The sequence below is a fragment of the Variovorax raffinosi genome (genome assembly GCF_051216615.1).
Classification (GTDB): domain Bacteria; phylum Pseudomonadota; class Gammaproteobacteria; order Burkholderiales; family Burkholderiaceae_C; genus Variovorax.
Genome location: NZ_JBPJZR010000012.1, coordinates 118,478 through 170,063 on the forward strand (window position 1 = coordinate 118,478; position 51,586 = coordinate 170,063).

Annotated in this window: 70 protein-coding genes (1 of these 70 only partly in view); 51 read left to right on the forward strand and 19 right to left on the reverse strand. The window is 63.5% G+C overall.

Features of this window, described 5'->3' with window-relative positions:
* From ACSFB7_RS29190 to ACSFB7_RS29200, 3 genes are all read right to left on the reverse strand, one after another.
* A partial coding sequence (locus ACSFB7_RS29190; protein WP_435475817.1) for a DUF7666 domain-containing protein occupies positions 1–645 on the reverse strand: 645 nt, incomplete at its 3' end.
* A 185-nt stretch (positions 646–830) separates the two neighbouring features.
* On the reverse strand, positions 831–1,361 hold the full coding sequence (locus ACSFB7_RS29195) for a zinc ribbon domain-containing protein (RefSeq protein WP_435475818.1): 531 nt from the start codon (positions 1,359–1,361) through the stop codon (positions 831–833).
* Entirely contained in the window at positions 1,361–1,981 is a 621-nt protein-coding gene (locus ACSFB7_RS29200; protein WP_435475819.1) for a S24 family peptidase, read from the reverse strand. The genes ACSFB7_RS29195 and ACSFB7_RS29200 overlap by 1 nt, the downstream gene beginning before the upstream one ends.
* A 136-nt stretch (positions 1,982–2,117) precedes the next feature.
* Here ACSFB7_RS29200 and ACSFB7_RS29205 point away from each other — a divergent pair, with 136 nt between their 5' ends.
* The 31 genes from ACSFB7_RS29205 to ACSFB7_RS29355 all read left to right on the forward strand — a co-directional run bounded on the left by ACSFB7_RS29205 (position 2,118) and on the right by ACSFB7_RS29355 (position 20,239).
* Positions 2,118–2,342, forward strand: coding sequence for an XRE family transcriptional regulator (locus tag ACSFB7_RS29205; protein WP_435475820.1), 225 nt, complete (start codon positions 2,118–2,120; stop codon positions 2,340–2,342).
* Positions 2,343–2,510: 168 nt separating this feature from the next.
* Positions 2,511–2,699 (forward strand): hypothetical protein, encoded by a 189-nt coding sequence (locus ACSFB7_RS29210; protein ID WP_435475821.1) that lies wholly within the window; start codon positions 2,511–2,513, stop codon positions 2,697–2,699.
* 94 nt (positions 2,700–2,793) lie between these two features.
* Positions 2,794–3,189, forward strand: coding sequence for a hypothetical protein (locus ACSFB7_RS29215; protein WP_435475822.1), 396 nt, complete (start codon positions 2,794–2,796; stop codon positions 3,187–3,189).
* A complete protein-coding gene (locus ACSFB7_RS29220; protein WP_435475823.1) occupies positions 3,186–3,557 on the forward strand; it encodes a hypothetical protein in 372 nt (123 codons plus the stop codon). The genes ACSFB7_RS29215 and ACSFB7_RS29220 overlap by 4 nt, the downstream gene beginning before the upstream one ends.
* Positions 3,557–3,874 carry a hypothetical protein gene (locus ACSFB7_RS29225; protein WP_435475824.1) on the forward strand — a complete coding sequence of 106 codons (318 nt, stop codon included), beginning with the start codon at positions 3,557–3,559 and terminating at the stop codon, positions 3,872–3,874. The genes ACSFB7_RS29220 and ACSFB7_RS29225 overlap by 1 nt, the downstream gene beginning before the upstream one ends.
* Entirely contained in the window at positions 3,871–4,488 is a 618-nt protein-coding gene (locus tag ACSFB7_RS29230; protein WP_435475825.1) for a hypothetical protein, read from the forward strand. The genes ACSFB7_RS29225 and ACSFB7_RS29230 overlap by 4 nt, the downstream gene beginning before the upstream one ends.
* Positions 4,473–5,375 (forward strand): hypothetical protein, encoded by a 903-nt coding sequence (locus tag ACSFB7_RS29235; RefSeq protein ID WP_435475826.1) that lies wholly within the window; start codon positions 4,473–4,475, stop codon positions 5,373–5,375. The genes ACSFB7_RS29230 and ACSFB7_RS29235 overlap by 16 nt, the downstream gene beginning before the upstream one ends.
* A gap of 10 nt (positions 5,376–5,385) precedes the next feature.
* Positions 5,386–5,934 (forward strand): hypothetical protein, encoded by a 549-nt coding sequence (locus tag ACSFB7_RS29240; RefSeq protein ID WP_435475827.1) that lies wholly within the window; start codon positions 5,386–5,388, stop codon positions 5,932–5,934.
* A complete protein-coding gene (locus ACSFB7_RS29245) occupies positions 5,931–6,137 on the forward strand; it encodes a hypothetical protein (protein ID WP_435475828.1) in 207 nt (68 codons plus the stop codon). The genes ACSFB7_RS29240 and ACSFB7_RS29245 overlap by 4 nt, the downstream gene beginning before the upstream one ends.
* Complete coding sequence (locus tag ACSFB7_RS29250) at positions 6,134–6,532, forward strand: hypothetical protein (protein WP_435475829.1); 399 nt, start codon at positions 6,134–6,136, stop codon at positions 6,530–6,532. The genes ACSFB7_RS29245 and ACSFB7_RS29250 overlap by 4 nt, the downstream gene beginning before the upstream one ends.
* The gene (locus ACSFB7_RS29255; protein WP_435475830.1) at positions 6,529–6,759 is read left to right on the forward strand and encodes a hypothetical protein; all 231 of its coding nucleotides are present in this window, start codon (positions 6,529–6,531) and stop codon (positions 6,757–6,759) included. Before ACSFB7_RS29250 ends, ACSFB7_RS29255 begins: the two co-directional genes overlap by 4 nt.
* 124 nt (positions 6,760–6,883) lie before the next feature.
* On the forward strand, positions 6,884–7,357 hold the full coding sequence (locus tag ACSFB7_RS29260; RefSeq protein ID WP_435475831.1) for a recombination protein NinB: 474 nt from the start codon (positions 6,884–6,886) through the stop codon (positions 7,355–7,357).
* Complete coding sequence (locus tag ACSFB7_RS29265; protein WP_435475832.1) at positions 7,351–7,962, forward strand: recombination protein NinG; 612 nt, start codon at positions 7,351–7,353, stop codon at positions 7,960–7,962. The genes ACSFB7_RS29260 and ACSFB7_RS29265 overlap by 7 nt, the downstream gene beginning before the upstream one ends.
* The gene (locus ACSFB7_RS29270; RefSeq protein WP_435475833.1) at positions 7,959–8,264 is read left to right on the forward strand and encodes a hypothetical protein; all 306 of its coding nucleotides are present in this window, start codon (positions 7,959–7,961) and stop codon (positions 8,262–8,264) included. The genes ACSFB7_RS29265 and ACSFB7_RS29270 overlap by 4 nt, the downstream gene beginning before the upstream one ends.
* Positions 8,261–8,404 (forward strand): hypothetical protein, encoded by a 144-nt coding sequence (locus ACSFB7_RS29275; protein ID WP_435475834.1) that lies wholly within the window; start codon positions 8,261–8,263, stop codon positions 8,402–8,404. Before ACSFB7_RS29270 ends, ACSFB7_RS29275 begins: the two co-directional genes overlap by 4 nt.
* A complete protein-coding gene (locus ACSFB7_RS29280; protein ID WP_435475835.1) occupies positions 8,401–8,805 on the forward strand; it encodes a hypothetical protein in 405 nt (134 codons plus the stop codon). The genes ACSFB7_RS29275 and ACSFB7_RS29280 overlap by 4 nt, the downstream gene beginning before the upstream one ends.
* Positions 8,806–9,236: 431 nt before the next feature.
* Positions 9,237–9,752, forward strand: coding sequence for an HGGxSTG domain-containing protein (locus ACSFB7_RS29285; protein WP_435475836.1), 516 nt, complete (start codon positions 9,237–9,239; stop codon positions 9,750–9,752).
* A complete protein-coding gene (locus tag ACSFB7_RS29290) occupies positions 9,727–11,070 on the forward strand; it encodes a hypothetical protein (protein WP_435475837.1) in 1,344 nt (447 codons plus the stop codon). The genes ACSFB7_RS29285 and ACSFB7_RS29290 overlap by 26 nt, the downstream gene beginning before the upstream one ends.
* A gap of 3 nt (positions 11,071–11,073) precedes the next feature.
* Entirely contained in the window at positions 11,074–12,546 is a 1,473-nt protein-coding gene (locus tag ACSFB7_RS29295; protein ID WP_435475838.1) for a phage portal protein, read from the forward strand.
* A 46-nt stretch (positions 12,547–12,592) separates the two neighbouring features.
* Positions 12,593–13,138 (forward strand): phage scaffolding protein, encoded by a 546-nt coding sequence (locus ACSFB7_RS29300; RefSeq protein ID WP_435475839.1) that lies wholly within the window; start codon positions 12,593–12,595, stop codon positions 13,136–13,138.
* Positions 13,139–13,256: 118 nt separating this feature from the next.
* The gene (locus ACSFB7_RS29305) at positions 13,257–14,624 is read left to right on the forward strand and encodes a major capsid protein (protein ID WP_435475840.1); all 1,368 of its coding nucleotides are present in this window, start codon (positions 13,257–13,259) and stop codon (positions 14,622–14,624) included.
* 73 nt (positions 14,625–14,697) lie between these two features.
* Positions 14,698–15,075, forward strand: a complete 378-nt coding sequence (locus ACSFB7_RS29310; RefSeq protein ID WP_435475841.1) for a hypothetical protein — start codon at positions 14,698–14,700, stop codon at positions 15,073–15,075.
* A gap of 3 nt (positions 15,076–15,078) precedes the next feature.
* A complete protein-coding gene (locus ACSFB7_RS29315; protein ID WP_435475842.1) occupies positions 15,079–15,468 on the forward strand; it encodes a hypothetical protein in 390 nt (129 codons plus the stop codon).
* A 3-nt stretch (positions 15,469–15,471) separates the two neighbouring features.
* A complete protein-coding gene (locus ACSFB7_RS29320) occupies positions 15,472–16,137 on the forward strand; it encodes a hypothetical protein (RefSeq protein ID WP_435475843.1) in 666 nt (221 codons plus the stop codon).
* Positions 16,137–16,979 (forward strand): hypothetical protein, encoded by an 843-nt coding sequence (locus ACSFB7_RS29325; RefSeq protein ID WP_435475844.1) that lies wholly within the window; start codon positions 16,137–16,139, stop codon positions 16,977–16,979. Before ACSFB7_RS29320 ends, ACSFB7_RS29325 begins: the two co-directional genes overlap by 1 nt.
* Positions 16,980–16,989: 10 nt before the next feature.
* On the forward strand, positions 16,990–17,160 hold the full coding sequence (locus ACSFB7_RS29330) for a hypothetical protein (RefSeq protein WP_435475845.1): 171 nt from the start codon (positions 16,990–16,992) through the stop codon (positions 17,158–17,160).
* Between the two features lie 61 nt (positions 17,161–17,221).
* A complete protein-coding gene (locus ACSFB7_RS29335; RefSeq protein ID WP_435475846.1) occupies positions 17,222–18,745 on the forward strand; it encodes a phage tail sheath C-terminal domain-containing protein in 1,524 nt (507 codons plus the stop codon).
* Positions 18,746–18,757: 12 nt separating this feature from the next.
* Positions 18,758–19,195 (forward strand): hypothetical protein, encoded by a 438-nt coding sequence (locus tag ACSFB7_RS29340; RefSeq protein ID WP_435475847.1) that lies wholly within the window; start codon positions 18,758–18,760, stop codon positions 19,193–19,195.
* 20 nt (positions 19,196–19,215) lie between these two features.
* Positions 19,216–19,578, forward strand: a complete 363-nt coding sequence (locus ACSFB7_RS29345) for a hypothetical protein (RefSeq protein ID WP_435475848.1) — start codon at positions 19,216–19,218, stop codon at positions 19,576–19,578.
* A gap of 53 nt (positions 19,579–19,631) precedes the next feature.
* On the forward strand, positions 19,632–19,754 hold the full coding sequence (locus ACSFB7_RS29350) for a hypothetical protein (protein ID WP_435475849.1): 123 nt from the start codon (positions 19,632–19,634) through the stop codon (positions 19,752–19,754).
* Between the two features lie 2 nt (positions 19,755–19,756).
* The gene (locus tag ACSFB7_RS29355) at positions 19,757–20,239 is read left to right on the forward strand and encodes an HK97-gp10 family putative phage morphogenesis protein (protein WP_435475850.1); all 483 of its coding nucleotides are present in this window, start codon (positions 19,757–19,759) and stop codon (positions 20,237–20,239) included.
* Here the strand turns inward: ACSFB7_RS29355 and ACSFB7_RS29360 are convergent.
* Positions 20,220–20,441 (reverse strand): hypothetical protein, encoded by a 222-nt coding sequence (locus ACSFB7_RS29360; protein ID WP_435475851.1) that lies wholly within the window; start codon positions 20,439–20,441, stop codon positions 20,220–20,222. The two genes, ACSFB7_RS29355 and ACSFB7_RS29360, sit on opposite strands and share 20 nt — an antisense overlap.
* Positions 20,442–20,481: 40 nt before the next feature.
* Here ACSFB7_RS29360 and ACSFB7_RS29365 point away from each other — a divergent pair, with 40 nt between their 5' ends.
* The 14 genes from ACSFB7_RS29365 (at position 20,482) to ACSFB7_RS29430 (ending at position 31,102) form a co-directional block, all read left to right on the forward strand.
* The gene (locus tag ACSFB7_RS29365) at positions 20,482–22,368 is read left to right on the forward strand and encodes a phage tail tape measure protein (RefSeq protein WP_435475852.1); all 1,887 of its coding nucleotides are present in this window, start codon (positions 20,482–20,484) and stop codon (positions 22,366–22,368) included.
* 2 nt (positions 22,369–22,370) lie between these two features.
* A complete protein-coding gene (locus ACSFB7_RS29370) occupies positions 22,371–23,330 on the forward strand; it encodes a hypothetical protein (RefSeq protein WP_435475853.1) in 960 nt (319 codons plus the stop codon).
* Positions 23,327–24,451 carry a phage late control D family protein gene (locus ACSFB7_RS29375; protein WP_435475854.1) on the forward strand — a complete coding sequence of 375 codons (1,125 nt, stop codon included), beginning with the start codon at positions 23,327–23,329 and terminating at the stop codon, positions 24,449–24,451. Before ACSFB7_RS29370 ends, ACSFB7_RS29375 begins: the two co-directional genes overlap by 4 nt.
* Positions 24,448–25,218 (forward strand): phage baseplate assembly protein V, encoded by a 771-nt coding sequence (locus tag ACSFB7_RS29380; protein WP_435475855.1) that lies wholly within the window; start codon positions 24,448–24,450, stop codon positions 25,216–25,218. Before ACSFB7_RS29375 ends, ACSFB7_RS29380 begins: the two co-directional genes overlap by 4 nt.
* Positions 25,215–25,580: a phage tail protein gene (locus tag ACSFB7_RS29385; RefSeq protein WP_435475856.1), complete on the forward strand. Its 366-nt coding sequence runs from the start codon at positions 25,215–25,217 to the stop codon at positions 25,578–25,580. Before ACSFB7_RS29380 ends, ACSFB7_RS29385 begins: the two co-directional genes overlap by 4 nt.
* 10 nt (positions 25,581–25,590) lie before the next feature.
* Positions 25,591–26,709 (forward strand): baseplate J/gp47 family protein, encoded by a 1,119-nt coding sequence (locus ACSFB7_RS29390; protein WP_435475857.1) that lies wholly within the window; start codon positions 25,591–25,593, stop codon positions 26,707–26,709.
* Positions 26,709–27,377, forward strand: a complete 669-nt coding sequence (locus ACSFB7_RS29395) for a hypothetical protein (protein ID WP_435475858.1) — start codon at positions 26,709–26,711, stop codon at positions 27,375–27,377. The genes ACSFB7_RS29390 and ACSFB7_RS29395 overlap by 1 nt, the downstream gene beginning before the upstream one ends.
* Positions 27,378–27,441: 64 nt before the next feature.
* Positions 27,442–28,917: a hypothetical protein gene (locus ACSFB7_RS29400; RefSeq protein WP_435475859.1), complete on the forward strand. Its 1,476-nt coding sequence runs from the start codon at positions 27,442–27,444 to the stop codon at positions 28,915–28,917.
* 11 nt (positions 28,918–28,928) lie between these two features.
* A complete protein-coding gene (locus ACSFB7_RS29405; RefSeq protein WP_435475860.1) occupies positions 28,929–29,291 on the forward strand; it encodes a tail fiber assembly protein in 363 nt (120 codons plus the stop codon).
* Positions 29,292–29,354: 63 nt separating this feature from the next.
* On the forward strand, positions 29,355–29,594 hold the full coding sequence (locus tag ACSFB7_RS29410) for a hypothetical protein (protein ID WP_435475861.1): 240 nt from the start codon (positions 29,355–29,357) through the stop codon (positions 29,592–29,594).
* Positions 29,591–29,845 carry a DUF7940 domain-containing protein gene (locus tag ACSFB7_RS29415; RefSeq protein ID WP_435475862.1) on the forward strand — a complete coding sequence of 85 codons (255 nt, stop codon included), beginning with the start codon at positions 29,591–29,593 and terminating at the stop codon, positions 29,843–29,845. The genes ACSFB7_RS29410 and ACSFB7_RS29415 overlap by 4 nt, the downstream gene beginning before the upstream one ends.
* Positions 29,842–30,336 (forward strand): lysozyme, encoded by a 495-nt coding sequence (locus ACSFB7_RS29420; protein ID WP_435475863.1) that lies wholly within the window; start codon positions 29,842–29,844, stop codon positions 30,334–30,336. Before ACSFB7_RS29415 ends, ACSFB7_RS29420 begins: the two co-directional genes overlap by 4 nt.
* Entirely contained in the window at positions 30,333–30,506 is a 174-nt protein-coding gene (locus ACSFB7_RS29425; RefSeq protein WP_435475864.1) for a hypothetical protein, read from the forward strand. The genes ACSFB7_RS29420 and ACSFB7_RS29425 overlap by 4 nt, the downstream gene beginning before the upstream one ends.
* On the forward strand, positions 30,503–31,102 hold the full coding sequence (locus ACSFB7_RS29430; RefSeq protein ID WP_435475865.1) for a hypothetical protein: 600 nt from the start codon (positions 30,503–30,505) through the stop codon (positions 31,100–31,102). The genes ACSFB7_RS29425 and ACSFB7_RS29430 overlap by 4 nt, the downstream gene beginning before the upstream one ends.
* 70 nt (positions 31,103–31,172) lie before the next feature.
* On the opposite strand, the gene ACSFB7_RS29435 is transcribed toward ACSFB7_RS29430, so the two are convergent.
* The 3 genes from ACSFB7_RS29435 to ACSFB7_RS29445 all read right to left on the reverse strand — a co-directional run bounded on the left by ACSFB7_RS29435 (position 31,173) and on the right by ACSFB7_RS29445 (position 33,184).
* Positions 31,173–32,054 carry a glycosyltransferase gene (locus ACSFB7_RS29435; protein ID WP_435475866.1) on the reverse strand — a complete coding sequence of 294 codons (882 nt, stop codon included), beginning with the start codon at positions 32,052–32,054 and terminating at the stop codon, positions 31,173–31,175.
* Positions 32,055–32,129: 75 nt separating this feature from the next.
* Positions 32,130–32,849 (reverse strand): SOS response-associated peptidase, encoded by a 720-nt coding sequence (locus tag ACSFB7_RS29440; protein ID WP_435475867.1) that lies wholly within the window; start codon positions 32,847–32,849, stop codon positions 32,130–32,132.
* Positions 32,850–32,884: 35 nt separating this feature from the next.
* Positions 32,885–33,184: a hypothetical protein gene (locus tag ACSFB7_RS29445; RefSeq protein ID WP_435475868.1), complete on the reverse strand. Its 300-nt coding sequence runs from the start codon at positions 33,182–33,184 to the stop codon at positions 32,885–32,887.
* Between the two features lie 191 nt (positions 33,185–33,375).
* Here ACSFB7_RS29445 and ACSFB7_RS29450 point away from each other — a divergent pair, with 191 nt between their 5' ends.
* On the forward strand, positions 33,376–33,588 hold the full coding sequence (locus ACSFB7_RS29450; RefSeq protein ID WP_435475869.1) for a DUF6434 domain-containing protein: 213 nt from the start codon (positions 33,376–33,378) through the stop codon (positions 33,586–33,588).
* Here the strand turns inward: ACSFB7_RS29450 and ACSFB7_RS29455 are convergent.
* From ACSFB7_RS29455 to ACSFB7_RS29465, 3 genes are all read right to left on the reverse strand, one after another.
* On the reverse strand, positions 33,583–34,557 hold the full coding sequence (locus ACSFB7_RS29455) for an IS1595 family transposase (protein ID WP_435475870.1): 975 nt from the start codon (positions 34,555–34,557) through the stop codon (positions 33,583–33,585). The genes ACSFB7_RS29450 and ACSFB7_RS29455 overlap by 6 nt on opposite strands.
* Positions 34,558–34,639: 82 nt before the next feature.
* Complete coding sequence (locus tag ACSFB7_RS29460; RefSeq protein ID WP_435475871.1) at positions 34,640–35,908, reverse strand: tyrosine-type recombinase/integrase; 1,269 nt, start codon at positions 35,906–35,908, stop codon at positions 34,640–34,642.
* Positions 35,909–36,292: 384 nt separating this feature from the next.
* Positions 36,293–36,502, reverse strand: a complete 210-nt coding sequence (locus ACSFB7_RS29465; RefSeq protein WP_435475872.1) for a hypothetical protein — start codon at positions 36,500–36,502, stop codon at positions 36,293–36,295.
* Positions 36,503–36,736: 234 nt separating this feature from the next.
* Here ACSFB7_RS29465 and ACSFB7_RS29470 point away from each other — a divergent pair, with 234 nt between their 5' ends.
* Positions 36,737–39,274, forward strand: a complete 2,538-nt coding sequence (locus tag ACSFB7_RS29470) for a penicillin acylase family protein (RefSeq protein ID WP_435475873.1) — start codon at positions 36,737–36,739, stop codon at positions 39,272–39,274.
* 47 nt (positions 39,275–39,321) lie between these two features.
* Here ACSFB7_RS29470 and ACSFB7_RS29475 read toward each other — a convergent pair whose 3' ends face one another.
* The 4 genes from ACSFB7_RS29475 to ACSFB7_RS29490 form a co-directional block, all read right to left on the reverse strand.
* On the reverse strand, positions 39,322–40,023 hold the full coding sequence (locus ACSFB7_RS29475; protein WP_435475874.1) for a TetR/AcrR family transcriptional regulator: 702 nt from the start codon (positions 40,021–40,023) through the stop codon (positions 39,322–39,324).
* Positions 40,024–40,100: 77 nt separating this feature from the next.
* Positions 40,101–41,522 (reverse strand): carotenoid oxygenase family protein, encoded by a 1,422-nt coding sequence (locus ACSFB7_RS29480; protein WP_435475875.1) that lies wholly within the window; start codon positions 41,520–41,522, stop codon positions 40,101–40,103.
* Between the two features lie 62 nt (positions 41,523–41,584).
* Entirely contained in the window at positions 41,585–42,583 is a 999-nt protein-coding gene (locus tag ACSFB7_RS29485) for an NAD(P)H-dependent flavin oxidoreductase (protein ID WP_435475876.1), read from the reverse strand.
* Positions 42,584–42,629: 46 nt separating this feature from the next.
* A complete protein-coding gene (locus ACSFB7_RS29490) occupies positions 42,630–44,093 on the reverse strand; it encodes an AMP-binding protein (RefSeq protein WP_435475877.1) in 1,464 nt (487 codons plus the stop codon).
* A 385-nt stretch (positions 44,094–44,478) separates the two neighbouring features.
* Here ACSFB7_RS29490 and gdhA point away from each other — a divergent pair, with 385 nt between their 5' ends.
* A complete protein-coding gene (gene gdhA, locus ACSFB7_RS29495; RefSeq protein WP_435475878.1) occupies positions 44,479–45,822 on the forward strand; it encodes an NADP-specific glutamate dehydrogenase in 1,344 nt (447 codons plus the stop codon).
* A 23-nt stretch (positions 45,823–45,845) separates the two neighbouring features.
* Here the strand turns inward: gdhA and ACSFB7_RS29500 are convergent, their stop codons facing one another.
* The 4 genes from ACSFB7_RS29500 to ACSFB7_RS29515 all read right to left on the reverse strand — a co-directional run bounded on the left by ACSFB7_RS29500 (position 45,846) and on the right by ACSFB7_RS29515 (position 48,735).
* Positions 45,846–46,085: a hypothetical protein gene (locus tag ACSFB7_RS29500; protein ID WP_187108746.1), complete on the reverse strand. Its 240-nt coding sequence runs from the start codon at positions 46,083–46,085 to the stop codon at positions 45,846–45,848.
* A gap of 153 nt (positions 46,086–46,238) precedes the next feature.
* On the reverse strand, positions 46,239–47,369 hold the full coding sequence (locus ACSFB7_RS29505) for a phosphatidate phosphatase App1 family protein (protein WP_435475879.1): 1,131 nt from the start codon (positions 47,367–47,369) through the stop codon (positions 46,239–46,241).
* A complete protein-coding gene (locus ACSFB7_RS29510) occupies positions 47,366–47,887 on the reverse strand; it encodes a dihydrofolate reductase (RefSeq protein WP_435475880.1) in 522 nt (173 codons plus the stop codon). The genes ACSFB7_RS29505 and ACSFB7_RS29510 overlap by 4 nt, the downstream gene beginning before the upstream one ends.
* Positions 47,888–47,892: 5 nt before the next feature.
* On the reverse strand, positions 47,893–48,735 hold the full coding sequence (locus ACSFB7_RS29515; protein WP_435475881.1) for a thymidylate synthase: 843 nt from the start codon (positions 48,733–48,735) through the stop codon (positions 47,893–47,895).
* 74 nt (positions 48,736–48,809) lie between these two features.
* On the opposite strand from ACSFB7_RS29515, the gene nthA reads away from it, so the two are divergent.
* The 3 genes from nthA to ACSFB7_RS29530 are packed head-to-tail and all read left to right on the forward strand — an operon-like array spanning position 48,810 to position 50,508.
* Complete coding sequence (nthA, locus tag ACSFB7_RS29520) at positions 48,810–49,469, forward strand: nitrile hydratase subunit alpha (RefSeq protein ID WP_435475882.1); 660 nt, start codon at positions 48,810–48,812, stop codon at positions 49,467–49,469.
* Entirely contained in the window at positions 49,466–50,134 is a 669-nt protein-coding gene (gene nthB, locus ACSFB7_RS29525) for a nitrile hydratase subunit beta (RefSeq protein WP_435475883.1), read from the forward strand. Before nthA ends, nthB begins: the two co-directional genes overlap by 4 nt.
* A gap of 20 nt (positions 50,135–50,154) precedes the next feature.
* The gene (locus tag ACSFB7_RS29530; protein WP_435475967.1) at positions 50,155–50,508 is read left to right on the forward strand and encodes a nitrile hydratase accessory protein; all 354 of its coding nucleotides are present in this window, start codon (positions 50,155–50,157) and stop codon (positions 50,506–50,508) included.
* Between the two features lie 139 nt (positions 50,509–50,647).
* On the opposite strand, the gene ACSFB7_RS29535 is transcribed toward ACSFB7_RS29530, so the two are convergent.
* A protein-coding gene (locus tag ACSFB7_RS29535) for an FAD-binding oxidoreductase (RefSeq protein WP_435475884.1) crosses the window boundary here: on the reverse strand, positions 50,648–51,586 show its 3' portion. 501 nt of this gene lie beyond the right edge of the window; only the last 939 of its 1,440 coding nucleotides appear in the window; its start codon lies off the right edge, out of view; the stop codon is at positions 50,648–50,650.

Consider the following 51,586-nt stretch of genomic DNA (forward strand, 5'->3'; position numbering starts at 1 on the left):
GCTGGAGTCGCCCGATGCAGCGAGCTGGCTGGAGTCGCCCGATGCAGCGAGCTGGCTGGAGTGGCCCGATGCAGCGAGCTGGCTGTAGTTGCCCGATGCAGCGAGCTGGCTGTAGTTGCCCGATGCAGCGAGCTTGCTGGAGTCGCCCGATGCAGCGAGCTTGCTGGAGTCGCCCGATGCAGCGAGCTGGCTGGAGTCGCCCGATGCAGCGAGCTGGCTGGAGTGGCCCGATGCAGCGAGCTGGCTGGAGTGGCCCGATGCAGCTCGCACCTTCTCGCCATCACCCTTTGCAAGTGAGAGCAGATATGCAACTGCTGCACCAATGAAGTTCGGCAACCCCAGCTCAGCCTTGACAGTGATCTTGCCGCCAGCAATCTTGCTGTCATCGCCGTGGCGCGAGATCTCGCCAGACAGTTCAACCGTGGCGAACTTCGAGTCGCACAGGTCGTAGTAGCTCAGGACATCAAGCGGGTTTTCGCAGGCGTGGAATCCGCTATCGCAAGCGCGGACCTTGCCAGCATGCTCATATGTGCCGCCGATGTCGTACTGGAAATCACGGCACTTCCAGTCAGGGCCGAATGCCTTGAAAGCTGTGATCGTGGGCTCTGCCGGCGTCGCGGCTTTCTCAGACTTCTTCGTTGCCATCCATCTCTCCAGTTGGTGCCGCGTGTCTGCGGCTGGTGAGATGAATTATCGGCATGCCGATATGTTGTGTCAACGGTTTGCCGATGTAATTGCCGATATTTTTTATCGGTGCAAACCAGTACGGCACAAAGCGGCCACGAAAAAGCCGCCCTATAGGCGGCCGTCGTGTTTGCTGCGAGAGTGACTTATGAGGGGAGGCTGCCTTCACGAATCCGAACATCCAAGACCGACTTTTGGTCGTTGGCAAGATCGCATTCGTAGATCACGCGCGTGTAAGCACCGAAGCCGTTTTGAAATTCGGCCTTGTCACCCATGTAGGTGATGGCGCCTGCGATCTGATCGGTCCAACGGAAGCGGGTCATCTTCATGTCGAATGTTCCGTCAGTCCAACGCATGCTGTGCTTGGCCAGACGTTCAATCTGATCCTTGCAGTAGACGCCAGCAGCAATCGCTCCCTTGTCGCCACGGCATTGAAGGTCTTGCGATGCGCACTCGGGCTGTATTGCAGCAACCGGCGTCTTCTTGTCATTGCCAAAGTTGAGCCATGCAAGGGTAGCGAGCACTGCAACCACCGCGGCCACGATTGCCACAGCCTGCCCAGTGGCATTGGCTGCTTTCGGTGCCCGCGCTTTTGCAACAGGTGCGCCGCAATGGGGGCATCTTGTAGCCTCACTGCTAACGTCTCCGCCGCATTCATGGCATTTTTGAAGTGCCATCAGATTTGCTCGCTCTGCTTGTGGATGATCTGGCCGACGATGATGCAAGAGCCGTCAGTGCATTCCTTTTTTGGGAAGCGGCGTTGGTCTGGGTTGTCGGATAGGAGCCACCAGGTTCCGCCATCTCTCACCAGTCTCTTGATGACCGGCTCGCCTTCGTAGTTCACAGCGAATACCTTGCCGTCCTTTGGCTCGGTATCCGCCGTGTTGATCACGACCATGTCGTCTGGGTAGAGGTTGGGCTCCATGCTCTGCCCAGTCACCTTGATCGCGATGAGCTTGTAGGGCTTGTAGCCGCGTTCTCGCAGCCACTCCGAGCGAAAGAAGATGGGCATTCCATCGCCTTCATCAGCTTCGATGGCAAAGCCATTGACGCCTGCCTGAAGACGAAGTTTCACTTTGCGGATGCGTTCAAGGTCTGGATGGGCGTCAAGGTCGAATTCTTCGGATGAGCTGCGAGCTTGCAGCATCTCTCCTTGACCTGTGGCGAGCCAATCGGCGTTAACCCCGGTTGCCGCAGCGAGCTGGGTAGTGAAGGCCGAGCCTTGGCCAGATTTCTCCGCCTGGGCATAGGTGCCCTGGGAAATGCCAACGACCTTGGCAATGTCGACCTGGCTCATCTTGGCGTGCTTCCGCGCCGCCAATAGTCGGGCGCCGAACTCTGAGCGTTCTGAATCTCGCATGGGCGCGAGAGTAGGGTTTTTGCAAATCGGCATGCCGCTTGCAAAACTATCGGCATGCCGATAAACTGGGCGCATGGACTGGCAATCAATCATCGCAGAGATTCAAAAACGCGGCCTGAGCCAGTCTCAGATCGCCGCCTTCTGCCGCTGCGGGCAGGCCACAGTGAGTGATCTGGCGAACGGCAAAACCAAGCAGCCAAGCTTTGTTTTTGGCCAATCGCTGTTGGCGCTGAGCAAGGCCAGCAATCGCACGATCAATCGGATCAAGGCGCCATGCGCTGACGCAAAGGCTGCCTGATGCCGCGCTCACTTCCTCCGCGCCTTCGCCAGCGCATCCCGCACCACTTGCTCCAACGCGCTCGCCTGCGCGAAGTCGCTGGCCGGCCCGATCGCTCCGCACTCTGCGCACGCGATCACCGTTTTCAAGTCCACCGCTCGATTCGGCGGATGAACGAACTGCTGACCCGTGCAAACCGGGCAACGCAGCTTCGTGCTGCCAATGCTGCTTATCGACATGGAGGTCTCCGTGTTTGCTGATCTCACGCCCTTCGAGTTTGCCGCAATCGTTGTCGGCGGCTACTTCCTCATCGTGTTTCTCGTCCTGAGCCTGACCCCTGGCAGCGCCTCGTGCGATGAGTTCCGTAAGTCCGAGTAGGGCGGCTTCGTAGGCGGTTTTGAACATGCCGCCAGTCTGCTTTTTTTTGCCCTTTTAAGCCTCTCAACCTCTCTCAACTTTCTTGTGTGACCTTGTGAACCAACTCTCTTTGAACGTTGAAGTCCGCCCTGAAGAAGTGGCGCGCAAGCAGACCCTCGGCGCGGCAATCGAACTGTGTGCGGAGCTTGGCGGGTACGCGCTAGACAAGACGCTGCAGCAGCAGCTCGATGTTGACAAGGCTCAGTTCTCGCGCTGGCAGTCCGGCGCCGAGGGGATCGTCTGGCCCAAGTTTTCAAAGCTTATGGACACCTGCGGAAACGATGCGCCGGTGCTCTGGATGTTGCATCAGCGCGGCTACGACCTTGGAAGCCTGCGCAAACAAGAGTCGGAGCTTGAACGCCGTCTTCGCCTTGCCGAAGAGCGCGCCCATGCCGCCGAAGTCAAGAACCGCGTCCTCGTTGAGGCGCTTCATGGAAGGACTCTCGCATGACCAGTCTTGCATTTGTCAATATCCACGGCCACCGCGTCGACACCACCAAGCGCGTGCCCCTTCCTAAGCGCGCATCAGGCGCGCCGGCCGAGTTTCACAAAGGCTTCGCCGTCGAAGGAATCCCTCCTGGCGCGCTGGAAGAGGCCAAGCGACTTCACGAGCAAGAGCGTGCCATTGCGATCCGCGAGAACGCCAAGCGCATTCCTGACGAATGGAATGAACTGACATGGCTCGCAAAGGCAAAGGCGAAGCGCGTCCGCACCAAGCCCTATGAAGTGCCAGAGGCGGCGACGCAATGCAAGGAGTTGGCAGAGACGTCGGGCTGGCTGCGCGTCACTGTTCGACCGCTCTCCAAGGGGTCCATCTAATGACCCTGAATGCCTCGTCATCCGCTTCGGCGAAGTCCGCTGGCCAGCAGCTGACCCTCGATGTCAACGTGGCCTGGAAGCACAACGTCGTCGTTGAGTTGCGTTCGTGGCTTGCTGCGCGCAAGGCCGCGGGCGCAACGCACATGACGATGGAAGAGTTCCGGCACGCCGCTGCGAACCAACCTGATTCGCACAAAGCATGGGGCGCACTTACTGGCGTCGCCCGGGGTCTGGGCTTGATTCAGTTCGACGGTTTCGTGCGGGCTCAAAGTGTGAAGACACACAGTCATCCCGTAGGAAGGTGGGTGATCCTGTGAAGCGCCTCGACCTTTTCGGCGAGCGCTTTGATCGCCTGCTCGTGATGAGCCAAGCCGTGAGCATTGGTCGCAGCACTCGATGGAACTGTCACTGCGACTGCGGCAGCCGTGTTGTGGTTCGCAGCAACCATTTGCGCGAGGGTGCTACCAGGTCGTGCGGTTGCTTCGCACGCGATGAAGCATCAGTTCGCGCGAGTACGCATGGCATGTCGAAGTCACCCGAATACATGGCTTGGATCGACATGCGCGATCGTTGCAATTCGCCTGCTGACCGGGAATACAAGAACTATGGCGCGCGCGGCATTTCCGTCTGTCAGCGTTGGGAAGCATCGTTCGCCGACTTCTATGTCGACGTGGGTCCGCGACCATCTGAGAACCATTCATTGGATCGTATCAAGAACGGCAGCGACTATGAGCCAGGAAATGTGCGCTGGGCGACGGCCGCCCAGCAGGTTCGGAATCGGCGTGTCACGAAGTTGTCCGAAGAAAAGGCCGCCCAAATTCGGTCTTTGCGACTCAGTGGCGCTACCTATAAGAGCCTCGCAGCGCAGTTCAACGTGTCAGAAGGCTCGGTTGGATTTGTCCTCTCTGGCTCGCAATGGAGGATCGTGTAGTGCGCCGTCCGTCGTTCCAGTTCTACCCGGCAGACTGGCGCAACAACGCCAATCTGCGCCGCTGCTCGCCGGCAGCGCGTGGCATTTGGGTCGACGTCATGTGCGTCCTTCACGACTCTGACGAGTACGGCGTGGTGCGCTGGCCGCTGAACGATCTCGCCAACTCTGCCAATGCGCCGATCAAGTTGGTGCGGGAGCTTGTTGACAAGAACGTACTGAAGGGCGGCGACAAGGCGCTGGCGGCACCGTTCATCTACGTGCCCCGCAGTGGCCGCAAGAACGGCGATCCAGTCACCTTGCTGCCCACCCAAGCGGGCCCCCTCTGGTATTCGAGCCGCATGGTTAAGGACGAATATGTCCGCACCATTCGAGGAGAGGCTTCTAGGTTTGGTGAAGGCAACGATGCAACACCAAACAATGCATCCAAGGCTTCACCTAAGCCCACCTTTGGTGACGGCTCTACATCTTCATCTTCAACTACATCTTCTTCACTACGTTCAGAAGATATTTCGTCGGGGTCGGCTGAGCCGAAGTACCCGAGCGAGTTCGAGGCGGCGTGGCTGGCCTACCCAGATCGACCCGGCCGCTCGAAGGCTGACGCCTGCAAAGCCTGGAAGGCCCGTCGCAAGGAAGGCGTGACCGTCGAGGCGCTGCAGTCCGGTGTCGAGCGCTACGCGGCCTTCTGCCGAGCCTGCAAGACCGAGCCTAGTTTCATCAAGCAGCCGACCACCTTCTTCGGCCCCGGGGAGCACTACGCGGCCGACTGGACCGCTCCCGCGCCATCGGCGGCCGGCCCGCGCGCCGCATTCGGCGCGAGCAAGTTCGCAGCCGCAGCGGCCGGCATTTTCGACACCCCACAGCAACAAGGCGAGGTCATCGATGTTTAAGCCCATCCTCGTGAGCGAGAGCCAGTTTCGGCAGGAGCAGCCTGTTATCGCCGAGAGCGACGTGAAGAACGTCTTCAAGGTGCTGCACGGCTACTACGGCAACCTGTTCTTCACCAAGTTCAGCACTGGTGCAGTCGAAAACGGCGAAGACCAAGGCATCGCCAACGCTCGTCGCATCTGGGCTCATGGGCTGCGCGACTTCGACGGAGACACGATCAAGATGGCGCTGCGCAACTGCCAAGCGCGCCATGCCGAATACCCGCCGAGCCTGCCGCAGTTCGTCGCCCTGTGCGCCGCCGCCAAGCCGCGCGAGGTGTACCGCATCCCGAATGCCATCGGCATGAGCAGCGCGCTGCGCAGCCAGTACGCCCGACAGGCGCGCGCCATCAATGAGAAGCACGAAGCGAAGGCGGAGCGCCGCAGGACTGGCTATGTGCCGCTTCCCGTGACTCTCGACGGGCTCAAGCAGGCCATCGCTTCAGCGGTTGGCGACGCCGGCGGAAACGAAGCAGCCGAGCTGCTACGCCTCGACCGTTTGTATGAAAGGACTCCAGCATGATCCGCGCCCGCGAATCCCTCGACCAGTGGGCGCACAAGGCTCACGACATCCTCGACCAAGCGCAACGCGACCACAGCGTGAGCGGCGCCCACATCAACTGGGCGCTTGCATACCTTGGTGACAGGACCGGTTCCGTCCGCGTTCCAGCCGACTTTCTCGGTGGCTATGACGCGAAGTTGGCTGCATACGAGGCAACCATATGAGCCACACCCTCCAGATCCTCAACCTGATGGCCAATGGCAAGACCTACACGGCCAAGCAGATGGCATCGACCCTCGGGTTGTCCATGCAGCAGGTCTATGCAGCGATGGCTTGCCTGCGCAAGCACAAGGCCATTCAGGCCACGGACCAGCCCTATTCGATCACCCAAGGTGGCCAAGATTGGAAGTGGAATCGCGAGGCTCGGGCGCGGCGTATCGCGGCGAACAAGGCGCGACCCAAGCGGCCCATGGGTCGACCGCCATTGCGCGAACCTGAGGACGAGCCGCCGTTTCAGCATGTCTCAGTCTCAGCGCCGGCTGTTGCGGATGCGGTTGTCCGAAAGGCTGTGCAGGCAAGCCATCCGCTTCACGCGGCATGGGGAGGCGTGCATGCATGACTCCCGAACAGAACCTTGCGCATCTGGTGCGCCTGATCCAACCACCGACAACGAACGGCTGGTGGGAGTACGTCAAAGCGCGTGCCGCGGAACTGGCTGCGCAGGACAGTGCGTGTGCGGGCCTGCCAGCCCTAGTGAAGGCGGAGCGCGACCGAATAGAGGCTGTAGCGAGGCTCGCCAAGGTCACCTCTACAAATACGACATCGGCGGCCAAGTCCTCGCCATGACTTCGGGGCCGCTGCCAATGGTGTCGCGCATCGACCGGGGTCTATGGCTGGGTGAGCCGTTCCAGACGCCAGCGTGGTCGCTTACGCCGCTGCCGATGAAGTATTACCACGGGGAGATTCCGCAATGACCGCAGTTGCTCTGGTGAATCCCCAGCAGGCCCACACCGCCATTACGACGATGTACCGCGACACCATCAAGCCAGGAACGATGGCGGGCCACCGCTACCGGCTGGTGCTCAAGGAAGAGAGCCGCAGGGAGGGGCAGAACGCTCACTTCCACGCGATCATTAGCGACATCGCCAAGCAGGACCAGCTGCATGGCAAGAGGCTCGACCCTGAAAGCTGGAAGCGTCTGCTGATCGATGCCTTCAAGTACGAGACGCGCGACGACCCGCAGTTGTCGACCGAGTGGGACAAGTTCGGCGAGCTGCAGCTTCTGCCGGCGCTGAACCATGCGGGCTTCGTAGCGGTGGGCGAGCAGTCGCGCACGTTCACGATTCGGCTGGCCGCCGCTTTCATCGAGTGGCTGAACGCCTACGCGGCCGAGCGCGGTATCACGCTGCACACGCCGAAATCGTGGGGTGACGCGCCGTGCTGAGTTCTGCCCTCAAGCCCAACCGTTGCAAGCATTGCAAGGTGCGCATGCCTGAGGACAAGGCGCGCCACGTCTTGCATGAGGAATGCATCGCGCCATTCCTCGACAAGCTGAGTGCGAAGAAGGCTGCAGATCGCAAGAAGAAGGAGCGGGCTCAGAGGGTTGTCGACAAGGCCGCGCGCGAGAGGCTGCAGCGCATTTCCGACCTCATCAAGCTTGCTCAGCGGGTGTTCAACGCTTTTATCCGCGAGCGTGATCGCCTGGCTGGGCATCCATGCATCTCCAGCGGCCGCGCACTCGACTGGTCAGGCAATGCGGTAGATGCCGGCCACTACCGCTCGACGGGCGCCGCGTCGCATCTGCGCTTCAACGAAGACAACTGCCATGCGCAGTCGAAGCACGACAACCAGTGGCTCGCCGGCAACGCGGTGGACTACCGGATCAATCTGATTCGTCGAATCGGGTTGGAACGGGTTGAGGCGCTTGAGGCAGACAACACCGTTTGCAAGTGGACGGCCGACGAACTGCGCGCCATCCGCGCCACGTACACCACCAAGCGCAAGGCGCTTTTGAACATCACGCCCAAGGGGCAAGGAGACGCGCGATGAACTGCAAACCTGGAGATTTGGCGTTCTACGTGGGGCTGGATCAATCGCAATGGGGGCGAGTTGTGCGCTGTATCGAGATCCATCCGTTCTCACAAATCATCAGGGTCAACTGTTGGATCACAGATCCGCAATTGCCAGTGAAAGAGATGGACGGCCGACTTTCCGAAGCGATCTACGACAGCTCGCTTCGCCCAATCCGTGATCCGGGCGACGACGCAGTAGACGAGTCCAAGGCATGGCTGCCGCCCGTGCCTCTGCCAGCCATCTGCCCCGAAATGATCCCCGAGAAGGAAGGCGCATGAAGCGGCTCGCCTACGCCGTCATCCAGTGGTGGCGCTTCGTGCGCTTTCTCGGCCAACCCATCGCCGCGCTGAGCCATGCCCGCGACTGCTACCGCCATTGGGATGGCGTGTGGCTCAAACCTTCCAAGGGGACCGAATGATGCACAACGACAGCGACGCCATCCTTGACGACCTCTTGAGCCGCTGGCACCACTGGATGAAGGACAAGCCAGTCAACGGCGTCGACCGGCTGGAAGACCCTGCGTTCAGGGATGCCCAGAGCCGCAGCGGATGGGACTCGGCCGACGACCTGCTGGACGGCCACCTGGAAGCCGTGAAGATGCAGGCGATCGACTTCCATGTGAGCGGCGATGCGCGAGGGCAGGGCGGCATGCCTGAGCCCTACCGGGCCGCGATCTACTGCCTCGCGCGGAACTGCTACACCGGCCGGAAGGTGTGGATGAGCCCGCGGCTGCCCGCCGACGCCATCGAGCGTGGCGTGGTGATCCTAGAGGCAAGGAACATGCTGACGATGCGGCTGCTCGGCGGCGGGGTAATGTGAAATGAAATAGTAGTTGACACGGGAATTCGTTTTTGAGATAGTGCCGTTCGTGGGGCGCTGGTGCGTCCAAAAGAACAGTAAGCCGCTCGGTAGCAATGCCGCAGCGGCTTTTTCGTTTGCCCGGCCGGTCCTCGCTGCACACAGCTTTCAAGCCGCAGATCTCGACCGCGCCGTGGCACCCCTTGTCTCCAAGGTCGACCACCGACCTCTTGCCCGCCGCGTGCGGGCTTTCTTCTTCAGCAAATCCTGCAAACCACTGACTCGGACGGCTTCTGCTGGCCCGGGAAGGAGCAGCAGGCCCGCGCAGTCGATGGGTAAATCGCCGCCTCTGACTGCCACCCAGCAATAGCGCGGGCTTTCCACCTTTCACCGCCGCTGGGTGGCTTGTCAGCCCCTCATTCCTTGAAACACCCCATGCACTGGAGGCCCAGATGGCCGAAACATGCGGGGCGAAAACGCGATCTGGCGAACCTTGCCAGTCCCGTCCGATGCCGAACGGCCGATGCCGAATGCACGGTGGGGCGACGCCCGAAACCAACCAGAACGCGCGCACGCATGGCATCTACGCCAAGCATCTGACGCCGGAGGAGCGCGCCGACCTTGACTCGCTGAAGCGGGGCACTGTTGACGACGAACTCGACCTGATGCGCATCCGCCTGGCGCGTGCGCTGGCGGCCGAGGCGCACGCGGACGGCGAGCCTGAGATCGATGAGGTGACCGAGAACGAGGGCGGCGGTGTCGCCGTTACGGTGCCCAAGACTGTCCGGCGCAGCAAGGTGCGCGACTACAGCAAGGTGATCGACACCATTGCGGCGCGAATTGAGAGCCTGGAAAAGACGCGGGCATCGTTGATTGAGGCTGCTGGCGAGCCGCCCGAAGGCATGGAGGCCGATGGCCTGACCCGGGGTGCCCCGGACGAAGATGGGCCGCCGAACCCCATCCGGTGAGGTCATCCACCTCACAGCGAAGCAGCGCAACATCTACGACTGGGGATTCCAGCCGCAGGCGCGCTTCCGCGATGCGGTGTGCGGCCGGCGCTTCGGCAAGACGTTTCTTGGTGCTGCAGAGATGCGGCGCGCGGCGGTGCTCGCTGCTCGCTGGAACGTGTCGCCGGACGATGAAATCTGGTACGCGGCTCCGACGTTCAAGCAGGCCAAGCGCGTCTTCTGGCGGCGGCTCAAGCGCGCCATCCCTCGCGCATGGATCGACGGCAAGCCGAACGAGACCGAGTGCTGTATCACCCTGAAGACGGGGCACGTCATCCGCGTGGTGGGCTTGGATGCCTACGACAACCTGCGCGGCTCGGGCCTCTTCTTCGCGCTAGTCGATGAATGGGCGGACTGCCCCTATGCAGCGTGGGAAGAAGTTCTGCGCCCCATGCTCTCGACCTGCAAGTACACGATCGATGGAGTGATCCACCGCGGCGGCCACTCGCTGCGCATTGGCACGCCGAAGGGCTTCAACCACTGCTACGACACCTATGTCATGGGGCAGGGCGCTGAAGCGGACCACAAGAGCTGGCTGTACACGTCGCTGTCCGGCGGCAATGTCCCGCCGGAGGAAATCGCGGCGGCGCAGCGCACCATGGACGCGCGCACGTTCCGCCAGGAGTACGAGGCCAGCTTCGAGAACTACAGCGGGCGCGTCTACTACGCCTTCGACCGTCGGCAGAACGTCAAGGCGTGCCCCTACGACGCCAAGCTGCCACTGCACATCGGCATGGACTTCAACATCAACCCGATGTCCGCGACGGTGTGGCAGGAGAGGCAGGGCGGCGAGCTATGGCAGATCGATGAGATCGTCATCCCGACGAGCAACACCGACGAAATGGCGGATGAGATCGCGAGCCGCTACGGCAAGCCGTCCTTCGATCCGCTCAAGCCGGACCTGAAGCACATCACGGTCTATCCGGACCCGGCCGGCGCGCAGCGCAGGAGCAGCGCGCAGGGCAAGACGGACATCAGCATCCTCCGTGCGCACGGCCTGAACGTGATCGCGATGGATGCGCACCCACTAGTGCGTGACCGCCTGAACTTGGTGAACGGACGCTTCCAGAGCGCCGACGGTGTGCGTCACGCCTTCGTGGACCCGCGCTGCAAAGAGTCGATCAAGTGCTACGAGCAGTTGGTCTACAAGGAAGGCACGAACGAGCCGGACAAGACCATGAACTTGGATCACTTGCCCGACGCGACCGGCTACTACCTCTACACGAAGTTCGTGTACGTGCCAGCGCGCTATGAACAGATCAATCACATGAGCCGCTGACGCATGTTCAAAACCATCCAAGCCACTATCGAGCGCGACAAGGACTATCCAGCGCGGCAGTACCGCCTGGACGTCCTCTCGCGTGTGCTGAATGGCACCTTCTACGATGGGATGACCTACGAGTTTCACCAGGAGGAGATCGAGGGGACGGGAGAGTACGTGCCACTGCGCTCGCGGCGCCCGAGCGTTCGCTATGCGCTGTGCCGCACGGTGGTCGAGGATTCCGTCAGTCTACTATTCAGCGAGGGGCACTTCCCGGCGATTCAAACCGAATCCGAGAAGACACGCGAAGCGCTGCTCGACATCGTGAAAGAGACGATGTTGAACGCCACGATGATCGACGCGGCAACCAAGGGCAGCGTGGGCAGCGTTTGTTTGTTTCTGCGCGTCATTCGCGCCCGTGTGTTCATCACTGCTGAGGAAACGCAGTTCCTGACGCCGACATGGGACCCTGAGGCGCCCGACACCCTGAAGAAGGTGACCGAGCGCTACAAGGTCAAGGGCCATTTGCTGAAGGATGGCGGCTACGCGGTGCCGGATGACAAGCTGGAGGCGCAGTTCTGGTTTCAGCGTGACTGGACCGACACGCAGGAGGTCTGGTACGAGCCCGTGGAAGCGGCCCCCGATGCGCCGCCCCCGACGATTGACAGCCCGCGCACTGTGACGCACTCCTTGGGCTTTGTGCCCTGCGTCTGGGTGCGCAACCTGCCCGGCGGCGATCGAACCGACGGCGCTTGCACCTTCCCAGTTGAGGCGATCGACTGCCAGATTGAAATCGACTACCAGTTGTCCCAGGCTGGTCGAGGCCTGAAGTACTCCAGCGACCCCACGCTGATGCTCAAGGAGCCGGCTGCGCCTAATGACAGCCGGATCGTCAAGGGCGCCGGGAGCGCCCTCGTGGTTGGTGAGAAGGGCGACGCCAAGTTGCTGGAGATCAACGGCACAGCTGTCGCCGCAGTGTTGGACTACGTGCGCGGCCTGCGCGAGTTGGCACTTGAGAGTGCCCACGGCAACCGTGCGAACGCCGACAAACTGAATGCTGCCCAGTCTGGCCGCGCAATGGAGCTGATGAACCAGGCGCTGATCTGGCTGGCCGACAAGCTGCGCATCAGCTACGGCGAAGGCGCATTGCTAGACCTGTTGCGTATGATCGTGGCGGCCTCGCAGAAGTACCCGCTCAAGCTCAAGGACGGCACTGACATCGGCACGCTCGACATGAGGGCCGCGCTCAGCCTGCGCTGGCCCGCTTGGTACGCGCCGACCTACGCCGACAAGCTAAGCCAAGCTGAGACGCTTTCCACCGCGCGCGCTGCTGGCGTGCTGTCGCAAGAAACAGCAGTGAAGGCCATCGCGACCGACTACGACATCGAAGACGTGGCCAAGGAAATCACGGCGATCAACGCTGATGCATTGCCGCCGAGCCTCCAGCCGCCACCAAGCAATACGACGGAACCGGCCCCAGCGGCCGACGACTGATTCCCAACCCGGCCTGCTGATGCAGGCCTTTTACTGGAGCTGGCTGATGCCTCCCTTCAATCGCAAATACGCTTTCTTCAATGCTGATCCTGGCGCCGGCGGCGGCGGCACCCCCACTGCGCCCCCCGAGCCGCAAACTTTCACGCTCGAATACGTGAAGGAACTCCGCAACGAGAACAAAGGCTGGCGCCTCAAGGCCGACGAACTGACCAAGGAACGCGACACGCACAAGACTGCGGCCGAGAAGGCCGCGCTTGAGGCCGACGAAAAGGTCAAGAGCACCAACACTGCCGCCGAGCAGCGCGTCATCCGCGCCGAGATGAAGGCCGCGGCGCTGAAGGCCGGCATGGTCGACCTCGACGGCCTGAAGCTGGCTGACCTGTCCAAGATCAAGCTGACCGAGGCGGGCGAAGTCGAGGGGGCTGAGGCACTCATGGACGAACTCAAGAAGTCCAAGCCCTATCTCTTCGGCGCGCCGAGCACGAGCAACACGCAGGAGCCGCCCCCAAGGGAAAAGCCGGCCGCCAAGAAGGTCAGCGAAATGACCACTGCCGAATACGAGACGGCCAAGGCCAAGCTCACCGCGACCTGATTCCACAACCGGGCTGATGCCCGACCCCTCGCCGGGCTTCCCGGTTCCACACGTATCCGACGACCTGACGAGGGCTTGATGCCCACCGGGAGTTATCCAACTTTCCAGGAGCATCTCCATGTCCATTCAGAACATGCCCATCGCGCTGCAAAACGCGATCCAACAGGGCTTTCTTCAACGTGAGTTCCAGACCGGCCTGACGTCGGCACTGGGCTACCGCGCCGTCGCAGACCGCGAGAAGGTCTCCATCAACGTTGGCGAAACGGTCACGAAGACCCGCGCCGGCCTGAAGGCGCCCGTCACCACGCCGCTCGCCCCCTCCAGCAACACGAACCTGGACAACGGCATCACGCCGTCGAGCCAGACCATCGAGCAATACGTGCTGGGCATCGACCAGTACGGCGATTCGATCGACCTGAACATCGTGACCTCGCAAGTCGGGATCGCCAACCAGTTCCTGCTGAACGGCATGACCAACGGAACGCAGGCACGCCAGTCGCTCGACCGCCTGGCCCGCAACGCGCTGTTTGCCGCCTACCTGGGCGGCAACAGCCGTGTGCGCACCACGCTCGGCGCGCCGGCCGCGACCATCAACGTCGACGACGTGCGCGGCTTCGAGCAGGTTCTCGCAAGCAACGCCTCCGCCTCAGCCGGCAAGTACGTGCCCGTCAGCGGCACCTTCACCGCTTCGGTGCTGGTGGGCCTGAACGTCTACACGCTGATCGGCACGGCGCGCGACGGCTCGAACGTCTCGACCACTCCGGGCGGCTTCAGCGGCACGCTGACCTTCTCGGGCAACGTGACCGTTGCTGACGGCACGCTGGCGAACATCGTGTCGCACGCCAACTGCCCGGTTCTCGTTCGCCCGAATGGCAAGTGGAAGGGCGGTTCCGCGCTCGGCATCGCGACCGCGACCCCGGCGCTGGTGGCGGGCGACGTGCTGACCCTTGGCGTGATCGAAGACGCCATTGCCCAACTGCGCAACAACACTGGCATGCAGAATCAGCTGTTCAACCTGTACCTGGACAACGTGAGCATGCGTCAGCTGTTCGCCGACCAGGACTTCAAGCTGATGTACCAGGGCCAGTACGGTTCGCCCGAAGCCCAACGCGGCAAGGTGTTCCAGCTGATGGGCGCGAACTTCATCCCGACCACCGAAGCGCTGACCCAGGCTCACCCGACGACGGCCGGCCTGACGGTGCGCCGGCCGATCCTGTGCGCCCCTGGCTCGCTGGTCGAGGGCGACTTCGCCGGCATGCAGCAGAAGGCCGCCGAACTCTCGGGCACCAACTCCGAAATCGAGATGACTGACAGCGTTTGCATGGTCACCCGTGCCCCCATCGACCGCCTGGCGCAGATCGTCGCGCAGTCGTGGTTCTGGATCGGCGGCTTCGTCGCTCCGACGGACGCCACGGCCAACAGCACGATTATCCCGACGGCCGGCGCGCAGTACCTGAAGCGCTCGGTGGTGATCGAACACGTCTAAGCCCTGAGCGGTGACTGAAGGGGCTGCCTCTGGGCGGCCCCTTTGTTCAACGTTCTCCGAAAAGGATTCACCCATGTCTGACGACCCAATCGCCTCCGCGGAAGACTCACTCGCAACTGGCGAGATCGCGCCAGCAGCCGTGGTGCCTGCTGTGGTTGAGGCTGTGCTCGACACCCCCGTTGCCCCTCCGCCGGCCAGCCGCGGCAAGCGCGCCGTTCGCCGCCAAGTCACCACCCAGATCGTCGACGCCGCTGCCACCAGCACGGTCGCCACAATCGATGTGGTGGGCACTGAAGAGGCTGAACTTCCCTCGCGCGTCACGCTTGCCGCGCCCTACGCCTTCTACGACGACGATGGCGTGCTGCGCTCGTGGCTGGGTGGCAGTGTGGTCGAAGACCCAGCAGAGATCGCCCTGTTGGTTGACCGCGGTGTCGTCTTCGAGGCCGAGTAAGCCATGGCCTTCACCGACGCTGAAAAGACGGACATCCGCCGCTTTGCGGGCTACGGCCTTGCCGGCGGTGCGCAGCCGTTGCCGGCGTCGGGCTATCGCTTCTCGACCGCCTACGGCACGCTCGAATACAAGATGAACACGCTGGGGGCCGCCGAAGAGACGGTCGCACGCACCTTCCTGACAAACCTGACTGCGCTGGAGGGCGACATCATGGGCGCCACCGGTGTCCGGTCCAACCTCGACACCGACCGGGCGGCGGTATGGACGCACAACAAGAACGAGACGCGCGACCGGCGCAACCTGTTCAACGGTGTGCGCCGAGACTTCTGCGCGTTCCTCGGCATCCCGCCTGGGCCGGCCCTGTCGATCAGCGGCATTTCCATCGTGGTGTGATCTGTGGACGCTGCAACGCTTCAAAACCGCATCTACAAGGGCTATGGCAAAGCTGCGGTGCGTCTGGGTGTGAGCTACAGCATCGCGCGCCCGCTGTTGGCCGCTGCGCCCTTGGCCAATGTCGTCGGCTCGGTTCTCGCCAGCTTCAATGCAGAGGACTGGGAATACGTAAAGCCGAACAAGTACGGAAAAGCAACTTGGTACGGCCTGTTCGATGGCACGCTGACTCAGGCGGGCGACTACCTGCTGGGTCCACAAGGCCCGTTCTTCATCGCCGGCCAGCAGTTGCATCTTTCGATTCTGTGCGTGGCATGCAATCGCTCCGTGGGCCTGCTCCGGCCTGCGCCGCCGGTGAGCGGCACTGGTGTGCAGGGCTACGGGGGCACCTGCATCGCGGATGGCACTGCGGGTCTGGGCACGATCACAAACGGCGTGCTGTCGAATGGCTGGCCTGCCTCGATCTTGCTGGGCGGCCGGCAGGGCCACGGCACCGAGTTGCCGATGGCGGTGAGCAATGCCGGATGGCAGATCTTGCTGCCGCCATCGGTGCCGATCGTGATCAACGCCAGCGACATCATCATCGACGACCTGGGGCGCCGCTACATCGCGGAGGCCGCTGAACTGACTGACCTTGGCTGGCGCATCAACTGCAAAGAGGCGCACGCCTGATGGCCGACATGACCGACGTCGCCAACGCGCTCGTTGGCATCATCGCTGCGGCCGTCTACCCGGCTGGCACCTCGCAGCCGCCGGTCGGCGGTGTGCAGGCGAAGATCTATCAGGGATGGCCGAGCCCGGCGGACCTGCAGGCTGATCTGGCCGCAACGCCTTCTATCGCGCATGTGTCTGTATGGCCCACGGATAAGACCAGCGTGACGACCCGCCGCGCGCCGGAATGGCAACAGCTCATCGCACCGGCGCCGACGCTGACGGCCACGGTGACGGGCGCCACGATCACGATGGGCGGAACCGTGAGCATCCCCCAGGCTGTGGCGCTGATCATCGACGGCAAGGATTACGCCTACGGTGTGCAGGCGAACGACACGCTGAACACCATCGCCGCCGCGCTCGCCGCGCTCGTGGTCGTCGACCAGCCGGCCAGCGCCGCCGGCGCCGTGCTGACGATCCCGAACGCACACGCGCGCATCGCCCGCATCGTGGCGAATGGCACCAGCGCCGCAGAGGTGGCGCGCGAGCTGCGCGTCTTCACCGTGAGCATCTGGGCCAACTGCTTCGGCAACCGCGAGCCGCTGGCCAAGGTCATCGGGCCCGTGCTGGCCGCGCTGAATCACCTGTCGATGCCAGATGGCACCGGTGCAACAGTCAACTACGCCGGTAGCCGGCAGATCGACACCGAGCAGCGCCAGGGAATCTACCGCCGCGACATCGACCTGGCCATCGAGTACGGGACCATCGTGACGCGCACCGACACCACTGTCGAGATCATTCAGACGCGGCCTTCGGTGGTCGTGAATTCGACTGCTACCGCGTCTCCCATCATCAACACCTGAAGGCCTCACCATGAAGCTCGTAGTAACCAGCGCGTTCGGCGATTACCTGCCGGGCCAAGAGATCACCGATGAAAAAACCGTCGCGGAAGTGCTTGAAAGCCATCCCGGCAGCGTCGTGAAAGTGGCGTCCGATACGCCGACCGCACCCGTGGCGCCCCAGACGGGCAAGCGCGGCGACTGACCCTCTCCACCTTCACCAGCAGGCCGCCTTCGGGCGGCTTTCGCATTTCTAGGAGCATCACATGCCCGTCGTTCAACAGGGGTCGATCAACACGACCGCCCTCATCGTCCCCGATCTGTACGTGCAGATCGTCCCGCCCCAGGTGCAGTTGCTCAACGGCGTGCCCACCAACATCGCTGGCATCGTCGGCACCGCCCAGTGGGGGCCGGTCAACTCGCCCGTGATCATGGGCAGCATGGCCGACTATGCGCTGAACTTCGGCTCCATCCAGAACCGCAAGTACGACATGGGCACGATCATGGCCACGGCCGTGCTGCAGGGTGCGTCGAACTTCCGTGGCGTGCGCGTCACCGATGGCACGGACGTGGCGGCCAGCATCATCATCCTGTCAACCTGCCTGACCCTCACGGCGAAATACACCGGTACGCTGGGCAACGGCCTCGTGGCCTCCACCGCGCCAGGCAGCGCCGCCAGCACCTCGCGCATCACCATCGGCATGCCGGGCCAGGTTCCGGAGGTTTTCGACAACATCCCCGGCACTGGCAATGCGCTGTGGGTCAACATGGCTGCAGCCATCAACAACGGCACGAATGGCCTGCGTGGCGCGTCGCGCTATGTTGTTGCGTCTGCGGGCGCCGGCGTCGCCGCGCTCGTCACGGCCAGCTACGCGCTCGCCGGCGGGACAGACGGCGCGGGGATCGCGGCCACGAACCTCGTCGGCGCCGACACCGGCACCCGCACGGGCATGTATGCGCTGCGCGGCACCGGCACATCGATCGCTGCGCTCGCGGACTGCGACACCTCGACGACCTGGACGACCCAGGTGTCGTTCGGCTTCTCCGAAGGCATCTACATGATCGGCGTCGGCCCGGCGGGCGACACCATCAGCAATGCAACAACGGTGAAGGCCACGGCCGGCATCGACGCCTACCCGTTCAAGCTGCTGCAGGGCGACTGGATCCTCTGGGCCGACCCGGTTGCGCAGCTGACGCGCCTTGTGTCGCCGCAGGGCTTCGCGCTCGGGCGCCTGGCAAACCTCTCGCCCGAGCAGTCGTCGCTGAACAAGCCGCTCTTCGGGATCGTCGGGACACAGCGCAGTCAGCTCACGCAGCTGTACGGCAGCGCCGAACTACAGGCGCTGGGGCAGGCCGGCATCGACCTGATCTGCAACCCGATCCCGGCCGGCAATGTCTTCGGCGCGCGCTTCGGCCACAACTCGAGCAGCAACCCGGTCATCAACGGCGACAACTACACGCGGATGACCAACTATCTGGCGTACACGTTCAACGCCGGGATGGGGCTGTACATCGGCCAGCTGCAATCGATCCAGCCCAACGACCCGCTGCGCCGCAAGGTTGCAGCGACCCTGTCCGCTTTCCTGCAAGCCATGAAAGACCAGGGCCAGATCGACGACTTCAGCGTCATCTGCGACACGAGCAACAACAAGCCGGACCGCATCGCGCTGGGCTATCTGCAGGCCGACGTGAAGGTGCGCTATCTCGCGGTGGTCGAGAAATTCATCATCAACCTCGAAGGCGGGCAGTCCGTCACCGTGGCCCGTCAACAAACCAGCGCCGCAGCGTAAGGGAGTTCCACCATGCCGATGAACAATCAATCCGTCGGGCGCGACGTATCGCTCGACTTCTACACGTCGAAGGGCATCCTGCCCATCGCGGCCGCCGCGATCACGAGCTTCGCTTCTCAGCCCGCGACGACCCAGACGGCAAGCAAAGGCCTGGACGGCATCACGCGCTACGGCGTGTTCCCGGATGGCTGGTCGGGCGTGCTCGACATCGACCGTCTGAACGGCAACCTGGACACCTATTGGGCCCAGATCGAAGCCGACTTTTACAACGGCGTGAACATCCTGCCGGGCACGATCACCGAGACGATTTCGGAGCCTGATGGCTCGATCTCGCAGTACCGCTACACCGGCGTGATGTTCGACTTCAAGGATGCCGGCACGAAGGTGGCGAACCAGCTGGTCAAGCAGAAACTGAACTTCATGGCCGCGCGCCGGATCAAGGTGGCCTGATGAGTGATCTCAAAGTCGCGATGTTGCCCGACACCCCGTCGGCTCAAGCCACCGCCGCCGCCCGCATGGAGGCCATCGTCAAGACCGACGACGGCCGCACCATTACGCTGAAGAAGGCAGGCATCCTGGCCCAATTCAAGATGGTCGAGATGCTGGGCGAAAAGGCATCGATGAACGGCGTGTTCATGAATATGGTGTTCCCGCTCATGTACGTGAGCGCGATCGACGGCGAGCCGGTCTCACGCATCAGCACGCGCAACGAACTCGATGCTCTCATCACGCGCCTCGACGAAGACGGCATCGCTGCGGTCGTCAAGGGCGTGGCCGACAATTTCGGCGCACCAGCGGACGCCGATGCAACCAAGGCCTCCGTAAAAAACTAGCCACGGCCGCACCGTTTCGCGAAGCGTGCTGGTTGATCCGGCATGGCGTGAACATGGATGTGGCCTTTGAGATGGATGACGTGATGCGCACTGCAATGTGCATCGTGTTTTCCGAGCAGGCCAGCGAGAGCAACATCTTCGACTGGGATCGTATGGACTGGGCCGCGAGGGACTGACTATGGAAATGCATAGCTTCGGCGCCCTCGCTGCGCATTTCTCGCGGCTCGCTGTAATCGGTGATGCGGTCACGCACCACATCGTCGAGCAGGCGGCCGAGGTCATCGAGAAAGACGCCAAGGCACGGATTGGCTCTTACCAAGACGGCATCGGGCCCTTTCCCGCATGGGCCAACTTGGCGCCGGCCACGATCGACGACCGGTTGCGCAAAGGCTTCACGCCCGATGATCCGCTCGAGCGCACGGGAGGCCTGCGGGGTTCGTACTCGCACCAAGCCACCGGCGATACGGCCGTGGTTGGCAGCCCCTCGGAAATCGCGCTCTACATGGAGCAAGGCACCTCAAAAATGCCGCCGCGGCCGGTCGTGGGGCCCGCTGCCATGAGTTCCCGTCATGCGGTCGGGAAGGTGGCGGCAACAACCTTGGTCGCCTGGGTGTGCGGCATCGGCTACAGGAAGCCGAAGATCAGTTTGACGGACCTATAGACGCCATCAGCGCGACGACAGTCCAGAACACCGCGAACCAGAACCAGCCCCACTGGCGCCACGTCATGGCCTTGTAGCGCCACAACAGCGTCGGCTTCGGGTGACGCTGTCGAAATGCCTGCTTGGAGGCCTCGCGCCTCAGGTCCGGGTACTGCACCCAACTGAATCGGTCCGCCAGCCACTCGTGCACACGAATTTTCATGCTCAGCCGCATGGGACACCTTTCAAGTTAGGGCGAATCGATGTTTGAAGCCTATTCCGTCGGGATCACGCTCAAGCTACACAACCTCGTGTCGCCTCAGCTCGCGTTGCTTGCACGCGAGTTTGAAAAGCTTGAAGCCCTGTCGGTAACACTGAAGTCTACGCTTCGGCGCGTCGGAGAGGAATCGGCCGGCCTGCGCGCGGTCGCCAAGGCCGGGAATGCGTCGGCAGCCGCCCTGGAGCGGGCAAGTCGCAGCGCTGCCGGCCTGCAGCACCATATGGCAGCCCTGCGCGCCACCTCGGCGACGATGCCTCATCTCGGGCCGGCGCTCGGCGGTGGTGGCGGTGCCGCCGGTGCTGCTGCAGCTGGGGCAGCGGCCGCTGGCGCGCGCGCACGTCAGCATGGCCTGCACGGCGGCAATGTCCACATGGGACCAGGCGGCATTGGCATCGGAAGCGTGGGTTTCGCCGCGGGCGGCGCCATCCTCCCATTGGCAATGACCGCCGCCATGCTTTACGGCGGCCATTCGATGTACGAAAGCGCAAAGGCTCTCGACACGGAAAAGGCCCGCTTTCGCATCCTTGGTATGAGCACGGACCTCAACAACGAGGCGATGAAGTTCGTCAAGGACATGCGCGTCTATGGGACGACGCGGACCGAGAACATGAAGCAGTTCCGGGAGGCGCAAGGCATCTTCCGGGAATCCGGCCTTGACGGTAGCGCGGCCCTGGCCGGCGCCAAGTTGGCGGCACCGGTGCTCGCGAAGATCGCCTTCGCGACCGAATCGCTTGATGAAGAGGCGAAGACGCGCATGCGCTCATCCAGCCTGGCGATGTTGCGCTGGGTGGAAATGAGTGGCGGCCTGAAGAGCCCGCAAAAGTTCAACGAACTGGCCGACCTTGGCTGGAAGCTCACGCAGACCTCAGGCGGCAACGTCAACTGGGAGTCTCTTCGCCAGTTCTCGGCCATCTCCGGCAATGCTGGCCGCTTCATTACGGCGGAGGGGTTGGCTGCACTCGAACCCATCATTGGCGAGCTGAAAGGCTCTGGCGCGGGTACGGGTTTGCGCACGGCGCTGAACCGCATCACGGGCATCGTGAAGATCCCCAACCAGGTTGCGCACTCCCTCGTGGAGAACGGCATCTGGGACGGATCGAAGGTCGAGTGGAACAAAGCCGGCGGCATCAAGAAGTTCAATGGGAATCCCTTTGGCGGCTACGACGAGTTCGTGAAGGACCCGGCCAGCTGGTACGCCAAGGTGATGATCCCGCTGTACGACAAACAGAAGCTGTCAGCGGAAGAGCGGGGACGATCGAATTCAATGCTTTTCGGCGGCACAGGCGGCCGACTGTTCACTCTGATCGAGCAGCAAATGCCGACCATTCGACATTCGGTCGAGGCAACTCACAAGGCGATGGGGATCGATAAATCGACTGAGGAAGCGAAAAAGACCCTGGCTGGTAAAGAACGCGAATTCATCGCCTCGTGGAACGACTTCAAGACGACGTTCAGTGAGGGCGCATTGCCCGCGTTCTCCAACCTGCTGACCAATGCGGCGGGCATGCTCCGCAGCATCGCTGGCTTCATGGAAAAGCCAGGCCTCAAGTCCTTCATGGATGCGTATCGAAACCCTGGTGACTTCTACAAGGGGCTCTTCGGGTTGGACAAGAAGGGCGACGACACCCCCGGCGCGCCATCTGGCGGCTTCGGCACGAACGGCGGTGGCGCGGCATTCGGGAATCCGAACATCCGCGGCGCGGGCCCGCAAATGGTTCAGGTCGACTCGACCCTCGTCCTCGACGGGAAGGCGATCGGCAAAGCTGTATCGACTTACCAGGCCAAAGAGATGAATCGCCCGAGCGTGGGCCCGCGCACAGCGGATGGGCGCCAGTCGCTGCGCGCATTCGACTTGGCCACTGGAGGCTGACCATGGACACCGTACTGCGACTTGGCGACGTTGCATTCGCCGGCCTTGAGGTGCCTGAGTTCCTGTCGCTCGGCGGCTCTCAGCGCCTGGCCATCAAGAACTTCCCGGGCGGCGCGCGCAACATTCAGTCGCTGGGCCCCGACCACGCGCCGATCCCGTGGAGCGGCATGTTCCTCGGCCCGGACGCGCTCGACCGCGCCAAGCACTTGGACTTCCTGCGCGTGCAGGGCGCGCCGCAACAGCTGACCGTCTTTGACAGCACTTACACGGTCGTGATCGAGCGCTTCGAGTTCAAGACCGAGCGCTTCTACAAGGTGCCTTACAGCATCGTCGTGCAGGTTGTGTCCGACGACAGCCAGCCAGTGGAATCGCTGACCGGCGAAGACTTCGACACCGGCATCGAAGACGACTGCGACACGCTGGGTGACATGGCCAACACCATCGGCGACAGCACCCTGACGTCGGCTGTGAGCGGCCTGAGCACCGCGGTGGGCGCCGTGCAGAGCTTCGCCAGCGCGACGGGTTCCGTGGTCTCTGGCGTGCTGGGTGCTGCCGCCTCAGTTTCGAGCCGCATCTCGACCCTGACCGCCAGCGTGCAATCCGCGTTGAACTCTGTGAGCGTCGTGGGGGGCGTGCTGCCCAACATCCCACTGCCAGCATCAATCGCCAGCATGGCGGCCCAAGTCACGGCCACGGCGCAGTACCCCGTACTGGTCAACATGAACAGCGTGGTCAATCGCCTGACGCGGAACATCACCGCAGCAAGTCAGCAGAGCTCCACGCGCCTGCTGCAAGTCGCTGGTGGCACGCTCTTTGATGTGGCGGCCAACGAATACGGCGACGCCACGCGTTGGATCGCCATTGCCCAGGCCTCCGGCTTGACGGACGCCGTGCTGACGGGCGTGAACACGCTCACCGTGCCGGCGCGCCCGCTCGACTCCGGCGGGGTGCCTGTTCAGTGACCGGCGACCCCGTATCGAGCGCCACGGCGCCGCGCGTCGCTGCGTTCGCCAACAACGAGCGACTGGAGGGAGTTATCGGCTTTGAGGTCGACGCGAACAGCTTCTACCAGGCCGACACATTCCGCCTCACGCTGTGCCTGAGCGCGCAGCCTGCGAACCGGGACTGGAACTGGTGGTCGATGCAAACAAGCATAGAGGTTGAGCTGCTGGCGGGCTACCCGGATGACGTCGTGAACTTCACGAAGACCGATCTGGTGTCCTTGGTGGTGGGCAACGTCGACGACATCGAGATCGACCCGATCCGCGATGAGATCGTCATGGGTGGTCGCGATCTGACGTCAGCCTTCATCGACAACAAGATCATCGACAAGTTCCAGAACCTGACCGCCTCACAGGTGGCGACGAAATTGGCGAAAGAGCACGGGCTCACGCCGGTGGTGACGGCGACACAGGGCACTGTGGGCAGCTACTACCAGATCGACCACGTTTCGATGCAGGACGACAAGCCCGAATGGGACGTCCTCACCTACCTGGCGCAGGTGACGGGCAACGTTGTTTATGTGAAGGGCCGCGAGCTGCACTTCGAGCCGAAAACCGATCCGGCGACCCAAAACCCCTATGTGCTGAAGTGGCAGCGCCCGACGGACTCCCAGTTCTCGCCGGTGTTCAACGCGATGACGCTCAGCGTCTCGCGCAACCTCACCATCGCCAAGGATGTGCGCGTCACGGTGCGCAGCTGGAACCAGAAGCAAAAGAAGGGCTTCACGGTGACGGCCGACCGCAAGAAGGTCAAGAACCAGACGACGAGCAAGGTGGCGCGCTCCACCGGGCCGCCCCAACAGTACAGCTTCTTCTTCCCGAACATGACTCCCGACGAGGCGCAGAAGAAGGCCAATCAGCTACTGAAGGACATCAGCGAGCACGAGGTGAATCTCAATGCTGAGATTCCCGGCGACCCTGCCGTCACGCCATCGGTCGTGATCCGCCTCCAGGGCACTGAGACCGCATTCGATCAGCTTTTCTATCCCGCATCGGTACTGCACACATACGACGAATCGCAGGGCTACCGCACCTCGATCCGCGCGAAGAACAGCAGCCCGGAAAGCACCGTCCAACCATGAAGGCTCTTCTCAATTCGATGGCGGTGGCCGCGCAGCGCGCCGGCGACGACGTGCAGAAGACGCGAATGGGCATCGTTGATGCCTACGACCCCAACACGTTCAGCGTGAAAGTAAAGCTGCAGCCCTCGGGTGTGCTGTCGGGCTGGATCCCAATCGCGAGCTGCTATGTTGGAAACGGCTGGGGTCTGTTCGCCGCGCCAACCGTCGGCGACTCGGTGCGCATCGATGCCCAGGAGGGCGACATTGACGCGGGCACGATGGGCGCGTCATTCTTCAACGACGTGGACCGGCCGCTGCCCGTGCCTTCGGGCGAGTTCTGGCTCCAGCACAAGACGGGCAGCTTTCTCAAGTTTCTCAACAACGGCGACGTCAGCGTGCACACAGCGCGTGACCTGATCGCGGACGTGGGCCGCAACGTGCAGGCCACCGTAGCAGGCGACGCCAACATTGCAGTGACTGGCACGATCACCAGCAGCGCGACGCAGTGGAATCACACGGGCCCGGTCTTCATCAACGGCACGCTGAACGTGAAATACCAGATCGTCGGCACCGGCGGCCTCGGCATCACGACGCCGTTTGGCAACGTGGGCGGCTACGCGGCGCAGATCACCGGCAATGTGAATGCACTGAATGGCGCACTCATCGGCAATGCGTGGGGCATCAACCTCACCGGCGCAGACGTTTCCGCAGACGGCATCACTCTCAAGCTCCACCGCACGACGGGCGTTCAAACCGGCGGCGGCATTTCTGGCGCCCCCACGATATGACCGACCTCTACCACTACATGGGCGACGACCTGAGCGTGTCGGCCACGGGCGACATCCAGCAGTGCGACGGCCTCACACAGACGAGTCAGCGCATATTGCGCCGCCTGCTTACCAACCCGGGCGACTACATCTTCCATCCTGAGTATGGAGCGGGCCTTGGAAAGAAGATCGGCACGGTGCTGGACATCCGCAGCATCACCGGCCTGATCCGTTCGCAGATCTTTCTGGAGGCCAACGTGGCGCGCGTCCCGGCGCCCGTCATCACGGTGACGCCGCTTCAGGGCGGCCTGTCCGCGCGCATCCAGTACTACGACGGCTCGACAGGCCTGCTCGCGACGCTCGCCTTCAACGTGAACCGCTGAACGGGAAACCATGGCACTCAACACCAAAGACTTCGCCACCATTGTCAGCGACCAGGTGACCGCGATTCAGGCAGCCTCGGCGCGCCTGATCGACACCACCATCGGCTCGATCATCCGTTCGGTCTCAGAGGCCAACGCCGCCGTCGTGCTGTGGCTGCAGAGCCTGCTGGTCGCACTGCTGGCCACCACGCGCGCCTCGACCTCGACAGGCACGGATCTCGACACATGGATGGGCGACTACAGCGTGACGCGCCTGCCGGCCGTGGCCGCCACGGGCAATGTCACGTTCTCGCGCTTCACATCCACCAACGCCGCCACGATCCCCGTAGGCGCCACGGTTCAGACGGGCGACGGCACCCAGGTCTTCCAAGTCATCGCCGACACGACCAACCCCGCGTACTCGGCCGGCGCCTACACGGTGGCGGCCGGCGTCGGCAGCCTGGCGGTGAAAGTGCAGGCGGTCACCGCGGGCGCTGGCAACAACGTCGTGATCGGTGCGATCAACACGTTGGCCACCGCGATCTCAGGTATCGATACCGTGACCAACCTGGCGGCATTCACGAACGGCGCGGATGCTGAGTCCGACTCTGCGCTTCGCACACGTTTCGTTGCCTATGTGGCCAGCCTCTCGAAGGCGACGGCGCAGGCGGTGGGTTATGCGATCACGAGTCTGCAGACTGGCCTGACCTACACGCTGACGGAGAACCTGACCTATCCAGGAGCCACGGACTATGGCTATTTCTACGTGGTGGTCGACGATGGCACGGGCGCGCCGGGCAGCACCTTGCTGACGAGTGTGGCGAATGCTATCAACGCAGTGCGCCCGGTGACGTCTCGCTTCGGCGTGTTTGCCCCTGTGGTTGTAAACGCCACCGTCGTGATGACCGCGACGATCGCGCCCGGGTATGACGCCGTTGCAACGAAGGTGATAGTCGACAACGCGGTGACGAACTTCATCAACGCCTTGGGCTTGGGCAACTCACTGCCCTATACGAAGATTCTTCAGGTGGCCTATGACGCTTCGCCGGGGGTCACGAACATTTCTTCGTTGACAGTGAATGCTGGCACAGCTGACCTCACGGCGACGGCCAAACAGACGATCAAAGCTCTAGCGGTGACGGTGCTCTGATGGCGACGGGCGATCAAAGCGACTTCCTGTCGCGCATCAAGGCGACGCTCCCCCGTGGTTGGTTCGCCGATGTCAACGCGATCCGCGACGGTTTGCTCTCAGGCCTCGCGCAGGCGTGGGCGAACATCTATTCGCTCTACCTGTATGCGCAGCTGCAGACGCGCATCAAGACCGCGACCGACGGCTGGCTCGACCTGATCGCTGGTGACTTCTTCGGCACGCGCATCGCGCGCAAAGCCAACCAGACGGATGCAAGTTTTCGCGCACTGATCATCGCGAACCTGTTTCGGGAGCGCGCCACACGCAAGGCGCTGATTCAGGTGCTGACCGACCTGACTGGTCGCGCACCGATCCTCATCGAGCCGCAACAGCCCGGCGACTGTGGCGGATATGGCATTCCGACGAGCGGCTACGGCGTGGCCGGCTACTACGGCTCGCGTCTGCTGCCGTCTCAAATGTTCCTGATCGCCTTTCGGCCGGCATCCTCGGGCATCCCCGGCATCGCAGGCTATGGCAACTCGCCGGCCGCCTACGGCACGCCGTCCCAGGGCGGCATGTACGCCAGCATGTCGATGATCGTCGGCCAGGTCACGGACGCCGACATCTACGCCGCCATTGACAGCGTGAAGCCCGTCGGCACCGTCATCTGGACCACGATCAAAAGCTGATCGACTCTTTTCCCCACCAAGCCCGCAGGCACGCGCCTCGCGGGCTTTTTTCATTGGAGCCCACATGGATCGCCAAATCATCTACCCCGGCCAAGTGCCGCTCGAAACCGATCTGCTGCTGACCAACAAGAACACCATGATTGCCGTCGCGAAAGTGTGCGCTGCAATCCTTGGCGTGTCGGCGGCCGTGAGCGGCTTCGCAACGACCCAGTCCGTGGTTCCGGCGCTGAGTGTGCTGGTGGCCGCAGGAGAGATCTACAGCCTGCAGAACATCGACGGCACTGCGTACAGCTCGCTGGCCGCAGATACGACCCACAGCATCGTGAAGCAAGGCATCTCGCTTGATCCAGTGACGCTGGCCATTACGCCTCCGGGCACGGCTGGCTTCTCCATCAACTATCTGATTCAGGTGGGCTATCAGGACAGCGACACGGGGACCGCCGTGCTGCCGTACTACAACGCCAGCAACCCGTCGATTGCCTACTCGGGTCCAGCGAACAGCGGCACCGCGCAACCCACGAAGCGCGCAGGCATTGTGTCAATCCAAGCGAAGGCCGGCACTGCTGCCACGACCGGCACGCAGACCACGCCGGCGCCAGATGCCGGATATACGGGCCTATTCGTTGTGACCGTGGCAAACGGCGCCTCAACCGTGGTGAACGGCAATATTTCGGCACTGGCGACCGCGCCCTTCATCAACAGCACGCTGCACGGCCTCACGCCGGCGTTCGGTGTGCCAGTCTCCGTTGGAACGCCCACGGCACTGGGTCATGCCGCGCAAATGTCTCAAGTCGCTGGCGTCGTTGGCACGTCGCGGAACCTGACGATGTCGGTATCGGCTGCATCGGCCACAGCAACGTTGACCGCCGACGAGATCATTGTTGAGACGGCACTTGGGGGACTGCGCTACTGTCTTCCGAGCTTCAGCAAGACGATCAACTTGGCAACGACTGGTGCGGGCGGCATGGACACTGGCGCCGCACCAGCATCTGGATTCGTCGCGATCTATGCAATCTTCAACCCGACCACGGGTGTCAGCGCGTTGCTCGGAAAGAATGCTTCGACGCTGCAAACGGAGGTGTATAGCGGGGCCAACATGCCGGCTGGCTACGGCGCATCGGCGCTGATCGGTGTCTGGCCCACCAATGCGTCGAGCCAACTGTTGCCGGGCGTACTGCAGGGCCGCAAGGTGACTTTCAACCCGGTGACCTTGCTGTCCACGACGACAGTTGTGGGCTCCCTGACATTGCTGTCGATTGCCACGTGGATTCCAGCCAACGCCAAGTTCGTGAGCGGTACGTCTTCTATCTCCTTCACGACGACGGCGGGCACCTCCCTCGCGTCCACGCTCGCATCGTCCGCGGGCGGCATCGGCGCACTCAATGTGCAGCTCGGTGGTGCGGGGACTACCATCAACCGCCTGGACGTGCCCTACACCGATCTGGCACTCATGACCGCGCAAACGATCTGGTACTCGTTCCAGATCGGCGGCGGCACGGGGCAGGGCTTCACTCTGCAAGCAAACAGCTACACATTCTGAAAGGCATCATCATGAAAATCGTCAAAATCGACATCATCGGCCTCGTGCTGGAGGTGCAGGACTGGCTGCCCGACGAAAGCAACATCTACCCACCGCTCCCCGACGGTTTCAGCACCATGTCAAGCAACGGCGAGAACGCCGAAGTGGGCGGCATCGTGCGAAACGGCACCTACTTCGCGGCCGGCGTGCTCGATGTGGCGCTGATCGCGCGCACTGAGCGCAATCGCCAGCTCACGGCGAACGACTGGACCCAGCTCCCCGATGTGCCCACTGGCGTCGCTGCAGTGTGGCTTGCGCATCGCCAGGCGTTGCGAGATCTACCCCAGAAGCCGAACTTCCCCGCGACCATCAGCTGGCCGGTCGCTCCGGCCTGAGTTGTCCACGTACCCAAAACAACCCGCTTCGGCGGGTTTTCTTTTGCCTGGAGCTTTCACGCGATGAACCCGGACTACACAGCTTTTGTTCTTTGGGCGCTCGGTATCGCTTGCGCGTGTCTGGGCTGGTTCGGCCGCCAGTTGTGGGGGGCCGTCCAAGAGCTGAAGAAAGACATGAGCGAATTGCGCGTGCTCATCGGCACCGACTACGTGCGCTACGACCGCCTGCAAGACGCCATGAAACCAATCATGGACTCGCTGCAGGAAATCAAGACGACCCTTGCGGGAAAGGCCGACAAATGAACAAGTTCACTGCATGGCTTGATGCTCACCTGATCCCTGAATGGCGCAAGGCTTGCACGCTTTTCAGCGTGCAGCTCGGCCTCATTGGCAGCGCACTCGCAGGCGTTTGGCTTGCACTTTCCGACGACCAACAGGCGGCCCTGCTGGCTTGGCTCCACATCAACCCCAAGTGGGTTGCCCCTGTTGGGTTCCTGCTCGCGATCTATCTGCGACTGAAGCGCCAGGGCAAGAAAGGTGGGGACGACCAATGACCGATCCTCAACGCACGCCACCGAGCAAGAAGACGCTGGCGGCCGCCGTTGGCGCTCCTGTCGCTGCCATTCTGCTGTCCGTGGTTCCTTCGCTCGAAGGCACCATCCTGCGGGGCTACAGGGACCCCATCGGTATCGTGACGGCCTGCACTGGCCACACGCTAACTGCGGTTCTGGGCAAGCCTTACACGCGCGAGGAATGCACCAAACTGCTCCAGGAGGATCTGCTGACCCACGCCGATGGCGTCCTTGCCTGCACTCCCTCACTGGCAGGTCAGACGGGGCCGCTGTCTGCAGCAGTCTCCTTCGCCTTCAACGTAGGTACGGGCGCCTACTGCCGCAGCACGATGGCGCGCAAGTTCAACGCTGGCGACGTGCAGGGCGGCTGCATGGAGCTGTACAGGTGGACGTATGCCGGCGGCAAGCAGCTTGCTGGCCTGGTGCGGCGCCGCGGAATCGAAGCCGATCTCTGCCTGGGCAAAGCGCCGTGAACTCCGACCTCGATGTTGATGAGCGGCGCGCCGTCGCGCAGCCCCGCGACTGGCCAGAAGACTTCGACAAGCCGACTACATGGAACGTGTGCGGCGACTGCAACCGCGTGTTCCTCGGAGAAACCAAGCGCATTCAATGCCGCGTGTGCGCCGAACGGAGAACCGTATGACCAAGATCTTCGACATCGTGCCCGGCTGGCTGTGGGCGGTTTTTCTGGCGGTGACCTTGGTCGCCGCGTTCGGCGAGCGCGAAGTTGGCCAGCACTACAAGGCCGACGCCATCGTACAGAAAGCCAACGTCACCGCGCTTTCCAGCGCCATCAAGACGCAAAAGGACGAAGCAGCGGCGACGCTGCGCACCCTCAACGCCAGCGTGCTGGCACAACAGAAAACCATTGACGCGGCACACGCCGCACAGGAGCAGAAAGATGCAGCGAACGTTCAAGTGGTCGCAGGTCTTCAGCAGGGCCTGCATGACGCTCTTACTTCTCGCGGCGGCCGGATGTGCAACCCAGCCGCTGCCGGACGTGGGAGCGGTAGTGGTGGCGCCGCAGGTCAAGCCACCTCCAGTGTCGAAGCTGGTGCAGCAGACAGACCCCAAGCCGGTGGGGTACTTTCAGCAGACGCTCAAGGACTTCTTGGACGGCTCATGAAAGAGGCTGACGACGTGAACAACGCATATGCAAGCTGCAAGGCCGATGCAAGCGTGGTGCGCGACGGGACCGACTACACGCTGCCAACCGGCGGGAAGCTGCCAGCGCAGTAGCTGGGCTGCCTTACTGTCGAATCATTACCCCCAGCCTTCGGGCTGGGGGTTTTCTGCGTTTGGCGACGGGTCAGCGTCCGAAGATGCCCCAGCGCTTGCGCTCCCGAGTGGCGCTGGTGGCGATTGATGTTCTTGCGCGCACGGGATAATCGGATTCAAGCCGTGCGGCGAGCTGGCGAAAAGCTTGTGCACCGTCGATGCCGCGGGCTTCCTCCCAACCTTTCACTCGATCGACGATGTCATAGAGGCCGCGCAGCACTGAGACGGCTGCGACGTAGCCAGTGCGGTCTTGGGTCTTCGACTGCGCGAAATGCTGGTCGATCTGACGATGGGCAAAGGCGATCAGATCCGAGTCGTCCTCGAACATGCGATGCCTGTCGTTCTGAGAGGTGTACTTGTTGGTCTTCTCAATCCAGGTCGCAGCGTCTTTGTGCGTGAGATGGTGGATGCAGATTCCATCTTCGGCGGAGGGGAAAGCGCAGTCCTCGACTCGGTAGTTCCACTCGTTGTGGACCGTGCTGCGGAAGCTGACGGCATCACGTCGGAACAGCCTGGGTTTCCTGTCCGGCCAGTAGTAGGCGTCCTCGTCGTGTGTGCCCAGGATGTAGTGCCGAAGCGGGAAGATGTAGACGCCAGCGCGCGGCGCCTCAAGTTCTTTCTGGATGTATTGACCCGCTTCGAGACTGAAGCACTCGTCATCATCCATGCAGACGATCCAATCATGGGCACAGGCGTCGACGGCAGACTGACGGGAGTCCTCGCCAAGGGGGCGCCAGGGCTCGACAATCACGCGGTCGGCGATCTTGGCGGCCAGCTCAGCTGTGCCATCAGTCGAAGACTTGTCGACCACGATCAATTCATCGACGAACCACAGCGACCTCAGTGTCGTCTCGATCACATCAGCCCGGTTATAGGTGATCACTACACCGCTGATCTTCTTGCGTTCGCTCATTTTCTACCCTCTTCTGGCCTCAATTCTGGCATGAGCGTCGCATGCAGCAGGGCGTTCTTCGCACCCAACAAGGTTCTAGAACAGTTCAGGCACGTCTGGGGCGGCAGGGGGCTCGGCTGGCGCTTGAGGTGGCTCGGCAGGCTTCGTCTTCTTGACGCGCGGCGGCAGCGGTGCAGGGTAGGTGTCAAGCTGGCCCATCCACTGCTTGAAGAACTTCGGGGCGTCGGCGACCTGGCATGTCAGCCACGGGTCGTACTGCTCCGAGTCGAGGATCACGACCATGCGCTTCTCGTCACCCGGCTTGTGGAAGCGCGACATGACGGGATGCCCGTCGGCGTTCACGGTCAGCATGGCGAAGCTGAACATGGTTTCGCCCTCGGGCGATGTCCAGTGCTCGTAGATGCCAGCAATGCCCATGGGCACCTCGCCCGGCTGCTGGATGCGCCAGCGCACCGCCTTCCCGGTCTCCCAGTTCGGTTCAAAGATGGCCTCGGCTGGGATGATGCAGCGCTTGCCTTGCTTCCAGGCGCTGCGGAAGCTGGGCAGCTTGGCGACGGTCTCGGTACGCGCATTGTAGGTCTTGCGCCCGTAGGCCAGCTCCTTGGCGAACCCGGGCAGCAGGCCGAACGCGCCATCGTCGACGCGGCGATTTCCCGACCCATCCTCGGCAAGTCGGATGAATGGCGCCATGCCCAGTGGCCATGTGACGACGGGCGGTTCTTCGCCTACGCGGGCAACACCGAAGAATGACAGCAGCCGATCGGCCCGGGTGACGGTCTCGTAGTTGCTGCACATGGGCGCAGGATAGGGGTAGGCGGGGCAGTTGGCTACTAGCTGCTGCGTTCGACCGGCACCACCAGCCAAACCTGCCGGTGCTCTGCAATTCCGTCTGCATGCGAGTCCAACTCAATGCCTGACAGAAGGAAGCCGGAGCCCTTGAAGGGAAGGATCACGGGGTCGGAGATTCGCCCAGCGGACCTCGCTTGCGGTAGGCCCCAGTTCTCGAACAGCATCGCCTCGACCAGGTTGCGGCCGGAATTGTTCTTGTCGCGGTCGGAGTCCCGAATCATGACGGTGACACGCATTGGCTGGGGGCGCTCCCCGAACTTCAGGCGCAGGCCTTGGCTCATCAACGGGGTGACCTCAGCGAAAAACATACTGTACAAATATAAGGGGTATCCTCTTAGCTCCAGCAGCCGCGAGAATACTGGATGGACGTACAGATATTAGCGCCGACAGCAAGGAAACGCTACGCTCAGAATTCCCGATGGCTCAAGCGGCCATGCGTAGTTCTCAGCAGCCCCTAGAACGAGGCAATTCAATGAAATTTGACTGGCACAGTGATTCCATCAACCGGGCCACTAAGATTGACGCGGCTTACAAGAACACCCAGAACGTTCGTCGGTTTCTAACGCAAGAGTGTGGTGAAGCGTTCAAGTTCGATCGATCATTCATGGCTTGGATCAAAAGCGGATCGCCCAAGAGCATGGGTGAGGTGGCAGACGAGTGGAGCAGGTTGCATGGCCCCTTATGAGTCGTTCGCCCTGATTACATCCACGTAGGTCACGGGGGCTGTGACCACCGCCTGCTGGAGCAGTCGGTAGAACAGCATGCCGCGTGAGCCTGAGGTTCGGCGGTTGAAGCGAAAGACGAACTCATCCAGGTAGGCGTCCAGGTGTTCGGGCTGCACCGAGCCGTGGTGTGTTCCCAGAATCCACCGCTTGACCAGGGCCGCCACACGGTGGACGCCGGCCATCGACACATGTGCCGGCACATCCGAGCCGAGCATCACTGTGCGCTGGTGGTCGTAGCCTAGATCCTTCAGCGGCTTGTAGGCGCCCGCACCATCGGTGCGCACCTGGGCGCCGGGCTCGATGCTCTCTTGGACGAACGGAATCAGGTACTGCGCCGAAGCCTTGGGAATGCGACGCAGCCGGATACGGCCGAACCCTTTGGGCTCCAGCAGTTCGACGGCCACGGCGACCAACAGCTTCGAGGTGCTGCGCTTGCGCCCGGTCTTGACGGGCGGGTCCTCGCGGTCGGTCAGCGCCATGTAGGTCTCATCAACCTCGATCACGCCCTTGAGCTGATCCCGGCCGGGGCGAACCATGGCGCGGCGGAACCGGTGCAGCATCGTCCAGGCGGTCTGGTAGCTGCCCAAGCCGAGCACGCGCTGCAGTCCCAAGGCGCTGACACCTTGCTTCTGATTGGTCAGATACCAGGCTGCGGCCAGCCACACACGCAGCGGCGTGCGGGTCTTGTCGAAGATCGTGCCGGCAGTCACTGTCGTCTGGTGCTGGCAGGCACGGCACATCAGGCGGGTGCGGCTGGCGCGGTATGCCTCGCCAATGCTTCCGCACTTCGGACAGACGAACCCATCGCCCCAACGCAGCCGCTCCAGATAGGCGAGGCAGTCGTCCTCGGTGGAAAACCAGTCGAGGAATTCGTTCCAGGTCTGGGGGTAGTCCTTGGCTGCCATCGGCGCTAATATCTGTATGTCCATCCAGTGGTTCTGCAGTTGCTGGAGCTAAGAGGATACCCCTTACAAATATACAGTATCCGGCTGGGCCTCGACCCTTCCCCCTTCAGGCGACACGCTTCAGCGGAAAGACGTTTCTTGGCGGAGGCGGCTCGCCTGTCTCGCAGGTCACCAGAAAGTCGGCCCAGATACCGAGAGCGTGCCGGCGCTCGGGGATTTCTTCGCGCACGTCGTAGATACCCTCCATGCCCTTCAGTTTGTGATTGAGGGCGATCTCGGAAATCTCACGCGACACGCCGAGGTTGCGCAGGTGCCCCTTGGCCGTGCTGCGCGTGTCATGAGGGGTGAACCTGCGGATGTCGATAGCGCCACGAACGAAGGCGCGATTGAACGCCGCCCAGAGCGTGGTGCGGCCGACAGGCACATCGCCCAACTTGATGACTCGATCTATCCGACGCGCGGGGAGCACCCACTGCGAATCGCCAGCCACCGAGATCAGCTCTCGGAACCACTCCACCACCACGGGCGGCAGCGGCACCGAAAAACCCGCACGGGTCTTCACGGAGTCGTCAGGCACCCACCAGGTGCCGGCGTCCAGGTCTACGTCCACCTTTTTCGCCTTCACCAGCTCGACGCCACGAACGCAGGTGACGAGCAGGATGCGGAACGCCAGCCCGTTTTCGCGGCCAATGAAGTCGATGCCAGACAGCAGGGCCTTGAGTTCGTCAGTGGCCAGCATGATGCGCTTGCGCACTGGTGGCCGCGGTCCCTTGAGCGATGTGAGCTTGATGCCCATGCAAGGGTTGGCAGCCACGATGGTTAGACCGCATGCATGGTCGAAAAGCTTCGACGCTGTCGTGAGTGCGCGCTTGGTCATCGTCCATGACCGCTTGCTGTCCTTGAGCACGGTGACGATGTCCATGCTGGTCACTTGATCGACGCGGCGCGCACCGAGCTTTGGCACGACGACTTGATCGATGTCCGCGTTGCGGTAGTAGATCGTGCCGGTCGCAAAGTCGCTCGGGAGCAGTACCTTTTCGCGGTAGTCATCCACCAGCTCAGAGACAGTCCACGCAGCGGCCGCTCGGGTCTTGCGCTCCTGCTTCTGAGTGGCCGGGTCAACGCCTTTGTCGATCGAGGCGCGAAGTGCTCGAGCGTCCTCACGCGCGGCGGCAAGGCTGATGTCGGGATAGTTCCCGATGGTCATTTCCTTACGGGCGCCACCGCCTTGACGGTAGCGAAGCACCCAGGATGCAGTCCCGCCCTTCGACAGGGTGAATGTCAGGCCGTCGCCATCAGATTTGGCGACAAGTGCGCCCTTGGCGATCCAGCGCTTGATCTGGAGGTCGGATAGCAGGTGACTGAGTTTGGCCATTGTCTGGAGAGGATGGGTAGCTAGGCGGTCTAGCTACCCACCTAGCTACCCAGCCAACGCGCGCCAGTGTGACACATCAGGATTCAGTGCGAACCGATTTCACCTGAAAAATCAACGACTTGCTGGTATCGCTGGCACGGCCTGACACATTGAGAATCACCAATAAAGATTCCAAGTTGCGATTTTCATAAGCAATTTATCTATCTGATATCCAGGGGCGGACCCCAAAAATCTTCGCTGTTCCGCATGGTTCGCGGGCCGGAGGCGGCGTGGCGCACACGGGTGATGCTACAGATTCGATTGGGCCGTATTTTGGGCGGACTCCGGTCCCACTTCGAGGGCATCCGGACAGACTGTTACTTGTGATCCGGTGGTCCGCGCCCTTCAACGAGCGGGAAGGCGCGCCCGCAGCGCCCGGATCGTCGTGCGCTGGTAGACCACCAGAAAGCACAGGACCAGCGTCAGGATCGGCCACAGCACGCAGAAGACGTAGACGTTGATCTCGTTGTAGGTGATGCCAAGAACCTTGGCCCAGTGGATCAGGAAATTGACGCACCAGTCAAAGACGTGGTCCACGAAGCTGTGTTTCGACATGCAGTTTTCTCCCGGTCGGATGCGAGCCAGACAAGCGCTGGAAAGTTTCGCATCGATCGCGGATCTTCCCCTCGCCGTTCGTCCGCCGCAGCGAATGCCGGGCCGGCGGCGACCGGGGTAAGTCCCTATCCCGCCCCGTCGAGCGAACGCGGACATTACCCGCGAGTAGAAAATTTACTGAAAAGTAGATTTTTGCTTGTGAGCCTCGAAGAACATCCAAATGGAGACAACAACATGAGACGTACTCACTGGCGGCGCGCAAGCCCGCTTTGCCTGTTGACCCTGATCGCCCTGACGGCATGCGGTGGGGGCGGCGGCGATGGCCCCGGCTTCCTGCCGGTCTTCGGTGGCAACCCGGTCAGCCCTCCCGCACAGGACAACTACAAGGCCGAGATCCGCCGCACCGCCTTCGGCGTGCCGCACATCAAGGCGGACAACTTCGAGGGCGTCGGCTATGGCTACGGCTATGCGCAGGCCCAGGACAGCCTCTGCACGCTGGCCGACTCGTTCCTTACCTACCGTGGAGAGAGGTCGCGCTATTTCGGCGCGGATGCACAGGGCGTCTACTCCGGCACGCTCGGACGGCCCCAGAACCTGGAGTCGGACTTCTTCCACAAGCATGTGATCACCGCCGACACGCTCGATGCGATGCGCGCGGCGCAGCCCGACACCCTGCACAAGCTGGTCGAGGGCTTTGCCGCGGGCTACAACCGCTACGTCCGGGAGATCAAGGCCGGCAGTCCGGAAAACGCGGCATGCGGCAAGGAAGCCTGGGTTGCGCCCATCACGCCCGACGACATCTACCGGCGGATGTACCACGCGGGCCTTGCGGGCGGCTACAGCAATTTCGTCTCCGGCATCGCCGCGGCGGTACCGCCGTCGCCGCAAGTCGCCAAGCTCGCATCGGGCAACGCCGGCGCGCTGAAGGCCGCGTCGTCCACTGCGCGGCGCGCGGTCTTGCCGCCGATACAGGTCGGCGGCCAGAAAGGCATCGGCAGCAACATGATCGGGTTCGGCACCACCGCGACCGGCGACGCGAGCCCCTTGCTGTTCGGCAACCCGCACTGGTACTGGCACGGGCCCGATCGGCTCTACCAGGCCCATCTCACTGTTCCGGGCCAGCTCAACGTCAGCGGCGCGAGCTTCCCGGGCGTGCCCGTGATGCTGCTGGGCTTCAACGACAACGTGGCGTGGAGCCACACGGTATCGACCGCCAAGCGCTACAGCCTCTACCAGCTGCAACTGGCCAAGGACGACGCGACCAGCTACGTGCGCGACGGCCAGAACGTGAAGATGCAGCCCACGGCCATCACGGTGACGGTCAAGCAGTCATCGGGCGGCCTGACGCAAGTCACGCGTACGCTGTACACGTCGGCATACGGTCCGCTCGTCGACCTGTCGGGCATCGACCCTTCGCTCGCGTGGAGCCGGTCCATCGCCTTCGCCGTGCGCGACATCAACAGCCAGAACTACCGCGTGTGGCGCAGTTGGCTGCGCTGGAATCAGGCCAGGTCACTCGACGAACTGGTTGCAGTCCAGCGCGAGGAGGCGGCCGTTCCATGGGTCAACACGGTCGCTGTCGGCAGAGGCAGCGCCAAGGCCTGGTATGCGGACATGGGCGCGATGCCCAACGTGTCCGACACGCAGATGGTCCAGTGCAGCACCGACGAAGGGCGCGCACTTGCGGCCTTGTTCGGCGGCGGGGCCGACGCGCCCATCGTGCTCGACGGTTCCCGCAGCGCCTGCGACTGGAAGAGCGATCCCGATTCGGCGCAACCCGGCGCCATCGGCCCGTCGCGCCTGCCCAGCCTGTGGCGCGACGACTATGTGGCCAACATGAACGACAGCTACTGGCTCGCGAACCCCAAGGCGCCACTCACGGGCTACCCGTCGATCATGGGACCGGCGGGCACCGCACCCGTCAGCTTCCGCACGCAGCTCGGCAACCGGCTTGCGCAGGACCGACTCGAAGGCACGGACGGCTATGCGGGCGACAAGGCCACGGTCGACACGGTCAAGCAGATGGTGCTCAACAGCCGCGCCTACAACGCCGAAGTCTTCAAGACCCAGATGCTGGACATCGTCTGTGCCGTGCCGACGATCTCGGTCATCGGAGATCCGCAGGGAGAAGGGGTCTTTCCCTCTGCGCGCGACGTCGACACCGCGCAGGCGTGCGACGTGCTCAGGCAATGGGGCAACACCGGCAACATCGGCGCGCGCGGTGCCCACATCTGGGACGAGTTCTGGAGCAGGGCATCGCAGCTCGATGCCGACGCCCTCTATGCGGTGCCATTCAGCGCCAGCGATCCGCTGCACACGCCGCGCGGCGTCAAGCCCTCGGCGGCCGCCGATCTGCAGCAGGCCTTTGGCGCGGCCGTCCTGCGCGTGAAGGCCAGCCCCTATCCGTTGGATGCGGCGCGCGGCGACTACCTGTTCACCGTGCGCGGCGGCGTGAAGATTCCGCTGTATGGCGGCTGCGTGGATGGCTACTTCACCCACATCTGCGCCAACAACCGGCTCGACAAGGGCGGCTACAACATGGACAGCGACGCCAATGCCAATGGCAACAGCTACCTCCAGATCGTCCGGTTTCCGCAAGGCGGGGTGGAGGCGCACACCCTGGTCTCGTACTCGGTCTCGGAAGACCCGGCCTCGCCGCACTTCGGGGACTACACGCAGGCCTACGGCAACAAGCAATGGCTGCGACTGCCGTTCTCCGAGGGGGAGATCACGGGAGATGCGGCGTACCGGAGCGTGACCGTGCGGGAGTAGCGAAGGGCGCGCACCGGAGCCCCACGGCCTGACTGACGCGAACCGGTTCAGTCGGGCGCAGCGGGCCCGCGCAGAGCGGCCAAACAGAACTGCACGACGATCTCGCTCAACTGGCTGGAGGTGGGGCGCTGCGTTGCCGATATCGGCAGCTTGCGGCCCTGCACGGCCAGTGTGGCCAGGCCATGCGTGGCCGCCCAGACGGCGAATGCCAGTTCTTCTTCGCTGAGCGTTCCGACCTGGGCGCCAGGAAGAATCAAGGCTATCGCGTTCCTCAGCAATTGGAAGGACGCACCGCTGGCCTGCATCAGGTCGGGGTACTGATCGCGGCGCACGATCTGCGGGCTGAACATCAGGTGAAAGCGCGCAGGGTGCGCCTGGGCGAACTCGACGTATCCCAGGATCACCGCGCGCAGCCGCGCCGGGCCATCGTTGGCGTCCACCGAGTCCAGGCGCGTCATGCGCAGCGACACCATGTCGCGAAAGGCCTGCGCCGCAATGGCTGCGAGCAGCCCGTTCCTGTCCTTGAAGTGATGAGCGGGTGCGCCCTGGGACACACCGGCGAGCCGGGCCGCCGCGCGCATGCTCATGCCGGCGATGCCTTCCGTGTCGAGCAGGTGGGTGCCCCATGCAATGAGCGACGCGTGCAGGTCGCCGTGATGCCACTGGCCTTCGGGTTTGGTGCTCCCCTCGGCTGGAGGGGGCTTGGGCGCAGCCCTCGACGGGCGTTTTGCTGCTGCCGGTTTGGTCATAGGTCGAGCGATGGATGTGTCCATGGACACCGGGTCACTTCAAATCGCTCATTTTGCCGTTCGGCAAACAGCTTGGGTCAGGCCTCCGCGCGCCAGTTGCCGTGGAAGCCTGCGGGCACGCGGTGCGACAGGTGGGCCAGCGCGACGGGGCCTGCCGCGAGGTCGGTGGCGTTGAAGACCGCCAGGTCGCTGCGGTTGTCCGCGCCGCGCCAGATGACCGACAGCAACCAGCCGTCGCCTTCCTCGGCATCGGCATGGCGTGGCACGAAGATGGGCTCGCCGCAATGGTCGCCCTCGGGCGGCTGCCAGCGCACGATGCCTCCGCTGGCCAGGTCGATGTGCGCCAGGCTGCCACGGGAGTGACGCCCCTTGATGGCTTCGGTGACGGCCGAGGCGCAGTAGTAGCCGTGCCTATAGGGGCGCATGGCGAAGCGCTCGTCGAGGCGGGGAAACTCGCCCGGCAGGTCGTCCAGCGGCTGCTCCTTGTAGGTTCTCGACGCACCGGCCAGGTCGAAGGTCCAGCGCACGAGGCGCGCGGTGGGCGGCCGCTCGGATGAGGGCCGTCCGTCGGGCAGCGGGAAGAGCGGCGCCACCTCGTACTTCATCATGTCGCAGACGATCTTTCCGTCTTCGGTGTCGAACCCGTTCATCGGATGGAACACATAGCTCGGGTCTCCCGTGAACCAGCGAACGTCCGCCGCCGTGCCGTCGCGCGGAACGATGCCGATGTGCGTGCCCTTGTCGGGCTCCCACGCATAGCCCGGGCGTCCGCTTTGCACGCGCTCCATCGATCCCGTCAGCGGGAAGATCGGAAACAGCACGTGCGTGCGCGTGACCACGAAGTCGTGAACCATGCTGGGGAAGGGCGCCACGATGTGCATCGAGCTTTGCAGCTTCCCGGCGCGGTCGACCACGTGCAGCATCAGGTCGGGCGTGAACGGTCCGCGCGCGGCATAGCCGAAGAAGACCATCTCGCCGGTGACCGGGTCCATCTTCGGGTGCGCCGTCATCGGGCCGGAGAGCTTGCCCGCGAAGTCGTGATAGCCGCGCGGCTCCAGCGACACCGGGTCCACCTCGAAGGGGGCGTGCACCTCTTCGAGTGCAAGCAGCCGCTCGCCGTGCCACACGACGTTGGTGTTGGCCACCGTGGAGTTCAACTCCAATATCCGGGGGTCGCTCAGGTGCCTGCTGCCCAGCGATCCGGTCATGCCCTCGCCGTGTTCGTTTTCCATGGCCCATTTCGGCGTGCGCACCCAGCGGTTGCGGTAGCTCACGCGTCCGTTGTCGATGTGGAACGCATGCAGCATGCCGTCGCCGGAGAACCAGTGGTAGCGCCCACGGGGAGCGAACTGCGGGTTGGGTCCGTTGCGGTAAAGCGTTCCGCGCAGGCCCGGCGGCATCTCGCCGGTGATCGGCAGATTCGGCGCATCGCTCTCCGCATGAAGCGGGGCGTAGTAGCCGGACAGGAAAGGATCGTCGGTGGGGAATGCCTGGGCCATGGGGGTGTCTCCGTTCTTCTGGGGTGGGAACTCGGTGGCGACGTGGTCGAAGCCGATGTGGCCTATGCGGGCTCTGCGACGCGATCGCGCGCGGAGGACGTGCGGTCCAGCAAGGCGTTGCGCGCGGCGTGGTATTCGTCGGCGAAGCGGTCGATCAGGTCGGCGGCATGCGGGATGTCGCCCAGCACGCCAATGCCCTGTCCGCAGCCCCAGATTTCCTTCCATGCCTTGGGCTTCTGGCCGTCCGAGCCGAAGTTCATCTTCGACGGATCGCTGGTCGGCAGATTCTCGGGATCGAGCCCCGCCGCCTTCAGCGAAGGCTTCAGGTAGTTGCCGTGGACACCGGTGATGAGGTTGGTGTGAATCACGTCGCGCGCCGCGCATTCCGTGATCATCTTCTTGTAGCCGTCCACGGCGTTGGCTTCCTGCGTCGCGATGAAGGCCGAGCCGATGTAGGCCATGTCCGCGCCCATCGCCAATGCCGACAGGATCGACCGGCCGGAGGCAATGGAGCCCGACAGGAGCAGCGGACCGTCGAACCACTGGCGGATTTCCTGCACGAGCGCAAAGGGCGACTGGGTGCCCGCATGGCCACCCGCGCCGGCGGCGACCGCGATCAGGCCGTCGGCGCCTTTCTCTATCGCCTTGTGCGCGAATGCGTTGTCGATCACGTCATGCAGCACGATGCCGCCGTAGCTGTGCACAGCGTCGTTGATCTCGGGGCGCGCACCCAGCGACGTGATCACGATCGGCACCTTGTAGCGCACGCACACTTCCATGTCATGGTCGAGCCGGTCGTTCGAGCGGTGCACGATCTGGTTGACCGCGAAGGGCGCCGAAGGCCGCTCCGGATGGCGAAGATCGTGCTCATGCAGTTCGCTCGTGATGCGATCGAGCCACTCGGCCAGCGCGGTGGCCGGCCTTGCGTTCAATGCCGGAAACGATCCGACGATGCCGGCCTTGCACTGCGCGATCACGAGGTCGGGATTGGAGATGATGAACAGCGGCGAGGCCATCACAGGAATGCGAAGGCGCTGCGACAGGATGGGGGGAAGGCTCATGCTTGGAACTCCTTGGGAACTGGAATGGGGTGGGTGGTGCGCGGCCTCAGATGGCGCGCGCTGTTTTCTGCCAGTGCGGATCACGCAGCAGGCGCTTGAAAATCTTGCCGGTGTCCTCGCGCGGCAGCGATGCGTGGATCTCCACGACGCGCGGCACCTTGTAGTTGGCGATGCGCTCACGCAGGAAAGACTGGACCTCGCCCGCCTCGATCCGGTGGCCGGGCCGGGGCTGGACAGCCGCGGCCAGCCCTTCGCCGAACTCCGCATCGGGAATGCCGAAGACGGCGCAATCCGCAACGCCCGGCATGGTCTGCAGAACCGATTCGATCTCCGCGGGATAGATGTTCACGCCGCCAGAGATCACCATGTCGGACTTGCGGTCGCAGATGTAGAGGAAGCCTTCCTCGTCGAGGTAGCCCATGTCGCCCAGCGTGATGAGGCCATCGCGCTCGATGGCCGTGCGCGCCTCGGGCCGGTTGATGTAGGTGAAGTCGGGCGCGGCGTGCTGGCGCACGTAGATCAGGCCCGTCTCGCGCGTTGGCACTGCATGGCCCTGTTCGTCGAGGATGCGCACCCGCGCGTGCGGGAGCGGCCGGCCGGCGGAGCCGCGATGCGTCTGCCAGGCATGGGCATCGATGAAGGTCGTGTAGCCCGCCTCGCTCGATCCGTAGGCCTCCGTGATGATGGGCCCGAGCCAATCGATCATCGATTGCTTGAGCGCGGGTGGACACGGCGATCCCGTGGACGCGATCTGCCGCAGCGACGACAGATCGTGGCGCGTGCGATCGGCCGGCGCCATGGCAAGCAGGCGCTGGTACATGGTCGGCACCAGGTAGGCATGCGTGACGCGATGCTGCGCGATGAGCGAGAGGGCCCGCTCCGCATCGAAGCGGGGCTCGAGTACCAGCGTGGCGCCCAGCTTGCAGATGTGCGCAAGATAGGTCATCGACGCGCTGTGATAGATCGGCGCCGAGAGGTACGCGACGACATCGGGGCCGGTGCCGTAGACGATGTCGGTGACCTGCTGCAGGTCGCGCTCCATGCTGGCGCGCAGGTTCTCGGGGGCGGAGATCCGGCGCACGCCCTTGGGCTTGCCGGTGGTGCCGGAGGTGTAGGCAATCGCACCGTGCGACAGCCCCGAGCGCGCAGGCATCGCGGGAAGGCCCGCGCCGAAGTTGGTCCAGCTCACTGCAGGATGAGGAGGATGCGCGGCGCTGTCGGCGCATGGCACCGCGATGACCGCCACGCCCTCAGGCAGGCCTTCGCTGATCTGCGGCAGCAGGTCCTGGTGCACGAAGAGCGCGCGGGCACCGCTGTCGACCAGCACGTGGTTGGCTTCCAGCGCCTTGAAGTGCCAGTTGACCGATGCGAGATAGAGGCCCGCATGGCGGCATGCGAGCACCAGCGCCACGTACTCCGGCCCGTTGCGCAGCATGGCCGCGATGGTGGTGCCTTCGTTGCACTCGAGCGCATGCAGTCCGGCGAGCACGCGGTCTATTTCAGCCTTCATCCAGTCGCGCGAGTACGCGTCCGCCAAACCAGAGCGTTGGAATCATCTTGTCTCCTGTTGCGAGCCGTTGCGACGACGGCTTCGATGGGCGGATCGTAAGCGGTTTAACTAGTCATTGTCTAGTTGGTGATCGAAACGTGTCGAACGCGAAGATGTTCCGTATGCAATGGCACAGGGAGGAGCGCCCTCGTGGGAGGGGAAATGCATAAGCACTTCTTCCATTCAAATCTCAGCTCTTTCGAGGTCGGACGAAAAAATGGCTGAACTGCGACACGAATTTCTTTGAACGCACCGAAATGGGGTTTTTGGGATCGAATTGGTTCATCAATCCTGCAAAATGCACGATCCTCATAAGGTTATGCACTGATTTGGAAAAAGGATTGGAATGAAGCACGCATCCGTCGGGGGGTTCCTGGCACATGTCGCACAACGCAACCCCGGACAGCCCGAGTACCTGCAGGCCGTGACCGAAGTGATGGAAAGCCTCTGGCCGTACATCGAGCAGCACCCGAAATACGTGGCCCACAGCCTGCTCGAACGCCTCGTGGAGCCCGAGCGCGTGATCATGTTCCGCGTGTCCTGGGTCGACGACCACGGCGAAGTGCAGGTCAACCGCGGCTTTCGCATCCAGCACAGCCTGGCCATCGGGCCGTACAAGGGCGGCATGCGTTTCCATCCGTCGGTCAACCTGTCGATCCTCAAGTTCCTGGCCTTCGAGCAGACCTTCAAGAACGCGCTGACCACGCTGCCCATGGGCGGCGGCAAGGGCGGCGCCGACTTCGACCCGAAGGGCAAGAGCCAGGGCGAGGTGATGCGCTTCTGCCAGGCCTTCGTGAGCGAACTGTTCCGCCACATCGGCTCCGACACCGACGTGCCCGCGGGCGACGTGGGCGTGGGTGGGCGCGAAGTCGGCTTCATGGCCGGCATGGTCAAGAAGCTCACCAACCGCGCCGACTGCGTGTTCACCGGCAAGGGCCTGAGCTTCGGCGGCTCGCTGATCCGCCCCGAAGCCACCGGCTACGGCAACGTCTACTTCGCGCAGGAAATGCTCAAGCGCAAGGGCCGCAGCTTCGAGGGCATGCGCGTGAGCGTCTCGGGCGCGGGCAACGTGGCGCAGTACACGATCGAGAAGGCGCTGGCGCTGGGTGCCAAGGTGGTCACCGTGTCGGACTCCAGCGGCACCGTGGTCGACGAGGACGGCTTCACCACCGAAAAGCTGGCCGTGCTGATGGACGTGAAGAACCACCTCTACGGCCGCGTGAGCGACTACGCCGAGCGCACTGGCACCCGTTTCGTGGCCGGCGCAACGCCGTGGCATGTGCCGGTCGATGTCGCGTTGCCAAGCGCCACGCAGAACGAACTCAACGAGGAAGACGCGCGCACGCTGGTGAAGAACGGCGTGATCTGCATGGCCGAAGGCGCGAACATGCCATCGACCATGGAGGCCGTGAAAGTGCTTGAAGGCCACGGCGTGCTGTATGCGCCCGGCAAGGCGAGCAACGCGGGTGGCGTGGCGACTTCAGGGCTGGAGATGAGCCAGAACGCCGCGCGCCTGTCATGGACGCGCGACGAGGTCGATGCGCGCCTGCTGCAGATCATGCAGGGCATCCACGAGTCCTGCCTGCACTACGGCGCGCGCAAGGACGGCAGCGTGAGCTACGTCGATGGCGCGAACATCGCGGGCTTCGTGCGCGTGGCCGATGCGATGCTGGCGCAAGGGGTGGTCTGAGGCGCTTTTTCTTGCAGGCCCGGTCAGAGTTCGATGAACGCGGAGGTGGCCTTGTTCAAGGCCAGTTTTCCCTTGGCGGTGATCGACTCCACCTGGGCCAGTTGACGGATCGCGCGCGCATCGGGCGTGCGGTCCGAAGGCGGAATGAATGCAGTCACCAGCTCGGCCGCACGCAGCACGCGCAGCCTGTCGATGTCCGCGGGCGTGTGGACGACGTATGGCAATTTCTGCTCGGAAAGAGCTCGAAGAAATTCCATGGACATGGTCCGTCTCCTTGTCTTGATGGCGGTTCGGACATTGTGCGCACAAACAATTAGCCGCGTTTAATCCCTGCGGCGCGCATGCCTTTCGCGGCGTGTACCGAAGTGTTCTTTTCACTCGATTGAAGAGACGAAGGTGCCAGTTTGTTTCTGGCTTTACCTTGCTGGTTGCGAGGGTTGGATCGGCCATGCCGTGGTGTCCGGCGTCAGGAGGTGCCAGAGCACCGGATCGATGCCTTCGAAGGTCGCGCGATAGCGATCCGACAGCCGGCCTTCGCCGGTCACGTCGCGGATCACGATGCCGTCGATGCGGCCTGCGTGCGCGCGCATCACTTGCGCATAGATCTCGGGATCGGCCTCGCCCGAGTCGCCCACCAGCACGAAGCGGCGCTGCGGAAATTCGATGAACAGCCGCTCGATCACGCCGAGCTTGTGCGCGCGCGAATCTTCTTCGCCGGGAATCAGCGTGCGCCATGTCGTGCTCTCGCGCAGGTGCATGCTGCCGGCGGGAAAGTCCGCGGCGCGAATGAAATCCGAGAGCGCCGGATAGAGCTGGATCGGGCTGGCCGACAGGTAATGAAAGCGCGTGTCGGGCGTCTTTGCCAACGCGCGGTAATACGCCGCCATGCCGGGCGCGGCCTCGAAGCGGCGCGCGAAGGTGTTGAGCAGCATCTCGCGCCGGTCGCGCACCTGCGTGTGCTTGATGGTGTCGTCGATGTCCGAAATGATCGACACGCCTTGCGCGGGCACGACCAGCGCCTGGCCCTTGAAGCGATGCAGCAGTTCGCCGGGGCCGGTCACGCCGTGGAACTGCTGCCACTCCTGCGAGGCCGCGGTGCGCGGTGCATCGATCACCACGCGCAGGTTGCTGCGGCCGTCCTTGCCCGAGGGCGGCATCGCGGTGCGGTTCGGCACGCCGTCGAAAACGATGTCGATCAACTTGCCTTCTTCGGACTCGGCATGAAACAGCGCGGTGCGCTGGTTGAAGCGCAGTCGCGCGGCGGGCGACAGCTTCTTCAGGCTCAGGCCGAGGTAACGCGCGAAGGCGGTGTTCAGCCCCCAGCGATGCTCGCGCTCGAAGATCCATGCATGAACGTCGACTTCGAGCCGGCCATCGGCGGTGGGGCGTGCGGTGCCCGTCATGAAGAGCGCTTCTTCATCGGGCTCGAGCGGTTCCGCGGCATGCAGGGCCTGCAGCGGTGCAAGGCCGGCGAGCAGCGCCGCGCCAGCCACCAGGGACCGGCGTCGCAGGGCCGGGGGCGGTGGGTGGTGCGGGCCGTCGCTCATGCCTGGGTGGTGTCGATGCGTTCGTAGGTCACGAAGCTGAAGGGCAGGCCTTCCTTGGCCGACACATGCGATTCGCGTTGTGTCTCGCGCCATGCGTCGGCATCGAGCGCGGGCGCATGGGCGTCGCCTTCGTAGTCGCGCGCGATCTCGGTCACGACCGCGCGTTGTGCGAAGGGCTCGGCCTCGGCATAGATCTGCGCGCCGCCGATCACCCACACCTCGCTCGCCTGCCGTTGCGTGCAGAGCGACAGTGCCTCCTGCAGGCTGCCCACATGGTGCGCGCCTTCGCCGCGCCAGTCGGCCTGCCGCGTGACCACGATGTTCTGCCGGCCCGGCAGGGGCCGGAAGCGCGGCGGCAGCGAATCCCAGGTCTTGCGGCCCATGATCACAGGCGCACCCGCGGTCTGCTGCTTGAAGTGCGCCATGTCCTCCGGCAGATGCCAGGGGATGGTGTTGTTCGCGCCGATCACGCCGTTGGCGGCACGGGCATAGATGAGGTTGATGCGGGGCGCGCTCATCCCGTTCACACCGCCACGGGCGCCTTGATCGGGTCGCCGTGCTGGTAGTCCAGCACCTCGAAGTCTTCGTACTGGTAGTCGAAGATCGAAGCCGGCTTGCGCTTGATGTTCAGCGTGGGGTAGGGGTAGGGCGTGCGGCTCAGTTGCAGCGCGACCTGATCGGCGTGGTTGCTGTAGATGTGGCAGTCGCCGCCGGTCCAGATGAAGTCGCCCACATCCAGGTCGCACTGCTGCGCAACCATGTGCGTGAGCAGGGCGTAGCTGGCAATGTTGAAGGGCACGCCCAGGAAGATGTCGGCGCTGCGCTGGTAGAGCTGGCAGCTCAGCTTGCCGCGCTCGCCGGGTGCCTGCGCCGGTGCCACATAGAACTGGAAGAAGGCATGGCAGGGCATCAGCGCCATCTTCGACAGCTCGGCCACGTTCCAGGCGCTCACGATGATGCGGCGCGAATCGGGGTTGGTCTTCAGCGTCTTGATGACGTCCGAGATCTGGTCGATGTGGCCGCCGTCGGGCGTGGGCCAACTGCGCCATTGCACGCCATACACGGGGCCCAGGTCGCCGTCTTCGCGCGCCCATTCGTCCCAGATGCTGACGCCGCGTTCCTTGAGCCAGTTGTTGTTGCTCGAACCGGTCAGGAACCACAGCAGTTCCTGGATGATGGATTTCAGGTGCACCTTCTTCGTGGTCACCAGCGGAAAGCCTTCGTTCAGGTCGAAGCGCATCTGGTGGCCGAACACGCTCTTGGTGCCCGTGCCGGTGCGGTCGCTCTTGTGCACGCCGTGGGTGTCCACGTGGCGCATGAAGTCTTCGTATTGGGAGCGGACGGGGCGGGTGGGCGTGGAAGTCATGGAAAGAGGGGGATGTCTGGCGGGTCGGGGCCGGGTGTTTCGAATTTTAAGTGCCTGGGCTTAGCATGGCAGGCATGAGCCAAGACCACCCCACGAACGGCCACGAACACGCCCATGGCCACGCGCACGAGCACAGCGAACTCGGCGAGATGGACCTTCGGGTCCGCGCTCTCGAAAGCGTGCTGACGCAAAAGGGCTACATCGACCCCGCCGCGCTCGATACGCTGATCGACACCTACCAGACGCGCATCGGCCCGCGCAACGGCGCGCGCGTGGTGGCGCGGGCCTGGGTCGATCCGGCTTTTCGCGAACGGCTGCTGGCCGATGCCACGGCAGCCATTGCCTCGCTCGGTTACACGGGGCGGCAGGGCGAGCACATGGTCGCGGTCGAGAACACCGATGAACTGCACCACATGGTGGTCTGCACGCTGTGCAGTTGCTACCCCTGGCCGGTGCTGGGTTTGCCGCCCACCTGGTACAAGAGCGCGCCGTACCGCTCGCGGGTCGTCAAGGACCCGCGCGGCGTGCTGGCTGATTTCGGCGTGGCGCTGACCGAGTCCACGCGCATTCGCGTTTGGGATTCGACCGCCGAGGTGCGCTACCTCGTGATTCCGCAGCGCCCGCCCGGCACCGACGGCCTGGCCGAAGACGAACTGGCCGCGCTGGTGTCGCGCGATTCGATGATCGGCACGCGGCTGGTCGAGGTGCCTGCCAAAGAGGAGGTCCCCGCATGAGCCACTACGTCACCAAGGCCGACCTGGGCGGTCAGCCGGGCTTCGGGCCGGTGACGCCCGAGCCCGAAGGCGAGTTGTTCCATGGCGCATGGGAGTCGCGCGCACTGGCGCTCACGCTGGCCATGGGCGCGACCGGCTCGTGGAACATCGATGCGAGCCGCGCGGTGCGCGAGACACTGCCCGACTACCGCGATCTGAGCTACTACCAGATATGGCTCAGCGCGCTCGAACAATTGATGCTGCAACGCGGACAGATATTTCCGGACGAGATCGCGTCGGGCGAGATGCGCCACGCGGCGGCGCCCGTCGCCCGTGTGCTGCAGGCCGCGAACGTGCCGGCCGTTCTGGCCAAGGGCTCGTCGACCGAACGCCCCGCGCCGGCCCCGGCGCGCTTTGCCTTGGGCCAGCCGGTGCGCATGCATCTGGGCAAGGTCGACCATCACACACGGCTGCCTAGCTATGTGCAGGGCAAGCAGGGCGTGATCGTGCATCTGCACGGCGCGCACGTTTTTGCCGATGCCAACGCGCAGGGCCTGGGCGAGCAGCCGCAGTGGCTGTACACGGTGGTCTTCGACGAAGCCGAGTTGTGGGGCGACGACGCGCCGCGCCAGAACCTTTCGGTGTCCGTCGATGCATGGGAAAGCTATCTGGAGGCGGTCGCGTGAAGGGCGATAACGACCACCGGATGCCGCTGGCGCCCGGCATGCCCCGCGATGCCGATGGACCGGTGTTCAACGCGCCATGGGAAGCGCAGGCCTTCGCGATGACGCTCGCGCTGCATGAAGGCGGCTTGTTCACCTGGGCCGAATGGGCCGAGGCACTGGCCGCGCAGATTTCCGCCGCGCAGGCTGCTGGCGATCCGGACACTGGCGAGACCTATTACCGGCACTGGCTCGCCGCGCTGGAACATCTGGTGGCGCACAAGGGCGCCAGCTCTGGTGACGAACTCGCGCGCTATCGCCATGCGTGGGACCACGCGGCGGATCGCACGCCGCACGGGCAGCCGATCGAGCTGCGCGGCGAAGACTTTCCGAACTGAGCCGGTTTGTTTTGCTCCTTCCCCCGCTGGGGGAAGGTTGGGATGGGGGCTGCCCCCGCATTGGTGGCTGTTTCGAGGTGAACGCCGCTGTGCCCCCACCCCGGCCCTCCCCCGGGAGGGGAGGGAGGAATACCAAAAGCTAGACGCGGATCACGCGGCCCGGGTTCAGCGTGTTCTTCGGATCGAGCCCGCGCTTGATCGCCCGCATCATCTCCATCGCCACCGGCGACTTGTGCTTTTCAAGCTTGTCGACCTTCAGCGAACCCACGCCGTGTTCGGCCGAGAACGAGCCTCCGAACTTCTCGACCGCGTCGTACACCAGCGTGTTGATGCGCTCTTCCTCGTTCGTCAGAAAGGCCTTGGTGTCGATGTTCTCCGGCGCCTGCACGTTGTAGTGCAGGTTGCCGTCGCCCAGGTGGCCGAAGTTCACGAGACGCACGCCGGCGATCTCGCGTGCCAGCAGCGCGTCGGTTTCCGCCACGAAGGCCGGGATGCGCGACACCGGGATCGAGATGTCGTGCTTGATGTTCAGCCCTTCCTCGGCTTGCGCCAGCGGAATGTTCTCGCGGATGTGCCAGAGCTGGTGCGCCTGCGTGAGGTTCTCGGCCACCACCGCATCGGTCACGCAGCCGTCTTCGAAGGCGGTTTCGAGCAGCGCCTCGAAGCGCGCGCGTGCATGGTCTTCGGACTCGTTGTCGGAGTTCTCCAGCAGCACGCAGTAGGGCACGGCCGCATCGTCGACGAAGGGCACGCGCAGTTGCGGCATGTGCTTGGCGACCAGGCTCAATGCGAACTTGCCCATCACCTCGAAGCCGGTGAGCCCCGAGCCCAGTTGCTTGTGCGCCAGGCCCAGCAGCGTGACCGCATGGTCGAGCGAAGGCACGGCCGCCCAGGCAGTGAGCTGCGCGGCCGGCAGTGGATAGAGCTTCATCGTCGCGGCGGTGATGATGCCCAGCGTGCCTTCGCTGCCGATCACCAGGTCGCGCAGGTCGTAGCCGGTGTTGTCCTTGCGCAAGCCGCTGGTGCCTTCCCAGATCTCGCCCTGCGGCGTGACCACTTCCAGCCCCAGGCACAGCTC

What these genes read in the sequence shown, in the direction of transcription:
- ACSFB7_RS29195 (WP_435475818.1), bottom strand. Translation starts at nt 1,361, where the DNA reads ATGGCACTTCAAAAATGCCATGAATGCGGCGGAGACGTTAGCAGTGAG.
- ACSFB7_RS29200 (WP_435475819.1), bottom strand. Translation starts at nt 1,981, where the DNA reads ATGAGCCAGGTCGACATTGCCAAGGTCGTTGGCATTTCCCAGGGCACC.
- ACSFB7_RS29205 (WP_435475820.1), top strand. Translation starts at nt 2,118, where the DNA reads ATGGACTGGCAATCAATCATCGCAGAGATTCAAAAACGCGGCCTGAGC.
- ACSFB7_RS29220 (WP_435475823.1), top strand. Translation starts at nt 3,186, where the DNA reads ATGACCAGTCTTGCATTTGTCAATATCCACGGCCACCGCGTCGACACC.
- ACSFB7_RS29225 (WP_435475824.1), top strand. Translation starts at nt 3,557, where the DNA reads ATGACCCTGAATGCCTCGTCATCCGCTTCGGCGAAGTCCGCTGGCCAG.
- ACSFB7_RS29235 (WP_435475826.1), top strand. Translation starts at nt 4,473, where the DNA reads ATGGAGGATCGTGTAGTGCGCCGTCCGTCGTTCCAGTTCTACCCGGCA.
- ACSFB7_RS29245 (WP_435475828.1), top strand. Translation starts at nt 5,931, where the DNA reads ATGATCCGCGCCCGCGAATCCCTCGACCAGTGGGCGCACAAGGCTCAC.
- ACSFB7_RS29250 (WP_435475829.1), top strand. Translation starts at nt 6,134, where the DNA reads ATGAGCCACACCCTCCAGATCCTCAACCTGATGGCCAATGGCAAGACC.
- ACSFB7_RS29255 (WP_435475830.1), top strand. Translation starts at nt 6,529, where the DNA reads ATGACTCCCGAACAGAACCTTGCGCATCTGGTGCGCCTGATCCAACCA.
- ACSFB7_RS29260 (WP_435475831.1), top strand. Translation starts at nt 6,884, where the DNA reads ATGACCGCAGTTGCTCTGGTGAATCCCCAGCAGGCCCACACCGCCATT.
- ACSFB7_RS29270 (WP_435475833.1), top strand. Translation starts at nt 7,959, where the DNA reads ATGAACTGCAAACCTGGAGATTTGGCGTTCTACGTGGGGCTGGATCAA.
- ACSFB7_RS29275 (WP_435475834.1), top strand. Translation starts at nt 8,261, where the DNA reads ATGAAGCGGCTCGCCTACGCCGTCATCCAGTGGTGGCGCTTCGTGCGC.
- ACSFB7_RS29280 (WP_435475835.1), top strand. Translation starts at nt 8,401, where the DNA reads ATGATGCACAACGACAGCGACGCCATCCTTGACGACCTCTTGAGCCGC.
- ACSFB7_RS29285 (WP_435475836.1), top strand. Translation starts at nt 9,237, where the DNA reads ATGGCCGAAACATGCGGGGCGAAAACGCGATCTGGCGAACCTTGCCAG.
- ACSFB7_RS29290 (WP_435475837.1), top strand. Translation starts at nt 9,727, where the DNA reads ATGGGCCGCCGAACCCCATCCGGTGAGGTCATCCACCTCACAGCGAAG.
- ACSFB7_RS29295 (WP_435475838.1), top strand. Translation starts at nt 11,074, where the DNA reads ATGTTCAAAACCATCCAAGCCACTATCGAGCGCGACAAGGACTATCCA.
- ACSFB7_RS29300 (WP_435475839.1), top strand. Translation starts at nt 12,593, where the DNA reads ATGCCTCCCTTCAATCGCAAATACGCTTTCTTCAATGCTGATCCTGGC.
- ACSFB7_RS29305 (WP_435475840.1), top strand. Translation starts at nt 13,257, where the DNA reads ATGTCCATTCAGAACATGCCCATCGCGCTGCAAAACGCGATCCAACAG.
- ACSFB7_RS29310 (WP_435475841.1), top strand. Translation starts at nt 14,698, where the DNA reads ATGTCTGACGACCCAATCGCCTCCGCGGAAGACTCACTCGCAACTGGC.
- ACSFB7_RS29315 (WP_435475842.1), top strand. Translation starts at nt 15,079, where the DNA reads ATGGCCTTCACCGACGCTGAAAAGACGGACATCCGCCGCTTTGCGGGC.
- ACSFB7_RS29325 (WP_435475844.1), top strand. Translation starts at nt 16,137, where the DNA reads ATGGCCGACATGACCGACGTCGCCAACGCGCTCGTTGGCATCATCGCT.
- ACSFB7_RS29330 (WP_435475845.1), top strand. Translation starts at nt 16,990, where the DNA reads ATGAAGCTCGTAGTAACCAGCGCGTTCGGCGATTACCTGCCGGGCCAA.
- ACSFB7_RS29335 (WP_435475846.1), top strand. Translation starts at nt 17,222, where the DNA reads ATGCCCGTCGTTCAACAGGGGTCGATCAACACGACCGCCCTCATCGTC.
- ACSFB7_RS29340 (WP_435475847.1), top strand. Translation starts at nt 18,758, where the DNA reads ATGCCGATGAACAATCAATCCGTCGGGCGCGACGTATCGCTCGACTTC.
- ACSFB7_RS29345 (WP_435475848.1), top strand. Translation starts at nt 19,216, where the DNA reads ATGTTGCCCGACACCCCGTCGGCTCAAGCCACCGCCGCCGCCCGCATG.
- ACSFB7_RS29350 (WP_435475849.1), top strand. Translation starts at nt 19,632, where the DNA reads ATGGATGTGGCCTTTGAGATGGATGACGTGATGCGCACTGCAATGTGC.
- ACSFB7_RS29355 (WP_435475850.1), top strand. Translation starts at nt 19,757, where the DNA reads ATGGAAATGCATAGCTTCGGCGCCCTCGCTGCGCATTTCTCGCGGCTC.
- ACSFB7_RS29360 (WP_435475851.1), bottom strand. Translation starts at nt 20,441, where the DNA reads ATGAAAATTCGTGTGCACGAGTGGCTGGCGGACCGATTCAGTTGGGTG.
- ACSFB7_RS29365 (WP_435475852.1), top strand. Translation starts at nt 20,482, where the DNA reads ATGTTTGAAGCCTATTCCGTCGGGATCACGCTCAAGCTACACAACCTC.
- ACSFB7_RS29370 (WP_435475853.1), top strand. Translation starts at nt 22,371, where the DNA reads ATGGACACCGTACTGCGACTTGGCGACGTTGCATTCGCCGGCCTTGAG.
- ACSFB7_RS29380 (WP_435475855.1), top strand. Translation starts at nt 24,448, where the DNA reads ATGAAGGCTCTTCTCAATTCGATGGCGGTGGCCGCGCAGCGCGCCGGC.
- ACSFB7_RS29385 (WP_435475856.1), top strand. Translation starts at nt 25,215, where the DNA reads ATGACCGACCTCTACCACTACATGGGCGACGACCTGAGCGTGTCGGCC.
- ACSFB7_RS29390 (WP_435475857.1), top strand. Translation starts at nt 25,591, where the DNA reads ATGGCACTCAACACCAAAGACTTCGCCACCATTGTCAGCGACCAGGTG.
- ACSFB7_RS29395 (WP_435475858.1), top strand. Translation starts at nt 26,709, where the DNA reads ATGGCGACGGGCGATCAAAGCGACTTCCTGTCGCGCATCAAGGCGACG.
- ACSFB7_RS29400 (WP_435475859.1), top strand. Translation starts at nt 27,442, where the DNA reads ATGGATCGCCAAATCATCTACCCCGGCCAAGTGCCGCTCGAAACCGAT.
- ACSFB7_RS29405 (WP_435475860.1), top strand. Translation starts at nt 28,929, where the DNA reads ATGAAAATCGTCAAAATCGACATCATCGGCCTCGTGCTGGAGGTGCAG.
- ACSFB7_RS29410 (WP_435475861.1), top strand. Translation starts at nt 29,355, where the DNA reads ATGAACCCGGACTACACAGCTTTTGTTCTTTGGGCGCTCGGTATCGCT.
- ACSFB7_RS29415 (WP_435475862.1), top strand. Translation starts at nt 29,591, where the DNA reads ATGAACAAGTTCACTGCATGGCTTGATGCTCACCTGATCCCTGAATGG.
- ACSFB7_RS29420 (WP_435475863.1), top strand. Translation starts at nt 29,842, where the DNA reads ATGACCGATCCTCAACGCACGCCACCGAGCAAGAAGACGCTGGCGGCC.
- ACSFB7_RS29430 (WP_435475865.1), top strand. Translation starts at nt 30,503, where the DNA reads ATGACCAAGATCTTCGACATCGTGCCCGGCTGGCTGTGGGCGGTTTTT.
- ACSFB7_RS29435 (WP_435475866.1), bottom strand. Translation starts at nt 32,054, where the DNA reads ATGAGCGAACGCAAGAAGATCAGCGGTGTAGTGATCACCTATAACCGG.
- ACSFB7_RS29440 (WP_435475867.1), bottom strand. Translation starts at nt 32,849, where the DNA reads ATGTGCAGCAACTACGAGACCGTCACCCGGGCCGATCGGCTGCTGTCA.
- ACSFB7_RS29445 (WP_435475868.1), bottom strand. Translation starts at nt 33,184, where the DNA reads ATGAGCCAAGGCCTGCGCCTGAAGTTCGGGGAGCGCCCCCAGCCAATG.
- ACSFB7_RS29450 (WP_435475869.1), top strand. Translation starts at nt 33,376, where the DNA reads ATGAAATTTGACTGGCACAGTGATTCCATCAACCGGGCCACTAAGATT.
- ACSFB7_RS29455 (WP_435475870.1), bottom strand. Translation starts at nt 34,557, where the DNA reads ATGGACATACAGATATTAGCGCCGATGGCAGCCAAGGACTACCCCCAG.
- ACSFB7_RS29460 (WP_435475871.1), bottom strand. Translation starts at nt 35,908, where the DNA reads ATGGCCAAACTCAGTCACCTGCTATCCGACCTCCAGATCAAGCGCTGG.
- ACSFB7_RS29465 (WP_435475872.1), bottom strand. Translation starts at nt 36,502, where the DNA reads ATGTCGAAACACAGCTTCGTGGACCACGTCTTTGACTGGTGCGTCAAT.
- ACSFB7_RS29470 (WP_435475873.1), top strand. Translation starts at nt 36,737, where the DNA reads ATGAGACGTACTCACTGGCGGCGCGCAAGCCCGCTTTGCCTGTTGACC.
- ACSFB7_RS29475 (WP_435475874.1), bottom strand. Translation starts at nt 40,023, where the DNA reads ATGACCAAACCGGCAGCAGCAAAACGCCCGTCGAGGGCTGCGCCCAAG.
- ACSFB7_RS29480 (WP_435475875.1), bottom strand. Translation starts at nt 41,522, where the DNA reads ATGGCCCAGGCATTCCCCACCGACGATCCTTTCCTGTCCGGCTACTAC.
- ACSFB7_RS29485 (WP_435475876.1), bottom strand. Translation starts at nt 42,583, where the DNA reads ATGAGCCTTCCCCCCATCCTGTCGCAGCGCCTTCGCATTCCTGTGATG.
- ACSFB7_RS29490 (WP_435475877.1), bottom strand. Translation starts at nt 44,093, where the DNA reads ATGAAGGCTGAAATAGACCGCGTGCTCGCCGGACTGCATGCGCTCGAG.
- gdhA (WP_435475878.1), top strand. Translation starts at nt 44,479, where the DNA reads ATGAAGCACGCATCCGTCGGGGGGTTCCTGGCACATGTCGCACAACGC.
- ACSFB7_RS29500 (WP_187108746.1), bottom strand. Translation starts at nt 46,085, where the DNA reads ATGTCCATGGAATTTCTTCGAGCTCTTTCCGAGCAGAAATTGCCATAC.
- ACSFB7_RS29505 (WP_435475879.1), bottom strand. Translation starts at nt 47,369, where the DNA reads ATGAGCGACGGCCCGCACCACCCACCGCCCCCGGCCCTGCGACGCCGG.
- ACSFB7_RS29510 (WP_435475880.1), bottom strand. Translation starts at nt 47,887, where the DNA reads ATGAGCGCGCCCCGCATCAACCTCATCTATGCCCGTGCCGCCAACGGC.
- ACSFB7_RS29515 (WP_435475881.1), bottom strand. Translation starts at nt 48,735, where the DNA reads ATGACTTCCACGCCCACCCGCCCCGTCCGCTCCCAATACGAAGACTTC.
- nthA (WP_435475882.1), top strand. Translation starts at nt 48,810, where the DNA reads ATGAGCCAAGACCACCCCACGAACGGCCACGAACACGCCCATGGCCAC.
- nthB (WP_435475883.1), top strand. Translation starts at nt 49,466, where the DNA reads ATGAGCCACTACGTCACCAAGGCCGACCTGGGCGGTCAGCCGGGCTTC.
- ACSFB7_RS29530 (WP_435475967.1), top strand. Translation starts at nt 50,155, where the DNA reads ATGCCGCTGGCGCCCGGCATGCCCCGCGATGCCGATGGACCGGTGTTC.